Source organism: Enterococcus sp. DIV0421 (assembly GCF_051713745.1).
Taxonomy (GTDB): domain Bacteria; phylum Bacillota; class Bacilli; order Lactobacillales; family Enterococcaceae; genus Enterococcus_D; species Enterococcus_D casseliflavus.
Genome location: NZ_JBIOQM010000002.1, coordinates 807400 through 864937, shown reverse-complemented (window position 1 = coordinate 864937; position 57538 = coordinate 807400). Strand labels below are relative to the sequence as shown.

Genomic DNA, 57538 nt, shown 5'->3' with positions numbered 1-57538 from the left:
CCAACCATTGTAAAGATGATTTCACTTTCTGATGCAACTTCTGTTGGAGTGTCACACCAAATTGCTCCATTCGCAACGAGTTCATCTGTTTTTTCTTTCGTCCGATTGTAAACATTCACTGTATGTCCGGCAGCCAAGAGATGACCAACCATCGCTTGACCCATGACACCAGTACCGATAAATCCTAATTTCATGCAGATCCCTCCAAAATAAAAAAGTTCATGTCTTTAGTATACGCTAAAAACATGAACTTGCGAAAATTTTCTGTTTAATCGATCGTTCGGCGAAAGGCCTTTAATTTTACTTTGAATTTTTCTAGCGTCTGCTCGGTTTCTTTTTCGATGCGTTCTGTTTCATAATAAGCGACCATGTCATGGTAGAAAGATAGCATCGACTCACCGAAGCGCAATGCCGAGATCTCGTACATTTTTCTAGCAAGAACTTCGGGATCAGCAGGAATCTTTCGTTCATAATAATCAATAAATGCTTTTGCGAAATCCCGATCCCTCTCATAGGTGACGCCTAAAGACGGATCATCGATCAAGGTGTTTAAGTAGTCATTGCCTTCAACGACTAACGGTGTTCCAGCAGCCATTGCTTCCGTGTAAGTCAGTCCTTGTGTTTCTGATGTGGAGGCACTGACGAAGTAATCGGCAGCATGGTAATAGATCGCCACTTTATCATTTGCCACTTCACCGACAAATTGAACATGGTCAGATAAAGCCATATCCACCACTTTTTCTTCTAATTTTTCTTTATGCGGACCTTTCCCAACGATCACTAATTGCGCATCAGGAATCTTCGTTAAAATTTCTGGCATGCCGTCGATGATTGCTTGGATATTTTTTTCATAAGAAATACGACTGAGGGAAAGCAGCATGGGTTGATTCTCAGTGATGCCCAATTTCTCCCGCAATTCTTTTTTCATGTCAGTTGTAATATCCGGTCGGCGAAACTTCTCAACTTCGATCCCTGTGGGGATGATCCGCATTGGTGAAACCACACCATACCCTCTCAGCGTATCGATGACCCGTTCACTTGGACAAACAACACCTGTCGAGTGGTTGGCAAATAGCCGTGAAAGATATTTCACGTGAGATGGCCGCAAGACCTTTCCGTTTGCGATATAGTGCAAGTAATCTTCATACATTGTATGGTAGGTATGGATCACAGGAATCTGCAATTTACGCCCCACCATTTTCCCCAACATCCCAGAACCAAACTCTGTATGGGTATGGATCAATTCCAATTCTAATTCTTTGGCGATCAAATAGGCATACAACATGCCGCGAACCACGATTCGCCGATCTTTGAAAGACACAAACGGGACACTTGGCATGCGAATGATATCTTCTTCGTCCAGATCAGCATTTGGATCGGTCGTTGTAAAGATATACACTTTATGGCCTTTTTTCTCAAGCTCTTCTTTCAATGTCTTGATCGATGTCGCCACACCACTTACCTGGGGGAAGTAGGTGTCTGTAAAAAATCCGATTTTCAAAACGGTACCTCCAAACTTTACATTAGTTTCTTCATTCCGTATTCATCACTTTTGTATAAACCTCTTGTAATTTAAACCCAATTTCATCAATACTCTTTTGCTTTGCTGTTTCATAACCCGCTTCACTCAATTGTGGCAACGTGCCCTCCACGATTCCTTTGATTTTCTCAATAAATCCTTCATTGGTTTTTTCCATGTATGCATTGTGCCCATTACTTAGCCACCCTTTATAAACAGGAATATCTCGAACGAGCACATTTTGGCGACTGGCTAACGCCTCAAGGACTACGATCCCTTCTGTTTCTTCATAAGAAGGAAAGAAGAATAAATCGGCAGCGGAATATGCGCCTTCGATAATGTCTCCTTTGATATAACCTGGAAACAACACATTTTCTGGATGGTCTTCATTGACGAGGTCGCGGATCTGTTTAGGAATCGTCATCATTGGTGTATGACCAAACCAGATAAACGTATACTCAGGCAACTGTCTAGCTATCTCTACAAAATCAAGAATGCCTTTTCGTTCAAAAAATAAACCGACGGATATAATGACTTTTTGATCTGGTAAGAGATTGAAATACTCGCGAAAGGCTTTTTCTTTCTCTTGATCCGGCTGATATTTGTCAAGATCGATGCCGTTTGAGATTGCCTCGATCGGTACTTGGATACCATACCCTTCCAAAAGTTCTTTCGAATAAGGAGTCGGGGTGATCAACTGATCGGCTCTAGAATAAAGATTGATCAAATATTTTTTATATAATGGCGAAAGCTGGTTTGAGCCGATAAATGAATTCCGAAAATCCTCTTCAGTAGAATGGGCATGGTAAATCACTTTTTTCCCTTGTCTTTTGGCTTTGTTGACCATGTGCATACTATTGATACCATACGTGTTGATATGAAGGATATCATAGTTCTCATCATTTTTATCAAGAGTAAAAGGAATCCCGACAGATGTCAGTGCTCGTTGCTGATGGGCCAACGCTCGACCGATACCTGATTTAGCTAATAATTTTTCTCCTTCAAAATAAAGAAGTACTTTCAAAGATGATTCCTCCTTGGAAATGCTTATATCTGATATTAGTATACCATAGGCAATCGGAGACATACTCCTACCATGGTCCTAGATTTTGTTCCCCATTTAATCATGATACGTGAAAAACCTACGGAATCATAGCTTTATACAAAGATATGACAAAATTGTTCGTTTTCTGAAAAAACGAGCAGGCTGTTGCAAGTCAAGTCGAACAAGAAGGCTTCTTATAACAAAAAAAAGGCAACAAGCAAAATTGCTTGTTGCCTAGAAATGATTAGTTTACATACTGTTCGATTAGCTCAACAACTTCTTCCATTGTATCGCAATCTTCTAAAGCACGTTTTGCTAATTCTTGCATGTCAGTCGTTGACAAGCGTTTCATTAAGCTACGTGTTTTCAGAACAGATGTTGCACTCATTGAGAACTCATCTAAGCCCATACCTACAAGAAGTGGCACAGCAGTTTGATCGCCCGCCATTTCTCCACACATACCAGCCCATTTGCCTTCAGCATGCGCTGAATCGATCACGTTTTTGATCAAACGTAAAATTGATGGGTTGTATGGTTGGTACAAGTAAGACACGCGCTCGTTCATGCGGTCTGCAGCCATGGTGTATTGGATCAAGTCATTGGTACCAATACTGAAGAAGTCAACTTCCTTCGCAAACTTGTCTGCTAAGACAGCAGCTGCTGGAATTTCGATCATGATTCCGACTTGGATCTCGTTAGAAACCTCAACGCCTTCGTCAATCAATTTTTGACGCTCTTCTTCATACATTTTCTTCGCAGTACGGAACTCTTTCAATGTTGCCACCATTGGGAACATGATACGTAAGTTGCCGTGAGCAGAAGCACGTAACAACGCACGAAGTTGGGTACGGAACATGTCATCCCCAAGTTCAGATAAGCTGATACGCAATGCACGATAGCCTAAGAAAGGATTCATTTCATGAGGCAATTTTAGGTAAGGAAGTTCTTTATCGCCACCGATATCCATTGTACGGACAACCACTGGTTTGCCAGCCATTCCTTCTAAAACTGCTTTGTATGCTTTGTATTGGTCTTCTTCTGTTGGGAAATCAGGAGAATCCATGTACAAGAATTCAGTACGGTATAAACCGACTGCTTCTGCACCATTGTTGTGGACACCTTCTAAATCTTTTGGCGTTCCAATGTTCGCAGCTAATTCAAAGTGCTTGCCATCAGCGGTAACTGTTTCAGCATCTTTCAATTTTTCCCATTCTGCTTTTTGTTCTGCGTAGGCTTTCCCAGCTTCAACAAATTCAGCTGCTTGGTCATCTGTCGGGTTGACGATAACGTCACCGATAATACCGTTAACAGCTAAGATGTCGCCCGCTTTCACTTTTGCAGTGATCTCCATTGTTCCAACAATTGCTGGGATTTCAAGAGAACGTGCCATGATAGCGGAATGAGAAGTACGTCCACCGATATCTGTTACAAAAGCTTTTACAAAGTTGCGGTCTAATTGTGCAGTATCACTTGGTGTCAAGTCATGCGCAACAACGACTACTTCTTCGTTGATCATTGAAGGATTAGGCAAAGTCACATTCAGCAAATGCGCCAAGATACGTTTTGCGACATCTTTAATGTCAGCTGCACGTTCTTGCATGTAAGCATTGTCATCCATTGCTTCAAACATACCAATATACATGTCAGTAACTTCTTTCAACGCAGCTTCTGCATTGACTTTGTTATCTGTCACGTTTTGTTTGATTTGACCAATCATCTCAGGATCTGAAAGAACCATTAAATGAGCATCAAATACTTGTGCTTCTGCTTCACCTAAAGTTTGCGCTGCTTTGTCACGGATTTGTTGTAATTCCGCTGTTGACTTCGCTAACGCATCATCTAAGCGTGCTTCCTCTGCTGCAGTATCTTCAACTGATACTTTTGAAAAAGATAAATCAGGTTGTACTAACAGGTAGGCTTTCGCAACGGCTACACCATCACTAGCAGCAATTCCTTTTAGCATCTCAACCATTATTCAGACAAACCTTCTTTTTTCATTGTTTCTACGATTGCAGCGATTGCATCTGCTTCGTCAGCACCTTCAGCAGTGATAGTTACATCAGAACCTTGGCCAACGCCTAATGACATTACGCCCATGATTGATTTAAGGTTTACTGATTTACCTTTGTACTCTAAGTTGATATCAGAGTTGAATTTGCTTGCTGTTTGAACCAATAATGTAGCTGGACGTGCGTGAATCCCTGTCTCAGCAACTACGTGAAAATCTTTCTTTTCCATATTGATCAATCTCCTTTATGATACGTTTTTTTGTGTGAAGGCAAAATTTCCATGCATGCAATGACACCCGAAAAAAATCGCCCTTTCAACTGTTAAGATTACCATTTTTTTCCTCGATAGACAACCGTTTTCTCTTAAATAAACGATTGAAATAAATGTCCTATTTATTTTCTTGCACATAACGGTAGATGATCTTCCCATTTAAGCCCGCTTCTCCGACAAAAGAAGACCGATCTTCCAACTGGAGCCAGACATCTCTAAACGCCAGGAATTCTGGCTGTTGGACAATCAATTCTTGGATCTCTCCATTGCGCAAACGCGTTATTTCTGAAGCAAAATCTCTGTTCTCCATCGTCAATTCTCACCTCTTTCTTTCTATTATAATGGAATTACTTTTTATTTAAAAGACGCTTCTGCTAATGAAAGAGCGGCAAAAATTTTTACGAGTAAAATTCTTGCAGTCTGACAAAAAGTTAGTATAATAGAATTATGGTCAGTAAAGGTCAATAACACATTACCTCGAAGATGACCGTTTCTATGCACACAGCCCCTTTTCTTTTACAAGTGTAAAAAAGCGCCGTAAAATAAGGGTGTTGGAACAAATATGAAAGGTCGTGAATCTATGCTTTGTCAAAATTGCGGCAAAAATGAAGCGTCTATTCATTTATATGCCAGTGTCAATGGTCAAAGAAAACAACTCGATTATTGTCAAAGTTGTTACCAAAAATTAAAAGCTCAATCTGGGAATGCTGCAGCTGCAATGGCGCAAGATCCTTTTGGATTCGGCAATATTGATGATCTATTTCGTCAAATGTCTCGCCAGATGCAGCAAGGAAATACCCCTTATGAACAAACCCCTCCGACGCAAACCGGCGGTAACGGTTTTGTCGGCGGTCAGCCTCCACGCAATAACCAAGCACCTGCAGGTCTGTTAGGAGAATACGGTATCAATATTACCCAAATGGCTCGTGATGGCGAAGTCGATCCAGTCGTTGGTCGTGATTCAGAGATCAAACGAGTGATTGAGATCCTTAATCGTCGAACAAAAAACAACCCTGTGCTTATTGGTGAACCCGGGGTTGGGAAAACTGCCGTCGTTGAAGGGTTAGCCCAAAAAATCGTCGATGGCGATGTGCCACAAAAACTAATGGACAAAGAAGTCATTCGTTTGGACGTTGCGTCTCTTGTCCAAGGCACAGGTATTCGTGGACAATTTGAAGAACGCATCCAAAAATTGATTGAAGAAATCAAGCAAGCAGAAAACGTGATTTTGTTTATTGATGAAGTCCATGAAATCGTTGGCGCTGGTGCAGCTGGCGACGGAAATATGGATGCTGGAAACATCTTAAAACCAGCTCTTGCTCGTGGAGAACTACAAATGGTCGGAGCAACGACGTTAAATGAATACCGCATCATCGAAAAAGATGCAGCTTTAGAACGCCGTTTGCAACCAGTACGTGTGGATGAACCTTCTGTGGAAGAAACGATCCGTATCTTAAAAGGTTTGCAACCACGTTATGAAGATTATCATCATGTGAAATATACTGATGAAGCGATCGCAGCTGCCGCTACCCTTTCTAACCGATACATCCAAGACCGATTCTTGCCTGATAAAGCAATCGATCTACTAGATGAAACAGGTTCTAAGAAAAACTTAACGATCCAAATCGTTGATCCAAAAACGATCGAAAAGAAATTACAAGAAGCGGAAGAGCAAAAACAAGCTGCCTCTCGAGAAGAAGATTTCGAAAAAGCTGCTTACTATCGCGATCAAATCAATAAATTGCAAAAAATGAAGGAACGCCAAATCAGCGAAGAAGAAACGCCAGTCATTACCGAAAAAGACATGGAACAAATTGTTGAAGAACGGACAAATATTCCAGTTGGTGAATTGAAAGAAAAAGAACAAACGCAATTGAAAAATCTTGCGGATGACTTGAAAGCTAAAGTTATCGGACAAGATGAAGCGATCGATAAAGTAGCCAAAGCGATCCGCAGAAATCGGGTCGGTTTAGGCAAACAAAATCGTCCGATCGGCTCTTTCCTATTCGTCGGGCCAACCGGTGTCGGGAAAACCGAATTAGCAAAACAATTAGCCTATGAGATGTTTGGTTCTGAAGAATCGATGATTCGTTTCGATATGTCAGAATACATGGAAAAACACAGTGTATCCAAACTGATTGGCTCTCCTCCTGGTTACGTTGGCTATGAAGAAGCGGGTCAATTGACGGAAAAAGTTCGTCGGAATCCATATAGCCTAATTTTATTAGACGAAGTGGAAAAAGCCCATCCTGATGTATTGCATATGTTCTTGCAAATTCTCGATGATGGTCGTTTGACGGATGCCCAAGGACGTACAGTCAGCTTTAAAGATACCTTGATCATCATGACAAGTAATGCTGGAACTGGCAAAGTTGAAGCCAACGTCGGCTTTGGCGCAGCGCGTGAAGGCATCACTCGTTCCGTGTTAAATCAATTAAACAATTACTTTACGCCAGAATTTCTCAATCGCTTTGACGGGATCATCGAATTCAAGGCACTAAGCAAGGAAAACTTGTTATCGATCGTGTCCCTTATGCTGCATGATGTCAATCAAACACTTAGTCATCAAAAATTGCATATCGATGTTCCACAAGACGTGCAAGAAAAACTGGTCGATCTAGGTTACAGTGCAACGATGGGTGCTCGCCCATTGCGCAGGACCATCCAAGATCAAATCGAAGACGGTATTGCTGAATATTATCTTGAGCATCCTCAAGTTCGTCAATTAAAAGCACAATTGGAGGATTCCGATAAAATCGTTGTAACTTCAGCTGAATCCTCTGCACTTCCTGAAGAAACACCTTCTGCTGAAGAGGAAAAATCATCGGAAACAGATGAGCAATAACGTGTCAAAACGGTGACCAAACCGTTCGTTTTGCCAGACAACCATGTTTTGCCAAAAAATTGGGTAATTCCGAGTTGTCTGGCTTTTCTTTTGAAAAAAAACGACCTATAATGTTATTAATAAATACATAGAATGTGAGGTGAGTCTGGTGAAATTAATCAACGTTACAAACAGCCATTCTCGACTAGTATTGAATCAACTTGAAAATACCGACGCAGAACTTGTAAAGGTTTACACTGCCGGAGACACGACCGTGATCTTTACCTCAGCGCCGAACCACAATGAAATTTTGCTGATCAATAAAAAACGAAATATTCGCCCGACGGAAGTAGAAGAAATCAAAAATTACTTCTTGAAAAAATTACCTGATGGCTCCTATGATCCTGCTACGATCTCTGTGATCCAAATGCCCGAAGTGGTAGAAATCTCCATCAAAAAAACGTTGTCTTCCTCACGTTAGCTTTGCCTAATCACGTGTTTAAAAAATATCTATAAAAGGTGACTGTCGCAGCCCTCTTTTATAGATATCTTTTTTTGTCTTCTCTCCTCCTTCTTTCGCCTAGTACTTCGACCAACGCTACCTGATAGTCAAGCAAAAAAAGAGAGCCTTACGCTCTCTTTTTCAAGTATATTTATTAGAAATCATCGACTGGATCATCACATGGAGATTATGCCAATCCTTGGTACTATGAACATTGCCAAAAAATGTAAATTTCTGCGACTCATTATGGATCAGCACGCCATCAGAAACCAGTATGTCTGAGTCTCCTAAGTTCGAACTAAAGTGAATCACATTTTCATTGTAAATTTTCAATAGTTTGTTCTTAATGACCGGAATATATTCTGGATGGTTCAAAAGAGAAATACCAATGCGAATCGGTTCCTCTTTTTGGATAGGTAAATAAGATGCTGTAATTTGAGCGATTTTCCTTAAGAAAAGGGCTTCTTTTTCTATTACAAACGAATGGCGCTGCAAGACGGTCGCAATCAGCTCCTCCACCTCTAATACGCGTTCGTTCGTAGAGGACAAATCTTCAGTAGACACAAAACTATCCAAAAAGAGATGAAGACAGCCCCATGTATTCATCACTAATTCATAGGTAAGAAACGCTTCGATCGCTTTGGAAAGATCATACTTTTGCGACAAGACAGCCACAACATCGGCAGAAAATTCGACCAATGGATTCCCCGAGAGGTTTCGCAGCTGTTTCCCCAAAAGAAGTTTCTCTTGATCCGAGATCGTTTCAGGTATGAAGAGAAAAACCCAGAAATGATAAAAAATCTGTTCTTTCTCGATATCTTTCTGACTTCTGATCGGCAGCAGCTTGATCACTTGCTTTTCCCCATTGAGTTGCTTGATTTGCTCATAAATAGCGATGGAAGCTTCGTCTAATTCATTGACGATATAGCCCCTCAACACCGCATTTTCAATGATTGAAAACATAATGTCGTGCTTCACTTTAGTAGTTTTCAACGGCTCATATTCTTTCGCAGCTAATTCAACGCTTGCACGGGTGCGCTGATTGATGTAAACATTGCAAGCCATGATCTCAACTAAATAATGGTACATCCGCACACAAGGCTCTGCCCCTGTCAGATCAATGGAATCTGTATTGTTATTGATAGTAATCGGGACATTTTGGATAACCAGCATTTTTTTCAGATAGCTGATCAATTTATAACAATAAGAAATACTAAAAATCAATTCTTCTGAGATGTCCACCATACGGGTCTTTCTTTTTCTTAACAAATAGGATAATAGACGATAATAAGGAGATTCTAAGAAATACTTCTTCTTTAGATTCACAAAAATATGCAGGCTTTGTTCTTCGTTTAATTCTCGTGACAAATAAACGGTTCTCTTTTTCAGCAAAAAAATAGACTCGTCAAAGGTCGTAAACTCTCTCATATCTTCGGCGATTTCATTGATCAAAATTTTCACCTGATACAAAGATTTGTTTATCGTTTCACATATTTTATCGAGAGACAGCTGCTTCTCCAAAATGATATTTCTAATAATAGTTAATTTATCTACCTGTTTTTTGGTTAAATAAAACCTATACAACTTTTCTATATACTCCAAAATTTTTTACCCGCCTTATTTAAAAAGTATCCTAGTTTCCAATTATAGTAAAATAAACTTAAATTTGAGCCTCTTTTTTCATTAAACGGACAATTTTAATAAAAACTTCAGAAAAATCCCCGCTTCTTTAAAACAGAACGGGTGAGAAAAACTTGTGAAACGATTCTTACCTTTTGTAACAAAAAAGTGTTGGAAACCATAAAAAAGATCCTGTGAATTAGCGGTTTCCATAAACTTAGAAAAAATTCGTATTCTTTCATTGATTGGTAAGTGACTTGGAGAATAAAATCATTTTCTAGCTGGACAAACTTCTTTGAGGAATCAAGTTCATTTCAAAGAGCTTGTAATAAAATATCTTCTCTTTTTAGCCAGCAATCTTTGTATTCATAAATGTTGATAATCGACAATTCATCGCTCATCTCATTAATTGACCGCATAATTTCTTCATCATCCGACTCAACATTGCCAATGACATGCAAATCATAATGAATACCCGATTTATCCACGCACTCAACGATATAACTGATGACATCTCCCCAAAAATGTTCCAATCGATGCGTGCCTCCTGCTTTTTCTAGCCTTGAACGTTCAGCGATACACAAAACGTTTTTCGAAGAGTATTGCAAGATGTTGATTTCCCCTAGTGATTCTGCTAAGTAGTCAAGAACCGATTGCCGATCATCCTCTTGATCCACAATTAAATTTCTCTCTAAAATCGTGTTCGTCTTGTTGCTGAAAAAGCGCACAGTCAACATGGTAGCATTCTTTTGTCCACTGAAATTTATTCTGGTTTGCAGCATTTTGATTCACTCCTTAAAAGAACTTTGATCCTCTGCTATTAAGGATATAGTAAGAACCAGCTGATTTTTATCGTCTTTTTTTCAAAAAAACTACAAATAAAATAATCATTGTCACTCTTTTTCTTTCTACTAACTAAAAGACCTGACGATTAGAAACGAGGGCAACTTCATAAAATTAAGAAGGACAAAAAAACTCTTTCAAAGCTTTCTTCAAAGAGTCTGATTGTATATTCCTAAAAAATTATGCTTCCTATTAAAATCTAGGGTTCATGAGATAGCCATCCCAAACAGTTAGTTTTTGAGATATCATCATAATAAAACAAACATGAACGTTTATCAAAACAGGAGTAACCCTTGATGTGTCTGTTGCGTGAAGCTAGAAGATTTAAAGGCGCAGATTATAAATTGAATGAAAACGTTAATTGATATTTTTTAAATAAGTAACTTTGATATACCTATCCAATAGGAACGCACATATAGAATCATACTTTTCAATCCCCACCCTACGCAACTGTTCATACGCGTAAAGCTACTGCCAAAATAGTTTATTAAAAATGATAGAAAGTTGGTTTCTATTGAATTGCAGGGGTTCACTGAAGAAATATCAGACATGAATTTTCAGAACTACTTTTACTGATACTACTGACCCAAAAAAAATTCTCAGAGACTACGAATAATATTATATTTCTTTTTAGGTCCAATCCTAGTTGGAACGACAATTCTTTCAACTCTGAGAAGGCTTTGACTTAAAATAAAAGCCAAAATATAACCCTGCAACAAATTTACTTTCATAGTGATTATTACCGAATTGATAATTCGTAGACAGAAAGATAGGTCGACTTGATAATCAACATCATTTGACCACTAGAATATTTAATTAAATTATTGTATAAAAAAATCAGATTAATAAAATACTTTCTACTTTTTCATTAAAAATAGCGAAAAAACGGATAATAACATAATACACCATCATTGTATACTTTATTTAAGCAGTAATTCATCTGCAAAAATTAAAGTGAGGTTTTATTATGAAGAAAGTTATTTTGGGTACTACATTGGCAACATCTTTACTACTAGTAGGAGGAATCACTGCGTCAGCGACTATTGGAGACCCGGTTACCGCTCCCCCAATCGCTGTTACTATCACCGAACCAGAAAATGGTGTTAGCTTTACATTTAACACCTTGACTTTAAATGAATTCGAAATTAGTGAAGACTTATTGGATGGAACTCAGGAAGGAACTATTGAAAACGTTGGTGGAACATTAACAAACTTGACCCGTGACCCTATGAGCGTTACCATTAGAGTTTCTTCTGGATCTGATGGTATCTACTTCTCAAATTCACTGAAAGAAATCTCTTTGACAGCAATAACTGCAGACCCTATCGCTCGTTCAACAGAAGGCGAGCCCGTTGACTTCACATTCAATCGTCAAACTGCTTTGCTAGATGGCACACCCACTATCACAGTAACTGCATCAGATACTACTGACTCAGGCAATGGTCAACAACTTTAATTCTTAAAAAGGATAGCATATGGATAAAATATCAAAACACAGAGACTCTTTTCTAAGAGTTTCTGTGTTCTTCCTCATATTGACAATAATCGCAAATATAAATATAAGTATTGCAACAGCGAATGAGACGACGAATACTTTAAAACTATCACTTAGTGATACTGAACATGAAACATCAAGAAATACTCTTACTCTTCCTTCTGATGTTGATAAAAAGTATACATTTGAAATTAAACTGGAAAACACTGGAGCTGGTGATTCATCAATAGCGGTCACTCCCTTTGCTTCAACTGCTATTTCAAGAGAATCCTCTATTTTGTACACTTCGAATACAGAGAACCTTCTCGATGATAAATACGACTTTTCAAATTATGTTACTATCGCTTCAGATGCTATAGACGAGGAGAATCAAATAGAAATTGCCCCTAATGAATCTGTTGGTGTCAGCATTACCATAAATGTTCCAGACGACATAGAGCTTGAAGGTACTGTAATGGGTGGAATTAATTTTAAGCAAATATTAGGTGTTCAAACAGCTGAAGACTCTATTAGTATTGCGTCTGCCTACGAGTCTATCATTTTTATCAACTTACTTTTTAGTGAAGTGGAAGAGATCAAAGACGTCGTTTATGAAGACTTCTCCTTTGTTGCTCTTCAGGACACGGTAAATCTACAATTTTATGCCCTCAACTATAATCCTATTTTAGGCAACTTAAACAATGCGCTCTATGAATTAATAAACCCCAATGGAGAAATAATTGCCTCTGGGGAATTAGCAGATTCCGTTCTTTTAACGCCGTTAACCAAATCAAGAATGCAGATCCCTTTACTAGACAATAGTGAACTTATTGAAGGCGAATACCGTTTGACAATAGAAACAACTAGAAAAGCGATCACGACTACTTTTTCTTATGAGAAAGAAGACATGGATAACTTCAAAAAAGAGAACCCTCCAACGAACACTGCCGATGTTCAGACAAATAATCAAATCCTTATCTGGATCATCTTTGTTCTCGTTGCAGCGTTGGCAGCTGCAGTCATCTATATTTTTAAATCAAAAAGAAAAAGAGAGGGCTAGTGTTGTGACCCCAAAAGTTAGCTTTTAGGACTAACTTTTGGAGGTCGCTTCAAAGCTCCTTTTTTTAGTACCACCAATTAGTCGCAAACTTATTCAGCAAAAGCACTTTTCACCTAGTATTAGAAAAAGATGTGCAAAAAAACCGCTCCTATTCAGCTAAGCGGTTTTTCCTACACTAGTTTTAAACATATCTTTTATCAAAAATCACTTCTTTTATAAAAATTGTCGCTATCTCGTACTGGCACTCTTCCTCTAAACGATCCTCATGGACAGTATCATCATTGATATCCTCAAGTGATTCTTCTTGGCTGAATGAATCATTCTCTAATGAGTCTTCTTCCTCTGGGCGTTCAGATTCATCTTCAATGCCATCGTCTTCTTGCTTTTCATCCTCTTGGTCTTCATCTGTCAAGTTTTCATCCGATGTCTCTTCTTTTTCCTCATCCAACTGATTCATTTTTATATCTTTCGTAAAGGTCTCTGAATCATCAATTGCTGTAAAAGTGACTGATAGGTAGTACTCAGAGTTGGAATCAAGGTATTCCTTTATGTTCAATGTTGCAGCTACGTTAAGAATCATTGATGCTTCATCAGTATCCTCAATCTGAATGATCAACTCTTCCGAACCGTTCACACTGTTTAGCTCTGCTGAAAATGCTTCTCCGATAGCCGTGATCGTTACGTCAAAAGTACCTTCACTGCCGTTGCTATCGACAGACAGCTGAAGATCTTGTGTGGTTTTCAACAGATAATAGTCTTCGTCCTTAAAGTCAATCGTGTTCAAATCAAAAATCAACGTTTCGGAAACCTCATCAGCTACAGCCTCTATTGTTGGAAAGAAAAATATCGCCGAAAATATGAATAACAAACTTTTTAGCACTACATGGTCCCCTTTCTGCTTTCAGAAATCACTTTTATTTGATAAATAATCATTTGCTTTAGCAAAATCGATAGATAGATAGATAGATAACTAGTAGACTAGCAATAAGACTAATTCATTTTGGCTTCCCGAAGCCATGGTTCACCAACTGAAAACTTAAACCATCTGTTAGAAGTGCTTCAAATGAAGTTTCAAGGGCTATCACCGATTCATGCTCAGATAAAGAAAGTTTAGGCTTCACTAGTAGCATCTGACAAAAAGAACATGTCCTCGATCAAATGATTAAACGACCTCTATCACTGGCAATCTATTCTCTGCTTTCCCCCTACTTTCAAACAAGGAGAAAATTTCCTGAATCATCAAATGTGCCTATGATATTTTTCTATTCATTTCAAGTGCATTTCCTTGTGGTCACCTTTAATACTACGCTCTTTTTCCGACTCAATTTATCTTCTTTTAAAAGAATGGTTATGAATTAGGATAATTGTCTGATCATTGGACGATTCCCCCCAATCACGCAACCTTCCTTCTGTATCAAAAGCATGTTTTCAGCAAAAAAAAGCCCCTTCTTATCCATTTTGATAAGAAAGAACTTTCTACGATCGTTCAATTAAAAATGATTAGCCTAACGTACAAACTTGCACCTACCTAGACAGTCTCGCGGGAAACGACTCTTACATCAAACTCTTCAATTCGACGTCTGGGTACTTATCTGCGAACCAACGCATTGCAAATTGATTTTCAAATAAGAACAATGGCTGGTCGAAACGGTCTTTCGCTAAAATGTTACGGCTTGAGCTCATACGCTCATCCAAGTCTTTCGGATCGATCCAACGGGCGATCTTGTGGCCCATTGGGGTCATAATGACTTCGGCATTGTACTCATTCATCATGCGATATTGGAAAACTTCAAATTGCAGTTGCCCGACAGCACCGATGATATACTCATCACTAAGATACGTCTTGTACAACTGGATAGCCCCTTCTTGGACCAACTGATAGATTCCTTTGTGGAAAGATTTTTGCTTCATCACATTTTTTGCAGTGACTTTCATAAAGAGTTCCGGAGTAAATGATGGCAGCTCTTCGTAAGCAACTTTTAGTTTTCCTTCATAGATCGTATCGCCGATTTGATAATTTCCCGTATCATAAACCCCGATAATATCCCCAGCGACTGCTTCTTCAATATTTTCTCGGGTGTCTGCCATAAATTGTGTCACATTGCTGAGTTTCATTTTTTTGCCAGTACGCTCAAGCGTCACGTCCATGCCTCGTTCAAAGGTTCCTGAACAAATACGGACAAAGGCGATCCGGTCACGATGGGCAGGGTTCATATTTGCTTGGATCTTGAACACAAACCCAGACATTTCTGGTTCATATGGACTGACTTCATCACCAGCCAAAGTTTTGTGACCGTAAGGCGCTGGTGCAAAGGACAAGAAGGTTTCCAAAAAGGTCTGCACGCCGAAATTCGTAAGGGCGGAACCAAAGAACACGGGTGTTTGATCGCCTCGTGCGATTTTTTCTGTATCAAAGGCATCACCAGCTTCTTGCAGTAATTCTACTTCTTCTAAAACTTGTTGGAACAGCCCATCTTCGGCAAATGGATGATCTGCAGGAAATTGTCCATTTTCATCTAGGGCAACTAAACGCTCCCCACCGTGATTGTCTGGACGGTAAAATTCGACCCGTTGGTTATGGATATCATACAGTCCTTCCAAGCCTTTCCCCATGCCGATCGGCCAATTCATTGGAAATGATTCGATCTCTAAAAGATCTTCTAGTTCTTCTAATAATTCTAATGGTTCGCGGCCATCACGGTCGAGTTTATTGATAAAGGTAAAGATCGGAATACCGCGTTTTTTTACGACCTGGAAGAGTTTTTTCGTTTGCGCTTCGATCCCTTTTGCGCTATCGATCACCATGACGGCACTATCCACCGCCATCAAGGTACGGTAGGTATCTTCAGAAAAGTCCTCATGCCCAGGGGTATCTAAAATATTGACCCGTTTGCCTTGGTAATCAAACTGCATAACGGAACTGGTAACGGAGATCCCCCGTTGTTTTTCAATTTCCATCCAGTCGGACTTTGCGAAATTCCCAGTCTTTTTTCCTTTGACCGTACCGGCTTGGCGAATCGCGCCACCGAATAATAATAATTGTTCTGTAATGGTTGTTTTCCCCGCATCCGGGTGGGAAATAATCGCAAAGGTACGGCGACTATCTACTTGTTGTTTTAATTTTGGATTATCCATTGATTCTATTGCTCCATTTCTTGTATTTACAATGCGAACAGTGTCTATTTTAACCTGTCGCTAGTTTTCTGACCAAATCAGTATATCATGGATAAGGGTGATAAAAAAGCAAAAAAAGACAAGAACCCCCTTCGACTACTCTCTTTTACAGAGTTAGGCAAAGGGCGTTCTTTCCATTTGATAGAAATAAATTAAAATGCTGGCAATAAGGTATCGCTATGGTCGTTTTCTAAAAATTCGCGAACTTTATCGCTAGTCATGGCACGGCGCAAAACGGCGATTTTTTCAGAATCTTGATTGTCTTCTCGAGCAACCAATGAGATAGCAAAGCGATCATCGATCGTTTTTTCTAAGAAAAGGGCATCGGCTGGTTTCAAACCGATTTTCGCAATATAGGTTGGGTAGTTGTATACCAAGGATACATTCGGCTCATCATAGGCTTCCGCAAGATTCAGTAAATCAACAGATAACCATTCAAAGTTTTTGGGATTTTCGGTAACGTCTTTAAGTGTTCCATTAACACCAACGCCTTCTTTAAGGGTGATCAATCCTTCTTCTGCTAAAATCGCTAACGCTCGACCTTCGTTAGACACATCATTCGGCAATGCAACTTTTGTTCCTTCTGGAATATCATTGATATCCGTATACTCTTTGGAATAAAAACCGACTTTTGCGTTGTAGATTTTATCTAATGCCACTAGGTTTGCATCTTTTTCTTCATTATACATTTGCATATATGGTTCATGTTGCGCAAAGTTGGCATCGACCTCGTCATTATTCAGCAGCTCATTGTACTGGATATTGTCATTGACTTGGACCAACTGGATTTCCCAGCCATCTTCCACTGCTTCCGCTGCAACTTTTACGACATCGGTCATTGGCGTCGTTTGCGAAGCGACCTTGATGATTTTCTCTTCGCTCGCCTCATCCGAACCCGTACCGCAAGCCCCCAATACACCTAATGCCAACACACTCAATCCTAAAACAAATCCTTTTTTCACTTTCATTCCTCCTATTTTCGTTTATCAAGTTTTCTTGCTGCTTGATTGCCAATCCCTTGCAGGATAAAGACCAAAAGAATCATGATGATAATTGCAAAATACATCACGCCATACTCATAACGCTGGTACCCATAGCGGATCGCAAAATCGCCGATACCACCACCGCCGACGATCCCCATCACTGTTGAATAAGAAACCATGCTGACTGCTGTCGTCGTTAAAGACAAAATCAAGCCGCTTCTAGCTTCCACCAGCAAAAACGACCAAACGTATTGCCATTGACTGACACCAAGGGATTTCGCCAAAAAAGAAACTTCTTCTGGGACATCCAGCAGTACTTGCTCCGTCAAACGAGCAAAAATACTCATAGCAACGATGCTCAAAGGGAAACTGGCGGGAATCGGTCCAAATGAGCTGCCTAAAAGCATCCGTGTCAGTGGGATCAACGCTACGACAAATAATAGAAACGGAAACGAGCGGATGATCGTCACAACGAGATTCAAACCCTCATAAAGAAATGAGATTTTTTTTCCACGACTGCGGCTAAGAAAGAGCCAGACACCTAGCGGTAGTCCTAAGACAATGGCTGCGAGCATCGAAATCCCCATCATGATCGCTGTTTCTTTCAAAGACTGAAGTAATTCAGGCAGATAATACAAAATACTCTCACTGATCGTCATGCAACAAACTCCTCTCCACTTTGTCCACATAAGAGCTTTCTTCGCGGACAATTGGCTGCGGATGATTGACAAATTCCGCCGCAAAGACGGCATCTTCCAATACAAACACACGTTGACAAATTTGTCTGACTGCGGTTAGCTCATGACTAACGAAAATGACTGCTGGCTGAAACGTCTGTTGAACTTTTTGCAGTAAAGCAAGTACATCGGCTTTCGTATCTTCATCCAGCGCACTAGTGGGTTCGTCACACAGCAAGATTTTCGGCTCACGGATCAACGCCCGTGCGATAGCTACTCGTTGTTTCTCCCCACCGCTCAACTTGGCTGGATAACTGTCGGCTTTGTCTTCCATCCCAACAAATGAAAGCATCTCCAACACCTTCTCCGATGATTTCCCCATTAACTTCAAGGGCAAATAGACATTTTCAAAAACGGTTCGATTGTGTAGCAGATTGTAATTTTGAAAAATCATGCCGATTTCCTGCTGCGCATGTAGCAGTTGCTTTTTGTTTAAGGGATCGATTCGTTTCCCGTCAAAGAGCAGCTCCCCACTGTCAGGTGTCTCAATTAAGTTCAAAAGCCGAAGCAACGTTGATTTCCCCGAGCCGCTTTTGCCGACGACCCCAACAATTTCCCCCGGCTGAACAGCAAAAGAGAGACCATCTAGGACGTTTCGATCGTAACGCTTTGTGATGTTGATGGCTTCTAGCATCTTTTTTCCTCCTAATCAAACAGCAACGCAAGAAATTCAGCGTTAGTCATCTGATGGATAAATTGCTCGATGGCAATATCCTTTAGCAAGCGGCTGATGGTGTTTTGTTCAAAATCAATACCTTGCAGCATCGCTTCAAGTTCACTGATCTCTTTTTGTCCAAAAAAATCACCGGTAATTTGAATCGCTGCAATCTTGCCTTTGTTGACAGTAAAATCGACTTCAGCGATCCCAACCTGCGCAAACCGCTTTCTTTTTTGCCATTCAAAAGCAGGCGCTTCATTAAAAATCCACTCATTGTTCGCGTAACGTTCTTCAAACAACGTTTGGATCGCTTGGCGATCCGCATCCGTCAAGACGATCTCTTGCTCACTGATTTCATCAATCGATTCTACTTCATAGATTCGGCAAAGGAGTGTGTCTCGAAATGCCTTGGTATCCATTGATTGGTATTGTTCTGCCAAATACGGTTTAATATTCGTCACACTTTTCCGTACGGATTTCGTTGCTTTAGAGGCAATTTTTTCTTGGGCAACGTGTAGAACTTTTGTTAATTCTTCTAGATCCACATCATACATCAATGTGCCATGAGAATACGTTCGACCTTTTTTGTATACATCGCATTGCCAGAAAATTTTTTCCCATCAATGAACAGATCATTGCGGCCATGTACTTCTACCTCCTTGGCTCCCATTGCCGCTAAGCCTTTCATGATCGGTTGGGTTGCACTTTGGTAGTCACCAAAACTCGTGGCATCTTTTTTGGTGACAAAACTAAAGCTCATGTTGCCTAGATCGTCATAAACTGCTCCACCGCCAGATGTCCTGCGAGTCAACACGATATTGCGACTCCTTAAATAGTCAAAATCAATCTCTTGATACGCATTTTGATTTCTGCCGATTATAACACATGATTTTTGTATGTATAACAGAAGACAAGGTTCTGAAACATCTACGTTATTCATTAAATACTCTTCAGTTGCCAAATTGTAACGGATATCCTCACTAAGCATACGGTAAAATTTCATTTCAAGCCCCTCGTTCTTATTAGATTTCTATGGATATTCTCGCTTTTCTTACGGAAAATTGCAATCAAACTGCTTAACGATAAGATACACGTGTTTTTTTATCTGTTTTTAAACTGTATTATTGATTAGATTTATCGTAACCGTTTCTTACAAACAAATCAAGGGGAATAAGTAAAAAAAAGGAACAAAAAAGACCAAAGCAGTTGCCTTGGTCTTTCTCATTTCATTCATGCGGAACTTTAACGGCGAGGCTCATCTTCCTCAAAATCTTTGCGGAAATAGCGGCGTTCTTCTTCTGGTTCCACTTCGCCTTCTTCTGGATCATGGAAGATTACACGGATCTTCAAGACACGTGATCCTTCCATTTCTTCAGAAATCAATTTCACGTTATCCACTTCAAAGGAAAGTTTCTCTCCTTCATCTGGAATCATTCCTAAAGCAGTGATCAAGTAGCCTGCCATCGTATCGACGTCGCTCATATGCAAGCTCATATTGAAAGCTTCATTGAAATCATCGATCAGCATCCGACCTTGGATCACGTATTCTTTATCAGAGATTTTTTCATAAAGCTCTTCGACCTCATCGGATTCATCATCGATCTCACCAACGATTTCTTCAAGCAAGTCTTCTAACGTAACTAACCCAACGACTCCGCCGTATTCATCAAGCAAGATCGCCATTTGGTTTTGGGTTTTCTTTAATTCATAAAGCAAATCATCGATAAAGACTGTTTCTGGAACAAACAATGGTTCTTGCAAGATCTGCTTGATGTCCATTGTTTCAAAGCCGTATTTGTAGGCACATTTCAAAAGATTTTTGGTATGCAAAATCCCAACGACTTTGTCTTTATCTTCATTATATACAGGAATACGAGAATAATTTTCTGCTAAAATTTCAGTCAAAATTTCTTCTACTGAGTCATTGATATCCACCATAAAGGCAGAGGTTCGAGGAACCATGACTTCACGGGCGACTTTCGTATCTAATGAAAAGATCCCTTGCAGCATCTCTAATTCATCTTCTTCGAAGACTCCTTCTGTTTCCAACATATACCGCATTTCATCACGGGTCATCTTTGTGTCTTCATCGTCAAATTCCATTGGAGTGATCCGCGCCAATAAGCTTGTTGAAGCAGATAAGAACCAGACGAAGGGTTTTGCAATAATCCCGATCGTTCGAATCACACCAGAAGTGAACTGGGCAACTTCTTCTGATTTGTTCATGGCGATACGTTTTGGATACAACTCACCGAAAACGATCGACACATAGGTCAAGATCGCTAAAACGATAATGTTCGCTAAGCTTTTAGCCGCCGTTCCTCCACCTAATAAAGGTGCCAGACGGGTCGACAAGGTATCTGCCAGAGATGCCCCAGATAAGATATTCACCAAGGTAATCCCAACTTGGATCGTTGACAAGAAATTTGTTGGATTATCAATGATTTTCAATAATTTTTGTGATTTGACATTTCCTTCTTCCGCTTTTTGCTCCACACGGTTTTTGTTGACTGAGACGACTGCGATCTCAGAGGCCGCTAGAAAAGCGTTGATCAATGTCAAAACGATCAATAATAAAATTTGCGCTAGAAGCGACTGACTCTCGGGGTCAGCATTCATAATAGCATTCTCTCCTTATTTTTTCATATTCTAAAAAAAATCGCGGGCTTAGCCCACGATAAAATCCTATCACAAAGTTTTTTTCTTTGCAATAAAAAACACCAGTCATTGATTACTCGATCAACCGTTCTTGATTTTTCTTGATTTTGTCATCTTTGATCAGACGAACAATAAAGACCACGATCGTCCGACAAATTGCGTAAAACGGTACTCCTAAGAAAATTCCCAGCAAACCTGCCAGATTTCCAGCGACCAATAAAACCAAGATGATCGTTAATGGATGGATCGCTAATGATTTTCCGATCACATTCGGGTAGATAACATTTCCATCTAATTGTTGGACGACTAGTACCACGACACAGCACAGCAATGCGCGGAACGGTTCATCAAAGACCGTTACTAAGACTGCTGGAATCAAGCCAAGATACGGACCTAAATAAGGAATCAAGTTTGTGACCCCTGCGATCACCCCAAAAAGAAAGGCATAGTTGACGCCGATCATCCAGTACCCAATAAACGTGAAGGTAGCGACAAAAATACATTCGATCGCTTGCCCACTGATGTAATTGGATAGTGTCTTGTTTAAATCACCTAGCAACCCAACAATCTGATCTCGTCTTCTTTCTGGAAAGACTGTTTTCAGATTAGGAACTAGCTTTTCTCCATCCTTCAACATATAGAAAAGGATGAATGGGACTGTAACGATGATCATCGTCGCGGAAGCAATCGTACTGACGATCGATCCTAAGCTAGTGGATAACCCACTAAGAAACTGCTGCAGCAAAGAACCATAAGAAAGATTTAGGTTTTCTAACTGCTGCGCGATATCGATTTGTTTGAAAAATGGATCATCTGCGATTCTTGAGATCCAGCTTTCCATATTTTTGGCAAATGTTGGAATATTTTCCGCCAATGAAGTAATCTGACTCACCAGATTAGGAATAACGCTGACGAAAATCAAGATGATTGCTGCTACTAATAACAATAGAACCAATATGACAGCAAACAGTCGTTTTATTTTTGTGGTTTTCATCAAAAATAGGACGATTGGATTTAGCAAATAATACAGAAAGCCAGCAATCAATACTGGTGCAAATAAAGTAGAAAAAAACGTGCCGATCGGTGCAAATAGAAAATTGACTTTACTTAACACAAACACGAGTGTCACTAAAACCAATGCTTCCAATGACCAAAAGAACAGTTTTGATTGTTTGAATTTGTCGAACAAAAGATTCCCTCCCTTTTTTATAACATTATAGTTGATTTTGTAAAAAAAAGCTTGCGACTTTAGCCGCAAAAAAAAAGAAATTTGTAAAAAAAGTGGTATACTAATAAAAATAACGGAGAAATCATAGCTGAGGTGAGTTTTTTTATGCATATCGCACAAACAAAAGATACGCTAAGTGAGATCTATTTGGCGTCATTGAAAATACGAAATCAAGTGTTCGTGAAAGAGCAAGGGGTTCCATTAGCATTAGAAGTAGATGAAAATGAGGCATTGGCTGTTCATTTCGTCTTATATGACGATGACAATGAAGCAGTCGCAACCTTACGTTTTTTACCGATCTCTGATCATGAGATGAAATTACAGCGAATGGCGGTGCCAGCTGCTCATCGAGGTTCAGGCTACGGCAGGCAGTTGATCGAGGGAGCGGAAGCTTTCATTCAAAAACAAGGAATCAAAAAAGTCACGTTAGGGGCACAGTTAACTGCCAAAGAATTTTACTTGAAGTTAGGCTATCAGCCTGAAGGCGATGTCTTTTTAGACGCGGATATGCCCCATATCAAAATGAGCAAAACCTTTTAACGAGCAGTGATTACTTAAAGCAGCGACCCCAAAACAGATTCTTCCTCTGTTTTGGGGTCGCTGCTTTTTATTCCTCTGCTTCAACGATCTCTTCAATCGCTGTCAGCAACGCTTGCGCCACCCTTTGATCATAGCCTTCACTTGTAATCACCGCTAAATCAGTGTCACTGTTCAAATAGCCTAACTCCAACAAAACTGCTGGAATATATTGCTCTCGTAAAACATAATAGTTACCAAAACGAGTGCCGTTGGAACTCAATGCCACTGAACTACTCAAACTGGAAGTGATCGTTTCTGCCATCTCTTTTGCCCCAGTATAGTAATAGTAAGTTGTCAGTCCTTGATTGCCGTTTGGTAGCTCTGAATTGTCGAAATGAATGCTGATAAATAGATCTGGTTCCTCCGAGAGTGAAGCTGCAGTAATTTCAGACAGCGCTAAATAGCGATCTTCGGTGCGTGTATATCTGACTTGAATTCCCGCTTGGGTCAGTACTTCGCCGATGGTTTGGACGGTGGCTAACGTCAAATCTTTTTCCATGATCGTTTGATCCGTTGACAGTGCCCCAGAATCTTCGCCGCCGTGCCCCGCATCAAGAACGACTATAAAGTCTGACAATTTTTTTGGAGTCTCCGAAAGTGGAACTTCTTGGATGGATGCAGAATGCTTTTCAATGTAACCCGTTATTCCATCGTCAGTTTGGATTTCAACCATCTCTTCTGTTTGACTAAGTACGGTTGCCCAACTTCCACGGTGGATCTTCCCGATGACGGTTTCTTGACTTGTTGTCTGATAGATCGATACATAATCGTTCTCACTTTCAATCGCTGCATCGTATTCTGAGGGATCCACGTAAATTTGGAACATGCTTGCCGTTTGTGCGACCTCTTCTGCTTGCGCGTCCGACTCGGTTTGAGCCGTGCTTTCTTGGGTCTCTTCTTGAACAAAATGATCATTTCTCAACACAGCAAAACCTGCCGCAAAAAGTAGAATCATGGTAGTACCGATAACAAGCTTCCCTTTTTTCTTCATTTGCTTCCCCCACTTTTTTCTTGGTCTTTCTATCATGGGACTAGCAGCTTAAACAGAACTTAAAGGCAACTGCTAGAAGCAACCCTCTCACAGCACAAAAAAACTTCAACCGAAATGGTTGAAGTTTCTCGGGAAAAATGAGCGATCCGACCCATTTCACTTATTTTTGAGACAACTGCTTGTAGCGATCATACCAAATGTCCACATACCCTTGCGAAAAGGGTCCTTTGCCATTATTGATCCAATCTACTAAAATTTTGACATTTTCTTTCAAGATAAAATCAATGTCTTGCGGATATTGCATAATCTTACTGTGCAATTCATACTCATCCACATCTAGTAAACGTTTCTCGCCATCAGGAAATACTTTGATATCAAGGTCATAATCGATATATTTCAATGCCTCTTCATCAAGTAAATACGGTGAAGCAAGATTACAATAATAGGAAACCCCCTTTTCTCGAATCATTGCAATAACATTAAACCAGTATTTTTTATGAAAATATACAATTGCTGGTTCACGGGTAACCCAGCGTCTTCCATCTGATTCGGTCACTAATGTATGATCGTTGACCCCTATCACTGAGAATTCACTGGTCTTTAAGACCATCGTATCCCGCCACGTTCGATGCAAATTGCCGTCATGTTTGTAGCTTTGAATGCTGACAAACTCTCCTTCTTTTGGAACTCGCATAGCAACCCTTCCCTCAGCAAGAAAACTTGCGTTTTGTTTGGGTGTTCATTACACCGACATCGTTAATATTATAGCAATAAAAGAAAGCTTTGCCTAGAAATCTTTATCGAGTTTCTGATATTTCTTTAATTGATCCACCAATTTCTGCTGGGGTTTTGGGAAAACATAGTTTTGAAAGGATTCTTTTGCTGCCCATTCGCTGTCTTGTAACGTGAGCTCTCCACGTTTTCTGCCGTAAAATAAAAGGACGTGCCATTTCAAATGACTAAAGATATGAGTGATTTCGCCAAAATGTCGTTTTTGCCAAACGACAGGCAGATCAGGAAAAATCTCGAGCGCATCATCTTCGGCAATCAAGTCCAACTGCAGTTGCTCCTCTTTTGCCCATGTTCGCTGCAGAGCCTCGTACTGTTCTTTCGTCACTTCTACCAAAGGAAAATGCCACATAGAAGCCAATAAGCCTGTTTCAGGTCGCTGCACGAGTAAAAACGAGCCTTGATCTTCGATGGCGCCTGCGATGTAATAGACATCTTTTGGCTTTGCTTTTTTCGATTTCACTGGAAAGTCTGTTTGTCGATTCTCCGCATAAGCAAGACAATACTGACTGATGGGACACTCTTCACATTTCGGTGTAGTGGGTGTACAGATTCGTGAGCCAAGATCCATCAACGCTTGATTAAACTCACCAGGTTCATCGGGGGAAATGATTGTTCTCATCGCCTCGTCAAATGGTCTGCGGCTGCTAGCTTTCGCAATATCTGCTTCGATACAAAATAACCGACTGACGACCCGCATCACATTTCCATCGATTGCCGGTTCTGGCAAGCCAAAAGCAATACTGCCAATCGCTCCAGCTGTGTAGGGACCAATTCCTTTTAATGAGCGAATCTCTTCAATTGATTGGGGCATTTCTCCGTCGAATTCGGCAACGATTTGCTGGGCGGCAGCCTTAAGGTTACGGGCACGAGAGTAATAACCTAAACCTTCCCAAACTTTTAAAAGCTTTTGTTCTTCGGCTGCCGCCAAGTCTTGGATCGTCGGGAATTGTTCCATAAAACGATAGAAATAGCCAATCACTGTTTCCACTCGTGTTTGTTGAAGCATGATCTCTGAGATCCAGATTGCATACGGATTGTTGGTCGCCCGCCAAGGCAGATTGCGTTTTTCTTTATGATACCAAGTTAAAAATGTTTCTTGGAACGTCTTGATTTTTTCTTCATCCCAAGTTTCCCATTGCTTACTCATCCATTACTTCCTCATCTAAAAATCGTTGTATATCATCGATGGCAAACCCTTTTTGATAAAGGCCTTGCTTGATTTTCATTTTTCGTTTCATCAACGGTAACCGCTGATGCCGCCGCATAAGTCGGGCCCCTTCTCTTTGGAGCGCTTCATTTTCTTGGTCCTCATCTTTTTCCATCGGTAATTCATCCAAAATCATCTGAATGACTCCTTGATGAAAACCTTTTTGCATCAAATGCATTTTTATCTTTTGGATCATTTCTTTATGGCTTTTGTTGTGAAAACGACGCATCGATTTTTCAGCCGTATGATAACCGACTTCAAACTGCATTTCCTCGGTATACAAAGGCAATACTTCCTGAATCACGGAATCTTTTAATCCTTTTTTTCTCAATTGCTGACTGATGACCACGGGTCCTTTATCACTCATGCGGACTTGGGTGCGAATGTAGCTTTCTCCGTAGTTTTTGTCATCGATCAAATTCAGCTCTTTCAGACGTTCAACGACTAAGTCTCGGTCTTGTTTTTCGATTTCTTTGTCTTTCAAATAGGTACGGACTTCCATTTCAGAACGCAGCTGATAGCTGATATAGTTCATGGCTTGCTGCAATCCTAAATCAACCCCCGCACTTTTTTTGATTTCTTTTAATTCTTCTTCACTCAGTTCCTTGCCTTTTAATAGCCGAAAACGGACCAAAAGATCTTCTGAGACCCGCAGCGTTTCACCTTCTGATGTCGCCACTTCATAAAATGGTCCTTTTCCTTTATTGATACGAATAATTGTATTCATCTTCTTCACCTCGCGAACGTACATTCTATTTTACCACAACTACGATGAAATTCCTTCTAATCAAGCTGAAAAAATGTGGTAAAATGAACTGACTATTTTTTTTAAGGAGTTCACATGGCAAATACACAAGTCCAGCTTGGACAAAAACTACAACTAACGATCAAACGCTTGGGGATCAACGGAGAAGGCATCGGGTATTACAAAAAGCTGATCATCTTTGTTCCCCGTGTTCTACCGGGGGAACAGGTCATTGCCGAAGTCACCAAAGCATCTCCCCGCTTTGCTGAAGCTAAGATGACCAAAATCATCAAGCCAAGCAGCGATCGCATCCAACCACCCTGCAAGTTTTACGACCGGTGCGGCGGCTGCCAATTGCAGCACTTAGTCTACGACAAACAATTAGACTTCAAAAAAGACCTATTGAAACAAGCACTTGAAAAATTTAAGCCAAAAGGCTACCAACAGTTTGAACTAAGGGATACTTTAGGCATGGATGTTCCTTGGCATTACCGCAACAAAGCACAATTTCAATTGCGTTACAACAGTCAAACCAAACGAATCGAAGCGGGTTTATACGAAATGGAGTCTCATCGCTTAGTCGCCATTGATGATTGCCTCGTACAAGAACAAGATACGCAAAAAGTGATCAACGGCATCGTCCAATTGTTGAATAAATACCAGATCCCGATTTACGATGAACGCAAGAACAGCGGGATTCTACGGACATTGATGGTTCGTATCGGGATCGCGACTGGCGAAGTTCAAGTCGTGTTTATTACCAACTCTGTCAAACTGCCGCAAAAAAATGCGCTGATTCGCGAGATCAATCAGCGCTTGCCGCAAGTCGTTTCCATCATGCAAAATGTGCAAAACAAAAAAACGTCCGTCGTCATGGGAGAGGAAACGATTCATCTTTGGGGCAAAGAAGCGATCGAAGAACGGTTGAATGAACTGACCTTCGACTTGTCCGCCCGCGCATTCTTCCAGCTGAATCCACAGCAAACCAGCATCTTGTATCAAGAAGGGTTAAAAGCCCTTGACTTGAGCAAAAATGAAACAGTCGTTGATGCCTATTGCGGTGTGGGAACGATTGGGTTGAGCGTGGCTCCATATGCCAAAGAAGTCCGCGGCATGGACATTATTCCTCAAGCAATTGAAAATGCCCAAGAAAATGCACGCCGCATTGGTGCCCAAAATACCCATTATGAAACGGGAACTGCTGAGGAGCTCTTACCAAAATGGTTTAATGAAGGCTTCAAACCTGATAGCATCATTGTTGATCCGCCAAGGACAGGCTTGGATGAACGATTATTGCAAGCTTTGCTGAAACAACCACCGAAGAAGATGGTCTATATATCTTGTAATGTTTCTACTTTAGCAAGAGACTTGGTCCAATTAGCCAAAGTGTTTCACGTAAAATATCTGCAATCAGTAGATATGTTTCCACAAACCGCCCGCTGCGAAGTAGTGGTAAAATTGACCCGCAAATAATCATTCGCCTGACAAATCATCTTGTGATCTGTCAGGCGAATATTGTTTTCGTTGTCTTTTAAGCATAACGATTAATTGATTTGTAAGACGAGGACTTTCGTGGCAATAAAGGTGTCCCCTACTCGCTGCCCATAAAGACTTACCGATCGTTCAAGATGCAGATCCGCACGAGACCCCTCCACGATTCGAGAATTATGCGATTGTGCATCATATAGAATTACTTTTATCTCAGTCTCGCTAGTAATCGTAAAGGATAATCTTTCCTCAGATGCGATCGCCATATCAAAGACTTCGCCGTCTTCCCCTGTTCCTTGAGAAATGTTGGTCAACTCCATCTCAAAACGATCACCATCAATAAGAATGAGTGTGCCCGTTTCATCTGCTTGTGCCAATTCCTCATTCGCTCGCTCTGCATCTGTCTGAGTCACTTGTTGTGCTTTTGTCTGATCGGTTTGATCGTCATTATTTTGGGTCTCGTCTCCACTTTGACTCGATTGTGTTTGCGTTTGCGGCGTATTGATTTGGTTGTTGATGGGTACGTTGTCGTTGTTTGTCTGTGGGTCATTCGCAGCAACACCGCAACCACTAAGTAATGCCACAAACAAGATAATTGCTGTTTGACTTTTTTTCATAAAAAACACCTTCCTTTTATTCATAGCGTAATGCTTCGATCGGTTTTAACTTCGACGCTTTATAAGCGGGCAAGTAACCAAAAATAGTACCGATCAGCATTGAAAATGACACACTGATCAAAATGGATAACAATGAGATCGTCATCGGATACTCTAACAGACGCAAGGCGATCAGACTGATCAACAGACCGACGAAGATGCCAATCAGCCCGCCGATCACCGATAAAACGATTGCTTCTGTCAAAAATTGCTGCAAAATTACTTTACGTTTGGCACCCAATGCTTTCTTCAAACCGATCTCTCTGGTACGCTCTGTCACACTGACCAGCATCGTATTCATTACACCGATCCCACCGACGAGTAAGGAAATGCTAGCAATCCCCCCCAGTAAAATCATATTCGATCGATTGATATCATCGGTCATTTTCTGCACTTCATCATAGTTGCGGATGGAAAAAACAAAATCTGAAGGCGGAATACTCTTGGTCAATTCATGGCTGGCTTGGACGACTGCTGATTCTAAGACGTCCGCATTCGTCGCCTGAAACAGCACTGTTGGCCTTTGGTTGAGCTTTCCTTCGACGAAACTTTGGCTGCCTCGAGGGATGAAAACATATTTCCCTGACAGTTGCTCCGTGTCAGAAACAGCTACGCCAACGATGCGAAAGGGTGTCCCATTGATTTCAATCAGTTGATTGATAGGATCACGATACGAGAAAAAAATTTCCGCCAAATCTTTCGTAATCACCGCAACTTGTTTTTGTGTCTGCAATTCGGTTTCAGTCATTGCTCTGCCAGCAAGGATCGTATGGGGCAAAATTTCAAAGAACCCGCGATCCATGCCTAGCACTATCGTATCGGTTTGCTGGTCTCTTTGGAAAACTGTCAGATTGGCTTCATAGAACAAGCTAACGTTCTTGGCGTGATCAATGGTCAGCAACTTTTGCAGCTCTCCTTCTGATAGTTGCGGGGCGTAATCAGGCAAACGATCATTTCTGCCGCTTTCGCCCGCTAAAAAAGCACTTCTGGCGTCATATTCGATCCGCATCGAGTTAGTATCACCACCAATCAGCTGCTTTTTCATGTTCTCAGTATTTCCGTTGATGATACTCACAATGGAAATGATGGAGGCAATCCCGACAATGATTCCTAGCATCGTCAACAAGGAACGCAAACGATGCTGGTAGATTGCGTGAATGGCTAAGCGAATATTTTCGGTCATCTTGTGCCCTCCTCAACAACTTCACCATCTTTAATGACGATTTGCCGCTTTGCATAGTCCGCGACTTCTTGTTCGTGGGTAATCAAAACCACTGTTTTTCCTAGATGGTTCAGCTTAGTAAATAGCGCCATGATCTCATGACTATTAGCGGTATCTAAAGAACCCGTCGGCTCATCCGCTAAGATCACATTTGCTTCTCCTGCTAATGCCCGAGCGATCGCTACTCGTTGTTTTTGCCCCCCTGACAACTGATTGATCCTAAAATCGATCCGATCCCTCAATCCGACACTTTCTAAGGCGTGAATTGCTCGAGTCGTTCGTTCTTCCTGATTGACACCAGCATACAAGAGCGGTAAGGCAGCATTTTGTAAAACGGATAGTTTGGGCAACAGTTCAAAATTTTGAAACACGAAGCCGATTTTTTGATTGCGGATTTCGGACAGTTCATCTTCACTCATTTGACTGGTATTTTTACCATCAAGTAGATAGCTGCCCATTGTTGGCGTGTCTAAACAGCCAATGATATTCATCAAGGTCGACTTGCCTGATCCTGATCGGCCCATGATGGAAACAAACTCGCCAGTATTGATTGTTAAGTTGATTTTTTTCAAAACTTGAATTTCGCTAGTGCCCTGTGGGAACGTTTTGTAGACATCAATCAGTTGGATCATTTGGTCTCACATCCATTCCTTCTTGAATCCGAACTGTTGGGAAGACGAGCGCCACTTGCATATCCAGTTCACTTTCTAACAGATACATGGCTTCATCCGTTTCATCTTCCATGATTTCCACGGACAGTTTACTGATTTTATGGTCCTCAACGACGTAGATGAAGGGCCTATCTTCTTCATAAAATACGAAAGATTTGGGCAGCTTGATCGCGGTTTGCTCTTCCTCAATGCGTTCTACAAAACAATGGATGCCAATACTAGGTGGCTCTTCACTTTCATCTAAAACGACCTCAAAACTAAATTGCGACAAATTAGGGTTTGCGCCTTGTTCTTCAACCACTACAGAAGGCTCTTTCATATCCCCAACTCGGGTGATCTTTCCAGTCCATCGCTGACTGCCGCCATTACGGTCTCTAAGTTCAACTTTTTGACCAGGCTCAAGTTGATTGCGGCGAAATTCATCCACAGTCCCTTTTAAAAAGAGCCGACTGGTATCAACGATCGTCATAAAAGGATTCTCTGGAGCCGCTTCACTTGCGCTTCGATTCATTTGTCGCTCGTCCACGTCTTTAACGATTCCATCAATTTCGGCTTCCACGACGTCTGAGCCATGTTGCTCTTTGACTGAACGTAGTTCTAATTCTGCCCGTTCCAGCTCTAATTCGGCATCGCCAATGCTGCTTTCCAAGTTTTGCGCTTCTAGCAGTAATTGACTTTGCTGCATTTCCAAATCGGTTTTACGATCTTCCAGCCCTTCTTTGTCCTCTTCTTCCGCACTGGCAATTTTTTGTTTCGTCTCCTCCAGCTGATTCGTGACCTTATTGTATTGTTCCCATTTTTGATTCGTTTGCCGTCTTGCTTGTTCCACAGCTCTCGAGCGATTTGCCGTCGCCTGTTCTGCTTCTTTAATGGCCAAAGCCCCCTCAGGGTTAGAGTAAACAAAAAGAGCTTGCCCTGCTTTGACTTGATCCCCTGCCTCTACTTTTTTCTCAACAACTGATCCTCTTGAGCTATCCACCTTGACTTCAACCGTTCTTGCTGGTTCAACGACTCCTACTAAGTAAAAATCTGCTCTCGGTTGCAGATCTTGCAAAGTTATTTGAGTGATGGAAGGTTCTTCACGACGAGCAATCCCCCAGGCACTCGTCCAGCCTAAACTGCCGATGATCAGTAAACTACTGATGATCATGAAACTCTTTTTTGATTTGTTCATATGCTTTCTCAAACATCTCACCTTCCTGATTGGTTAATCGAATGACCACCTTTATTTAACCATTGAATCAATTTGCGTTTTGAACGTTTCTCTTAATATCTGCTGAAGATTTCTTAAGAAAATAGAATTTTTCCATTCTTTTTTTATTAATATGAAGAATTCTTAAGAAGAATTAGCTATTCGCTCCTACTCCTCTTTGCTATAATCAAGAAAGAATCAAGAACGAGTTAGAAAGGACTGTTTCATGCGTAGTAAATATTCTTCATTTGTCTTTTTTCTGGTTGGCTTCTTCTTATTGGTAGGAGCCTTATGGCTATTAAAGGAAACGAGACTCATTCAAATGGTGCTGGATAATTTTTTGTCAAACCTTGTTACAGATGGCGTTGTAGAAACAAGTGATGGCGAAGGCGGGATGATCGTTGGTACCTTTGTCGACTGGCGCCCTATTAAACAATTGTTCTTGGCATTCTCCTTCTTTCTCGTTTTTGCCGTTACCTTGATTTGCTATTTTAGTTATCGTTATGTTTCAAGGAAAAAAATTGCAAGGATCGCCGAAGGAATTCAGCTCTTTTTCTCTCAATCGGAAGCAAGTTCGACGGGCAGCCTAGCGATCGATCATGAATTATTAAAAATAGAAGATACGATGAACCGCAATGAGGCTCTTTTAAAGGAAGAAACACAGCGCACCAAGGACTTGATCACCTATTTGGCACATGACTTAAAGACTCCCTTAGCTTCAGTGATCGGCTATCTCAATCTATTGTTGGATACGAAAAACTTGACCAATGAACAAATGACGCAATCCTTGACGATTGCTTTAGAAAAGTCTGAGCGTTTGGAAACGCTGATGAATGAATTTTTCGACATCACCCGTTTTAATCTGCAAGACATCCAATTGTATCAACGGGAACTTGATTTCGTCTTCTTACTGAAGCAAATCCATGAAGAATTCTATCCGCTGCTGAAAGAAAAAGAACAAACCATCTGCTACTCTGGACCAGAGAGCTTGAAATTAAAAGCCGATAGTGAACAGTTGGCGCGAGTGTTAAACAATCTGTTAAAAAATGCCATTGCCTATGCGCCTGATCAAACCACGATCACAATGCAGCTAACCGTGGACGAACAAGCAGCAACTTTTATCCTAGCGAATCAAAGTGAGCCGATCGAACAAGAACAATTGGAGGCATTATTTGAAAAATTTTATCGTCTGGATCAAGCTCGTTCAACCAAGACAGGTGGAGCAGGTCTCGGATTGGCGATCGCCAAAGAAATTATTTTGGCGCATCAGGGAACGATCCGAGCTGCTAGCAAGAACAATGAGATTCAAATGATCGTCACATTGCCTTTAGCGACAAATCAACATGAAAAAACTAGAAAGTCAGTTAACTGAAAAGGAAGGTCAATACGAGTGGAAAAGATACTTTTAGTTGAAGATGAAAAAGAAATTTCAGATTTGATTGCCTTTTATTTACGAAACGAAAATTTTTCTGTCATCACTTGTGCAGATGGTCATGAAGCTCAGGTACAGATCGAGCAAAACAGCTTTTCTTTGGCGATTCTTGATGTCATGCTGCCAGATATCACAGGCTTTGACCTGTGTAAAATCATCCGCAAGAAGCATCATTACCCAATTATTATGTTGACAGCTAAATCTGAGGAAATCGATAAGATCACTGGTTTGACAATTGGTGCCGATGATTACATCACCAAGCCCTTTCGTCCGTTGGAAGTGATCGCTCGGGTGAAAGCTCAGATACGCCGCTCGACTCAATACAACGGCTCAGATCAAAACAAATTGATCGTGAGGGAGTTGGAATTAGATGTCAATAAGCGAAAATGTTTCTTGCAAGAAGAAGAACTTTCCCTGACGCCCATCGAATTTTCCATTTTAAAATTATTGATGGAGCGAAAAGGCCAAGTGGTAAGCTCTGAGGAAATGTTTCAAGAGGTTTGGGGCGAAAAATATTACACGTCTTCCAATAATACCATCATGGTCCACGTTCGAAACCTTCGGGAAAAAATGCACGATACCCACAAGAAGTCCTCTTATATCAAAACCGTTTGGGGGATCGGCTATAAAATTTAACATCAAAAACCGTCCTTTCATTGTACGAAAAGGACGGTTTTCTTGGGACTGAACACAAGTAAATCGAGAAACATAGAAAAAAGCCAGAACTGATTCTTCAGTTCCAGCTTTTTTTATTTAGAAACCTGCAACTGCAAGCTTCTTTTATTTCGTAATCAAAGCATCTAAACTAGCCACTGCCAGACTCATCTTCGCGATTTTATCCAACAAGGCAAAACGGTTGCGGCGAATTTGTTCATCTTCCACCATGACCATTGTTTGATCAAAATAAGCTTCGATCAATGGGCGCAATGCCACTAAGCTTTGGTAGTTTTCTTCCATCGTTTGATGTGGGAACTTGTCCTCTACTGTTAAGACCGCTTCATACAAGGCAGTTTCAGAGTCGTTTTCAAACAAGGCAGGATCAATTGCTGCTTGATCCAATTCAGCTTTCTTCGCTAAATTGATCACCCGTGTCAAAGCTTCCATCGAAGGTTTGAAGTCGGTGTCTTGCAGATGCTCCCTTAACATTTGAGCCGTTTCAAACAACGTACTGATGTCTGCTTGACGTGCGCCTAAGACAGCTTCGATGACATCATGACGCGTATTTTTGCTGAGTAAGAATTGACGCAGACGACCTTTCACAAAATCGGTCACTTGTTCTTGACCAGCGGCAAGTTGAATCCCAAAAACTTCTGGTTGGGCATTAACGGCTTCACGAATCTCTTCTTGCAACTGAGCAAATGGGAAGTACCAGCGCTTTTCAGCTAGGATGCGGATAATCCCGTAGGTTTGCCGACGAAGTGCATAAGGATCGTTTGAACCGCTTGGAACCATATCAACAGCGAAGAAAGCAAGTAAGCTGTCTAATTTATCCGCAATCGCTAAAACAGCCCCGATTTTTGATTGTGGCAGCTCGCCTTCTGCTGAGATCGGCATGTAGTGTTCACGAATCGCTTGGGCAACTGTTGGTTTTTCTCCTTGGATCAGGGCATATTTTTCCCCCATGATCCCTTGCAATTCAGGGAATTCCCCTACCATATTGGTCACTAAATCAAATTTATAGATTTGAGCTGCCCGTTGAAGGTCGGTCAGTTCTTCTTGTGTTAAACCAACGGTCTTCCCGATGATTTGCGCTGCTAGTCCGACACGTTGCATTTTTTCATACAAGCTGCCGTTTTTTTCGTGGAAGGTGACTTGCTTAAGTTTTTCTACGCAATGGTCAATGGTCAGCTTTTTGTCTTCATTGTAGAAAAACTCAGCATCTTCTAGACGAGCGGTCAGGACTTTTTGGTTTCCCTTGATGACATTATCGATCTTCACAGCATCCCCGTTGCGGGCAGAGATGAAGTGCGGCAGCAATTCTCCGTCAAGGGTGCGGACATCGAAGTAACGTTGATGTTCTTTCATAGAAGTAACTAATACTTCTTCAGGGACAGAAAGATATTTTTCTTCAAAGTCCCCTACAAAGGCTGTTGGGTATTCAACTAGATTTGTCACTTCTTCTAGTAAGTCTTCATCTAAATCGATCCGCCAGTTGTTTTCTTGAGCGATCGCGTTGATTTGTGCGGTGATCATTTGTTGACGTTCGCTTGGATCAGCGATGACAAACTGATGCTTCATTTTTTCCAAATACTCGTCCGCGTGATCAAACGTGACTGCCTCACCTAAGAAACGATGACCTTTTGACTCGCGACCGGTAACAATATCAAGGATTTGGAAAGGAATGACTTGCTCACCAAAGAGTGCTACGATCCAATGAATTGGTCGGATATATTCAAAATCGTAGTCTGCCCAGTGCATCGTTACTGGGAACGTCAAACTCGTGATTACTTCCTGCAATCCTTTCAATACCTCAACGGTTGGTTGACCTTGGGTATGTTTCGTTACATAGACATACTCAATCCCTTTTAATTCACGGAAGGTGATGTCATCAGTCGTCAATCCTTGTCCACGAACAAACCCTTGAGCTGCTTTCGACCAATTGCCTGCATCATCTAATGCGATTTTTTTCGCTGGTCCTTTGACATCTTCTTGCGTATCCGCTTGTTTTTCAGGAATACCGGTGACATAGACAGCCAAACGGCGAGGTGTGGAATAGGCTTCGATCGTTGTATAAGGCAACGCATGAGCATCTAAGAAAGCTGCCGTTTTTTCTTGTAATTGTTTCATACTTGGGGTTACGACATGCGCTGGTAATTCCTCTAAGCCGATTTCTAATAATAGGTTTTGTGCCATCTTATTTTCCCTCCTCAATCAGTTTTTGCGCCACTTCTGGATCAAGCAATGGATAACCGAGGTTTTCCCGTTCTGCTACAAAGAGTTTTGCTACTTGACGCGCCATGTTACGGATACGTGCGAGGTACCCAGCACGTTCAGTGACGGAGACTGCGCCACGAGCATCCAACAGGTTGAAGGTATGGCTGCATTTTAAGATATAGTCGTAAGCTGGATGAACTAAGCGTTCATCGATACAGCGTTTTGCTTCTTTTTCAAAACGATCGAAGTTTCCTAAAAGCAAGTCTTGGTCACTGACTTCAAAGGAATATTTTGAATGTTCATACTCAGGTTGGCGGAAAATCTCACCATATTTGACACCTGCAGACCATTCAAGATCGTAGACACTTTCAACTTCTTGAATATAAGATGCTAGACGTTCTAAGCCGTAAGTGATCTCTGATGTCACTGGCTTACATGCTAAGCCGCCGACTTGTTGGAAGTACGTAAACTGAGTGATCTCCATCCCGTCTAACCAAACTTCCCAACCAAGACCTGCACAACCCATCGAAGGATTTTCCCAGTTATCTTCGACAAAACGAATATCATGTTCTAATGGATCGATCCCTAAAAGACGCAGGCTTTCTAAATAAAGCTCTTGGATATTTTCAGGAGAAGGCTTCATCACGACTTGGAACTGGTGGTGCTGATACAAACGATTTGGGTTTTCCCCGTAGCGGCCATCAGCTGGACGGCGAGAAGGTTCTACGTAAGCGGCGTTCCATGGTTCTGGACCGATTGCACGTAAAAATGTATATGGGCTCATGGTTCCAGCCCCTTTTTCTGTATCATAGGCCTGCATCAGCATACAGCCGTTTTCAGACCAGAATTTTTGCAGGGTCAAAATCATCTCTTGCACAGTTAGTTTACTCATCTTTTTCTTCCTTTCTTATAACGCATTGACGACAGGATAAAATTCGACAACTGATCCAGGGATCAATTTCACTTCGACCACGACATCTGCTTCTAAAACATCCGATAAGTCGTAAAGCATTTGGTCTGGACTCGTTGTAAATTCATGGATAAGCTGTTCATCCTTTAAAAGGCGAACCTGCAGTGGAATACTTGCTAATACTTTGAGCTTTTTTTCGGTAAACGCACTTGCTGGAATCGTCATATCAAATAACATAAAAAACCTCCTTTGTTTTTGGCTATTCTTGGTGTGAAACATAAAAAAGTCCCTATATCTATACAAAGTGTATAGATATAGGGACGATAAATTCGCGGTTCCACCCTACTTCCGACAAGTCGGCAGCTTCATTGATCATGCTCACGGACGCCTGCGAAATAAGGTTCCAACTTGGCTTTCACTCTCCCAAGTTCGCTTCATGGAATGGTCTTCTTTCTTTCTTCCGATCATAGCACGGATTCGATTACTCTTATGATAGTAGTTGAAGCTAGGGTTTGTCAATGATTAATTTGAACTTGTATGTGTCTGTATTTTACCCGGACACTTTTTCTGAAGAAGAAAAATTAAATTAACATTAAAACAAACTTCCGACAGTTTGTTTTTTGATCGTTATTTTATTTTTGTTTTTGTTATTTACAATGCGTCGTCTACCTCTTCGAAAATAATCATTCTTTCGATAGATGAAAAAATGGAATCGAAAAATAATAAAAAATAGTATTGACAAATCAGCTTTTCAAGTATAAACTCTTCAATATAAATTATCATTAAAACAAAACTTTTGACAAATCGATGTGATGGACGAATGGTTCCATCACCTTTTTTTGTTTTGCTTTTGTTACCTTTATTTCTACACCTTTTTTAATTTTTTGTCAATTTCTTTTAGAAAAATTTTTACGGCTAATTAAAAAATTTTTGTTGTATCAAAAGAACTTTTCTTTTATACTGGTGTCGTAAAGAGCGCACACTCTTTACGACACTTTTTTCAAGATCGAGAGATCTTTTTTCACGATTCCCTCCTAGAGTTTGTCTAGGGGGGTACCTTTTTTCAGCCAATTGACATACTCTTTGACTGCTCCTCGATCTGTTTGAAGGCGTACTTCCCCCTTGGTTATACCCGTTTCTGTTTCTTCATCTACCTGTTCAAGCCCACACAACGGTTGCCGTTTTAGCCGTTCATCTAACGCAAAGGCTTCTTGCCATTCTTTCAAGAAAATGGATTTGATCGTTTGATTTTTCTCTGAGGCAATCAATTGAATCATTCCTTCTAATCCTCGTCCCCAGTATTTCCCTTGATTCTTCATCCGATACGTAAAACTTCGATGGCGGCTTTCCATGATCCCGATCCCTTGTTTTTTCTTTGGCAGATTCCTTAAGTGATACGGTTTCAGATACGGCCAATTCCGATACAAATAGCCTTTGAGCTTCGTATAATGGTACAACTGTTCCTGCGTTTCACAACAACTCTCCAATGTTGTTAACAACACATCTCGTTTTCGTGGATCATAGGCATTGATCGCCTCTTGAAACGAATTGATCAATTCTGTTTTAAAGACACGCTGAATCAATTTTTGGGTCACATGGTATCGATCAATAAAATAGTCAAATCCGCCAATTTTTATCGGTAATAATTCTTGGATCTTCCTTTTCGTGAATCCTTTTCCGCCATCTGTATTTGCCACCACGATCGTTTCTTTTAGATCATACGTTTGATACAAATAATCTCTTACCTGATGAGCTGCCTCGGCATAACTGGACGAAATAATCGTTCGTGCATGTTTTAAACGAGGAATCGTTTGAATCCCTGTTTCTTCTATCCCCTCATGAATCACGAAATGGCTTAATTCTTTCTTTTTTCCATTCCCTTGTTTCTTTTTCCGACCTCTGCTAACCAGTCCTTTTTCATTCACAAGTACGCCATCGCCTTCAATAAATACATACGGAACCTTACGATTTCCCGCTTCCCCATATTCTCGTTGATAAGAAAAATAGTGCTCTGCTTTTTCTCCAAACAATTGGACGGCTTTTCCTACAGTATCTTTTGAACACGAAATGACCGTAAAATCTTCAATGATCGTTGACACTTTCCGGTACGGGCAATCTTTGCTTGCTTTCACCATCGAAAAAGATACGCCCGGAGAATATCGATCATAGGCAGAAACACCGAACCATTCATCTACAGGATAAATAATCTCCCCTTCTTTTTTCCAGGGTGTTCGTTCATAGGTCATCGAGCCAAATAAAAAATGAACCGTTCGTTCTGCTTTCTTTTCTGGTTGATACCCCTGAGCTTGATAATACGAACGTTGGCTATTCTCCTTATATTTTATGTATTGCTGGAAATGATACTCTATTAATGTATTCATCAAAAGCTGAAGTTGTCGCTCTTTTTCAATTCGATCCATCTTCTCATGCGCCAAAATTTGATCCATTTGTTGAAAATACGCATCCATCTTTTCCTTGTTCCTCCGTTTCACCTGTTATTTGTCTGTAAATTTCTTACTCGTCTCTGTAACACATCGATCACAGCTTCTAAAAACATCCGTTCATCCATGAAGCCAATCGGTTGCCCCGCTTTGCGTCTCCTTTCAGCTGTTTCCCATTTCGTTGAAGGTCGATCATTAAATAAGGTAGGACGACTGGTACCGATGACCAGCTGCGTCGTCTGACTTGTGACAATGGTTTGCGTATGCCCACCAAGGGCAACCACCAACGCTTGAGCTTGTTCACGAGTCAGACTTGATAACGTTCCGGTAAACACTATCCACTCTTGATTCATAAACTGACCCCTCCGTCGTTTAATGTACCTTTTCGATTCGGTTTTTCCCACGTCCAGCCTTGTTTTTGTAATTGCTTTTCAGACACAACCACACGTTCTAAAGAAGAATCCATGCTTAAAATCACTGTATGCTCATTCAATCGTTCGACTTTTCCAGTGACTAGTTTTCCGTGAACCGTCTTGGCAGTAATGACCTGCCCAATACACAATGCCTTCATATCTTATCCTCGCTTTCTCGTAAAGGAATGTTTGTCTAATATTTTTTCTTCTAGCATAAAAGAAAATGATCGTCCGCTTCAATCATTTTTTCTACTTGTTTTCCCCTCCTAATTCTCGAATAACCGCACTGAGAAATGCAGAGGCATTTCCTTCTCCATATTGGTTTTTAAAACCTGCCTGTAAAGCAAGCTCACCCAATAACTCACGTTCGCTTGGATAGAGAGAAACTATATAATCTTGTTTCTTCTCCTTCTTTTTTAGTTTTTCCAAAGGAACCGATAAATGCCCCATCCGTAGATTATCCACGCTCTGTGCAGCTGGTTCATGTATCGATCGTTTTTTCTTCTTTTCTTGCATCTCTTGTTGGATCTTTTGAAATTGATTCACTTTAACCCCTCCTTATGGTTCTAACAATTTGTAGTCTTTTTTCACTGCTATCCCCCATGTTTCATTAACTTTCCTGTATATGCTCTAAAATTTGTTCACAAATAGAAATGACATGTTTATCACAAAGAGAATAAACCATTTCTTTCCCTTCTCGTGTGAATTTGACTAAATGATACTCTTTTAAAATCCTTAGTTGGTGCGAAACACCTGATTGTGAAATACTTACATGAGAGACAATTTGAGAGACATTCGCTTGTCCTTGTTCAAATAAGAAAAATAAAATAGCCAATCGTGTTGGACTGCTCAAGATAGAAAAAATATCGCTAATTTTTTGCTGCTGTTCCACTGAAATCATCAATTTTCCTCCTCACATATTCACACTTGTTCATTTATTTGATAAACTAATCATACAAAAATTTATCTCAAAGAAAAAGGAGACGATTACATGGAACATCATACACATGAAAATCACACGCATCAACATTCTTTAGGCTGTGGGCACACGAAAATTTTACACAAAGATCACGTCGATTACGTGCATAATGGTCATTTGCATCATGCGCATGAAGATCATTGGGACGAATGTACGTTAGAAATCAATGAAAAGAATCCAGATAGCTGTAATCATGTACAAGCAGTTTGTCAGCACACACCGGATTGCGGTCATGAACAAGTACCTCATGGCGATCATACAGATTATTTAGTCAATGGCCGTTTACAACATGTACATGATGACCATATTGACGACCATGGTACAGTTGAAGTTCTTTGATTCCTCCTTTGTAATTCCCTAACTCTCAAATCTTCAGAGTTTTAGGGAGTTTTTGTTTACCCAAAATACCTCCGCTATGGTTCTAGCATATGGTTCTAGCATATGGTTCTAGCATATGGTTCTAGCATATGGTTCTAGCATATGGTTCTAGCATATGGTTCTAGCATATGGTTCTAGCATATGGTTCTAGCATATGGTTCTAGCATATGGTTCTAGCATATGGTTCTAGCATATGGTTCTAGCATATGGTTCTAGCATATGGTTCTAGCATATGGTTCTAGCATATGGTTCTAGCATATGGTTCTAGCATATGGTTCTAGCATATGGTTCTAGCATATGGTTCTAGCATATGGTTCTAGCATATGGTTCTAGCATATGGTTCTAGCATATGGTTCTAGCATATGGTTCTAGCATATGGTTCTAGCATATGGTTCTAGCATATGGTTCTAGCATATGGTTCTAGCATATGGTTCTAGCATATGGTTCTAGCATATGGTTCTAGCATATGGTTCTAGCATATGGTTCTAGCATATGGTTCTAGCATATGGTTCTAGCATATGGTTCTAGCATATGGTTCTAGCATATGGTTCTAGCATATGGTTCTAGCATATGGTTCTAGCATATGGTTCTAGCATATGGTTCTAGCATATGGTTCTAGCATATGGTTCTAGCATATGGTTCTAGCATATGGTTCTAGCATATGGCAAGCCTCGCTATCGCTGGCTTGCCAGTCTGTCAACCTTTGCTTTGATGGCTTCTAATACGCGCAGGGTCTCTTCTCGAAACATACGGTACTTCTCTTGCTGATACTTTGCTTCCTCAAACAAATCCAGCACGGTCTTTCGTTGTAATCCTGCTTCATCAAATGCCGTTCGATCTTGGAAATAGCCTAAAAAGCTCGGAATTTCTTCCATCACCTGCTTGAACTGACGAGAAACATCCGTATTATGTGCCACCTTATTCCCTACAAACATTACTTCTGCCCGTACATAACTCTCTCCTGTAAACAGATCCCGCAGCTCATTTGCTAACCAGGAAACATGTTCTTCTAGGTTCATCAATGCTTCAAAACCATCTGAACTTGGATCTGACACACCGATAATCAGATCTGACGCAACCAATAGGTTATTCGTAATCAAATTACTATCATTTCGTGTATCAATGACCACATACTCATAATTTCCAAAAGTCTCATACTGCCGCACATAGCCCGCAAAGACCAGGGTATTATTGAACCTTGAAACCAATTCAGTATTCACTTCTTCTAGTTCAGGCGTACCACAAACTAAATCTAATCCTTCTCGTACGGCCATAGGAAAGAGTTCTTGTTTTCGAAACAATCGGGCAAAGGTTGCTTTTTCCTCAATGGTTGAGGTAAAACGCTTTGTCGCATTCCCGCTTTCATCGGCATCAATCAAACATGTATTTCCAAACATTGAAAGATATACTGCTAACATACAAGAGACGCTTGTTTTTCCTGTGCCGCCTTTTTTATTATTCACTGTAATATACTTTGTCATCGGTTTTCCCTCTCTTTATTATTGATATTCTAGACTTTCTTTTTGCCTAAATTGTTTTCCTTCTCGCACACCTTCCTGAAATACTACTAAGTCTTTTATTTTGTGAGACGTGTCCTTTCCTGGTACTAGCGATAATTCATCAAACTCTTTTTGTACGTATTTTGGTACTTGTAACGCTAGTTCATATCCGTTTGTTTTTACTTGTTCCCAGAATTGTTCCTGCAATCCGACAAGATATCCCTGAATATAATCTTGCTTTAATTGCCATTTTCGTTTTCTTTTTCGCTTGATTTCTGGCTGTTGCATGAATCTCCTTGCACAATACGCAATGCTTCCCTTTGCATAATGAAACGTAATATCCGCAATTTCTACATCTGATTTTGTTCCTAAAAAATGCAACTCAACGGGGATCCCTGCTACATAATAATATTTCACTCGGAAATTCGAAGAAATAACTCTTGCTAAACGATATACCCATTTTTGTGGTTTTCCTTGATAGACAACACGATCCACCACTTGCCCTTCAAAAGAAGCTTGCTTATAGTCAAAGACTTCCTCTTCAGAGATTCCATAACTCAACATTAATTCCTGAGCCTTCGCTAATGCATTCATAGATTCTTCGTCATTCGCATCGTTAGCTAAAGCGAATAGTTTTTGAATCTTCATAAAGCGTTTATCCTTCACTTTTTTCCTCCAATCTCTTTTCCTCCAATCTCTTTTCCTCCAATCTCTTTTCCTCCAATCTCTTTTCCTCCAATCTCTTTTCCTCCAATCTCTTCTGCAGCTCTCTATAGAAAGTTAACATTTCCTGATATTCTTCTTCAGTGAGCCGCTGATTCCACAAACCATCAAACCAAGCACTAGATATCCTTCCAAATTCTTCCTTCAATGCAACAAAACAATCCTCATAGGTATATGGTTTTGGCAACTTGTCATACGTTTCTTTTTTCTTACGATCAACTACAACTAAATCATGACCAAATCCACCGTAAACAAGTTCATGTGTAAAATGATAGGCTGGATACATGCGATTACATGTTTTGATTGCTTCCTGCACTTCCTCAATCAAGTAATCATCTAAACAAAAACGAGCGGAATACGTCGACACTTGAGCCATTTTATCAAAAATGGATAACTCATTTACCAACTGTACAGCGGTGATTTTTCTCATTTTGTGTTCCCCTTCTTTCCCTTTAATCTTCCGATAGAAAGTATCATCACTTTTGAACCGAGTGTCGACACTTTTTCGTTAATCCTACATCAAAATTTGCCGCCTCTTGTGCAATCAAAAGATCTAATGCATGAGCAAGGATCTTGCTTTCTGAAAGTACATATTTCTTTGATAATCGTTGAAGCGCCACTTGTTGTGTAGGATTAAAGGTGGTCACCCCTCGCTTATTTTCTTTTTTTATTGCCAATGGCTCCACTTCCTCTCTTTTACCAAAAATAGTGAAACAAAAACCAAATCCCTACGAACAAACCGATGGTCATCATCCAGCGAATGCCTTTGCGGATCCGATACCGCAATCGACCTAAAAACAAACAGCGAATCATTGTTACGCCAGCTCCAGAAAAACAAAGCGTCATCAATCGCTCAATTACTTCTTGTTTCATGTGCTTTCCTCCTCAATACTCGTTTTTTTCTTGCTTGTAGATAGCCAAATGACCGATAGGCTCTCATTTTGCTTTTATAGCCATAGCCTTGGGCATCATCGATAATTTCCCCTGTGTTCACATCAATAATGACAAAGCGTGCTTCGCCCCTACGAGAAAGGGCTGGAAAACAGACCGCTTTATACGGTGGAATCATACCTCTCCCCCCATTCTTTCTTTGATTGTTTATACAAATACTCGTCCCAGGCAAAAAACAAACATGCACTCAATCCACTACCAATGCCTAATTGAAAAAGAACGGGCAAAAATTGCATACTCATTCCCAATAAAAACAAAACCATTCCTAAACGTTGATTCATCTTGCGTTCTCCCCCCTTCATGTATTAGAATAATCATACAAACTAGATCTCTTTTATAAATTCCTTTTACAAGCCCTTGTTTTTTACAAGGGCTCTTCTCTTGTATTGCCTTTAGGCCTTTTCTTTCTTCTGTTGGTTTACTAACGCCAACATTTCTGTCAATACTCCAGCCCCTTCAAACTCATTCACAACAGTCAATGCTGCTTCTACATAGTATAAAAATGCCTCTTCAAGAATCGTTAAAGACAAAGAAACGATGGGAAATCCAGTTAACGCCTCCGCTGTAGAGCCGTACGTAATCTCCAAACAAACATCTAACGTTCCTGTTTCTTCTTCCTGGAAAACCAATGCACTTTTGACCTGATTTCCTTTGATTTGAAGCTGTTCGAGCCATTCTCCAAATGCCTCCGCTGTTTGAATCCCTAGTTGTACTTCTTCGATCATATTGTTTTCCTCCCTATACGGTTTGTTTTTGTAGACATCAGCTGCTATTACTCTCCCAGTTCGTCTATGCGTTCAAAATCAAATGTGCCTTTTATTTGTCGATAGCGTGCCCCACAATGTTCACATGCCCAAATAAACGTCTTTTGAAAATGTGGCGCTCCGCAAGACAACCGTCGATAATGCACGATATGTTTGGCCAATTCCCCGCAATCACATCTTACATACGTCGGTGGCCAACTCGCATGAGCCATCGTATGGAATGGCACGTAATAGCTGTTGTAACAAGCCCGATTGGTTGATTGATACATGTTCTTCACTCTCTTTCATTTACTCTTGATAAACCCGTCAAATAATCGATGGTATAGCCTTCTTGTGTGTTATGGATATACACATTCAATGAAATCGCCGTATCTTCAATACTTTGTGCTTCTATTTGTATCCCTCGTGCGACCAATTCTTCCCCTCGAAAATCAGGTGTGACACGATAACGAACATGATTCCATGTGTTTCGTAAATACTCAGCGACTTTATTTTCAACGTCAACCATGGCAGGCGTGTTAAAAGAATGCGTGCCTGTCATCAAATTTTTCGGGTTATTGTTCTCACCTGTTAACTGAAATCCGATCAAATGACAGCGATTATAGAGATAGTCCCCATTCGGCATTTTCTTTTGTTTCCAGCCGGTAGGCTTAATAAATAACCGCTCTCTTTCTTCTGTTGGCATCATGTCTCTATGCAATAGGGCATTTGCCTCCCCTACACGGTTGAATGGATCTAAATCCGAGAAGGTTTGCCAGGCTCCCTTTTCTAAAGACAAATCGTCCGAAGAAAAACTTGGCTGATTATGATTGATCGTTTCTATTTGTGACAAGCCATTGCCTACAGGAACCTCTTGCGCGGACTTATCAATAAACATCTGTGTGACTTCATGAACTACTTCGCTTAATTCTGAGGGTGGTTGATTCCATCTCGAACCAACCACAACCACCACAACAAGGACTAGAAGTCCCCAGAATCCCGTTCTTCGTTTTCTCAAACTTTTTCCCCCATTTCTTCCTAACCATGAATCATTGGTACACTTTTTATCGGACGTTCTCCTGTTTGTTTAGCAATAAGTAGCGGTAAGATTTGTTGTAGCCATTGTTGATTAGGGACTTGATCCAAAAAGTTCCCGATAGTGCTTAGAATAAGTGTATCTGTCAGCTGTTCCACTAAATAAACCGATTGGAAAGGACTTAACCTCGCAACATAATTCACAATATTTTCATCCGTTTGTTCAAAGGATCCTAAATACTCCTGGGTCGTTCGATCGTAACAATCAACGATAGGTTTTGTTTTTGACATTGGCTTTCTCTCCTATTCACAAATCATTTTCCCTTTCGGGCAAGGGGCTTACGCCCCTTAAATGTACTGTATTCAACAGAATGGTTTCCTCTTTTTTATTCATTTTTAAGCATAGCCAATTTGGCAAGCTTTTCCTAAATATTTATGTGCTCCGTCATAAACTCTCCATTCATCAAAAAATGTAATGGATAAACAACGAATTTCTTTTCCATAAAGTAGATGGAGATGCTTAAAAATGGCTTTTTCTCGCCGATCTAAGATTCGACTGATTTTTTTCATTGTTTTTGTCATATCGCTTGTATCGTATGCATCGTCATATGGTTCTGCTTCAATATCGACAGTATCTCCATCTATACCTATGATAAAAAGCGATTTTAATACATTATTTTTGGTGTCGTGTCTATCTCCGCCTAAGAGTTCATAAATATTTATCATCTGTTTCATTTTTTTCTCCTAAATCTTTACTTTTTAATCAACATCTTTGCCTTTAATGATACGAAAGTTGTTCAAAGAAGAATTCAGTGTCAAAAGTAGCTTTCGACTTTGCGGCGGCAGAAACAAATCCCCAAAATTCTTTTTCTGAGCAAGAATAGCTAAAGGAAAAGTAAGGATATGTTTCTTCTAGTTCTTCTTGTGTATCGGCCAAACAGACACTTAGAATGAGATCATTTTGTCTATCAATTTTAGTATAAATGAGTGTAGTAGAAACAACCTTTTCTTCAGTTACTGCGTTTAGCCATTGTTCAAAGATTTCTGGACGATCGATTGCTCGAATATCCCCGTTTAATAATTGTTCTTTTGTTAGTGTCTGTAACATTGTATTTTCCTCCTTTGCGTTCACCTCAGCGGGAAAAACAATGTTTCCCACTGAGGAATCAAACTTATTGTTGTGCTGCTCGTTCTTTGGTTTTTGCTTTTGGTTCCAACAAACTAAAAGTTTCAACGACTACTTCTATCACATAAATTCGTGCCCCTGTAGTATCCTCATAATTGCGCGTTTGTAATCGACCACTGACTCCGATCAAGCTTCCTTTTGTGACATGTTCCGCAAGTGTTTCTGCTTTTTTATTCCAGATCACGCAAGGAATAAAATCCGCTTCTCGTTCGCCTTGATCATTCGTAAAATTTCGATTCACTGCAAGCGTAAAATTCGCGACTGCTTTCCCGGTTGACGTGTAGCGAAAGTTTGGTTCTTTCGTTAGTCTTCCGATTAAATTTGTATTGTTCATCATGTGAAATCTCTCCTTAAAATATTTTTTTTATTTTGAACTAAGAGGGAAAAATCCCTCTTAGTAGTAACTACTTTCATAAACAGGTTTTCCATCATATCGGTAAAACGTGTCCCAACTGCGATTGCCATAGAGTTCATTTGGATGATTCGGATTGATTCGTTTTCTAACAATGCTATCTTTTGTTCTTGCAAGCGGATAATCAATAAACTCATTTGGTATGGGCGCAGTCATTCCACTCATTGAGGTATGAATGTCTACCGTTTGTTTCTTAACAGGTCTGAACCAAGCCGTTTTTTCCGTTAATTTCACGATCTTCCAGAAAGTAACATTGGTTTGTTCATAGCCCCAAGAGCTATAAAAGATGTCTCCGACTTGGTACGAGGTGTTTTTTGTTTGTGTGATCATAGGTGACTCCTCCTAAAAATAATTTTTTTTGTTTTCTTTGAAAGTTGCGCCTTTCCCCTCTACCTTTTCGGCATTGCGTCGGGGGCGCAGGGGTTTTGGGGGTGCAACCCCCAAGGTCTTGATTCGGCTCGTTTTTAGACGAAGCCCTGCTTGTTTGATTTTGGTTTTCAGTTTTCAAAGATCAAAGTGGAATGCTTTTTAGCGTCCCTTTTCGTATATCGGTCGTTCGGCATAACCGTCTCGAAACCATGTTCTGACGGTTGCCAAGGGCGCGCAGCGTGCATTTTACCCTTGGCAATTGGCAGGTTATGGTTTAGGTTATACTAGCCGGATGACTGATAGACGATTAGAGACGCTTGAACATCCACTTCTTTGGAAACTGAGAATCAAACAAGCTAGTGCTTCCGAAAAACGAGCCGGTTCAGGCACTTGGGCCTGAACCACATGCGCTTGCGCAGATTCGGACGCTTAGGCGGCCGATATCGACGGTTACGTCGAAAGACATTTAGGCCATCGAGCAGCGATGGCTTCCTTTCTGTTTAATGCATTCTCCTGTACCAAAAAAGAAAACAAGATCAGGGTTCCGTAAGAGCGGCGGTGGTGGTTGGAGCGATGAAGGAACTCGGCAAAAAAACAAAAAAAAGACGCTAGAAACATTGAAAACTCAACGTTTCTAGCGTCTTTTTTTATGGTATAATGATTATGTAGAAAAGTGAAAAGATGGTGGCTAATCTCTTAATACAGGGGTGATGCCTATGGTTCATAGCTTTATCCCTAGAGGGGAGTAAGCATGTCTGTATTTGAAGCATTGACGCTGATGATTGCTTTTGCGACATTGGTGTTGCTGATTACAGATCATAAAAACCAAAAAAAATAACCATCTAACACTTTAGCAGGTCGTTTAGATGGTCAAAAAACTATTTTTTCGATGGCTACCGTCTTTTTAACGGTTCTACATGGGGCGTGTTTGCAGCACGTCCTTTTCTATATCTATTATAGCATATTTTCATGTTTGATGGAACTGCAAAGCTGGCAAAGCCAGCTTTTTGTTGTCCGCCTAAACGGCGGTGGCGGTTGGAGTGTGGCGGACAACAAAAAATTTTACTATCTTATAAAAAAACTTCCTTCCTCTTCAGATACAAACGAAGTCTTTCTTTAATACTTATAGAAACCAAACACCTACTACAATCCCTATTTTCAATAAAAGAATAGTAATCAAAAAAATATTCAAGATTCTTTTTTGATGATCCGTCATCGTCTTATTGGAATGTCTATAGACCAGCCCTAACAATATAAATAACAATGTAACCCAAATAAATATTGACATTTTTCACATCTACTTTCTCACGGCTTACTTGCTAATTTCCATAATAAAAACGGATACAAAAAGCTTATAGCCAATAAGAAATTAACTAAAACAAAAACTACCCTCATATGTTTATTTTCTAGATAACAACTAGCTATAATCCCCACAATTCCTATAGGAAAACTAAATAATAGTATCGTGGCATCAATAGTTGTCATCGTGAAAAATAAAAGGTTGAGAATAATATTGATGAAAACAGTGCTTACAGCTATATACTTCAATATTTTCATGCGTATCACAACCTATTCATTAAGAAAAGTATAAAATAGCAGCATTAGCTACTGTTTTTGCCCAAGTTCCTTTTATTGTACCATTACGTAATCCTGTTTTAAGATTTGAAACAAACTCTTTGTCACACTGTTTATTTCCCCATCCTCTTGCGCCATAACACAAATCATGATACATACAATACTTATCTAGTTGATCTTTTGGATTTCCTGCATTGTTAAAATCTGTACCTGGTCCACAGTAATTCCCATATATTGGAATACTGATGGCACGTACAACTCTTCGTTTTCCTTCTGTAGTGCTATCATCAAGCTTTGCTAATAAATTGTACGTATTTCCTATTTCTAAAATAAATTCTGATTCTCCATATTGTTCAGCTTTACCAACATCAAAATAAATTTTTTCATTTTCATTATATAAATATTTCTTCAAGCTCTCAATATTAACCTCTGTTTCAACAAAGTTTTCATCAGCATATCCTTTTATAGAAACTCCGAATAATATGCTTACTGTCGCTACTAATCCAATTACCAAATAAAGAAACTTTGAACATTGTGATACTCGTAAATTCATACTATCATCCACTTTCTATAGTTTATTTTTTGTTATCTTTTACTATCAACAAGAATAATTATCCTCACTAATTCGCCTCCTTCCTATCCTTGTGATAGTTTTTACAATTGAAGTATTCCATAAAAATACTTTTAAAAACAGTCTTTTATTTTTATTTTTTTACTGTATAATTAAATTGATTGTAATATTTAATTTATTTTTATTTTAAAACCATTTAATTATGTTTGTTATTTTAACTTTTGTCTTCCATTCAAAAAAAACAGGTAGTACCATTTAGGCGCTACCTGTTTTCTCAATTATTTTTTCTCTGTCATATCTGCGGATACTTGCACATTTTTTAATTTCTGAATATGCTCCACCATTGGTTTAGTCCCCTTTAATACCAAATGAATTTTTCCTTTTTCTTTCCCTAAAATCACTTCTTCTTCAAGTTTCAATGCATTATTATCCGGGCCTACAAATTCACGATTATCTTCATCTAAAACTTTTATTGTTATTAAGTAATTTTTAGTTGGGTTTGCGTGCTCAAATGCCAGCTCTCCTTCATAGATTTCATTGATTGCCTCTTCTTTTACTACCTCTTGTTCCGTATCTAAAATCTCCACCTCCAAACTTAGTTCAGGAGCTGGTTCTTTTTCTGTGCTCGTTGTTTCATGTTGTGCTTCTTTCTCCGAAAATAAATTCTTCAATGCTACACCACTTCCTACAATAGTCAAACATACAATAAGCATTACAAATACCTTTTTCACAATAGATCCTTCTTTCCTATTTTTCTATTTTTTATTCTACATCTGCGGTTGTTCTCTTTCTAAATCATCTTGCTAGTTTCATACTATTCTATGAACAAATTTTTTATTTCGAATTGATAAACTCATTTTCAGTAAAAAGAAGGTTTAACTCTTTTTCGAAGTTTTGACTAGAAAGAATATGCAACCGCTCAAACGCTTCTTTCTCCAAGCTCTGTACCTCAAAATAATCTTTAAATGTATCTAACGAATCGTAAATAATCCGACTAGGTGTTACATACACAACATGATAGTCTAGTTTGTTTTGAAGCAAAGTAATATATTTCGGAAAAATCGATCGAATGTATCGATTTTGCGACTTCAACGTCAATTCAATTTCAAAATACCAATCACTTCTCTCTCCATACTGGTTTTCAAAACGCAACATATAATCTGATACATGAAAAATTGTTCCTTTTTTTAATTTTGAAAAATCTTTTTTCTCATACATCTGCCGACGTTCGCTTTGTGCAAGGTAAAAGGTAGGCTTTTGCTTCGCAAAAGCCAGCGACTCTATTAAATAATTGGTTACTTCGATATGATGTTTCAGATTATATTCCGGAACTTTTGGGAAAGAATACAACCCACCGATTGAGTTATGCCCTTTCTTTGTTAGAAAAAAGTATCGAATATTTGAATCTTTTTTCATTTGAATGTAGTCAACCAATTCAAGTTTGAGCAATGAGGTTAACCGCCTATAAACTGAACTTTCATCAAAAAATATTTCTTGATTAATCAATTTACAAATTTGTTTTACAGTCATAATCCGCAACTCATGCAATAGATTCAAAATCAGCCAATCCGTATTTACTTTTTGATAACTAAAACAAGTACCATACAATAATTCTTTCATTAACTTTCCTCCATACTTATTGAGTGAATCTCTTTTATTGTTTTGTGTTCTGGACAGCCCCAAGAACATTGGGGCGCAGTCCCAGGGGTTGATTCCCCCTCTTTCAAAAGAGCTTGAAAGAGGGGGGAGGGGTTGAGCTTTTGTTCTCCTTTTTTGATTTATATCTGAATGTGTCGAAAGATTGTTTTCCTCCATTTTTTATTTCCAGTTCAAGTTTTCGATCGTTTAGCGGGCGCGCCAGGGCTTGTTTATTGGCTTCACTCGTTCTGTATTCTTGACCATTTACGTCTAACAAGTGGGTTTTTCCCACGTTGGACGTAAATGGTCAAGAATTTTGCTTCCGCAAAAAGAACGAGTGAAGCCCGTCCTATCAACGTTTTGCCCCGGCGCGCCCGCGTCGCCCTGTTCTTACCCTGTTCTTACCCTATTCTTACCCTATTCTTACCCTATTTGCAAAAGTGCGATCAAAAAAACGGCCGTTTTTTTATTTCCAGCTGACTTTTAGATGATTTGAATTTTCGTTTCCATTGCTTTTTAATCAAATCCACAATTGTTTTTAATCGATTTTCTTGCCTTGTTTTGATGAAACATTGACAGAATTTTGTCGAAACTTTCGAATTACTTTATCAAAACTTTTGGCTTACTTTGACGAAACTTCGACAAATTTTTATCAAAACTTTGTCAAAACTCCTCTCAAGTTTTAGCGAAACATTGACAGAATTCCCCCGAAAATTTTTGAATCGTTCAAGTGAAATTTTGCTATTTCTTCGCACAAAAAAAGGTAAATCTCCAGAAAGATTTACCTAATATTTTATTATTCCTTACCGATTATTTCCACTAACTGATGGTTCTTGGCTCTCGCTTTGTTGGACTTTTTTAAGATTTCTTCGATAGTTTCAAACGTATCGATGTCCAATTGACATAACCAAAGCAACGCACTTTTCTCTCTTGTCGTCCACTCAATTTTTGGGAAATGCGATAGAAGTTGGCGATATCTTGTCCGTTGTTGAATGGGCGCAAGCTGCCAACGTTTTTCAAAAATCATTTGTTCTTCCATCATCGTTCCCCCTAAAAATAGCGTTGCCTGAAACTTCACTAACGGGCAACGCAAGTCTAAATGACAAACAAATCTATTTCTACTATATCAAGATTTCCCCAAAAAATCTATTCTGATTTTCCTCTCGGAAGAAGCTTCCAATGATAAGGAAGTTCATATACTTTTATCCAGATGAATGTTTTTTCCAGCGTTTCTTCAATCAATTCCGCCAATTGAATAATTAACAATTCCGGTTGTTTTTCACAAAGCATCCGTAACATCTTTAATTTTTCTTGTTCTTTTTTCTTTATTTTTTTATTCGAAGGCATCAACATTCCTCTCCTTTGTCTCTATTCATTTCCATCCAAGCCTGTGACATTCTCCTTTGTTCTTGCTGCCGATTTACATACAGTAGATGCCGTTTTTTTACCGCATAAATCGTTTTTCTCGTCAATTTTAGCTCCCTCGCAATTTCCGCAATTGAGATTCCCTTAGCCAGTTGTTGAACAATTCGATCCTATACAAGCTTGTCAGCGCCTTGCACTTCAACATGATATTTCACCGGACGTCCTTTATATCTTCCTTCCTGTTTAGCAATCTTGATTCCTGCTTTTTTGTCGTTCTTTCAACTTTTTCTTTGTAAAATCTCGCAAAAAGAAACTGTCCCCTACGGGCATACCCTTAAGAGACAGTTTCACAAAAACTATTGAATATAAGAATAGGAATCTTTCCATCTTCCTATCAAAAAAAAAGACTTCGCTCCCTCTTCAGATACAAACGAAGTCTTTCTTTGATACTTATAGAAACCAAATCCAAATTTGTTGGCACTAATTCTTTAATAAACCGTTAAAATGATTTTCTAACAACAAGCGGAAGTTAACACTAGAGATATCTGCTTTACCAAATGAAAAAACATCATCTCCATCAATATAAAAATACCTCTTTTTCCGACCATATTTTAATTTCAAACAATACTCTCCCCAAAAAGGAACTTTTTCTATTGAAAAAGTTATCACTTCTTGATAACTAATCCTGGATAACAAAAACTCAAAATGATCTTCCTTTTTGTTTGTTTTTTCCTTAACAATTAGTAATTCTTGCTTTAAAAATACCAACCAACAAATATCCGTAAAAAATAGTTGATAAATACCATTCCCGCCACCAAGCATATTTAGAACAGGGGAACAGGCCTTTTCCACTCGAATATAATTATGATTTAAATCAATACTTTCCGCCAACATGGCTTGTTTAAACTCATCATATTCATCTTCTAATGTCTTCATATCTGATACTATTCCATTGCACAACTAACTGCAGCTGTTGCGATTCCTGCTACAATGTTTATCTTGGCCAATTCTTTGGCCGCTGCCTTTCCTAATTGTTTTTCTGCAATATCTATTAAGATATCCGCTGCTTTTTCAAAATTGAAAGCCTTCAATGCTTCAATAAAATTTCCTTGTGTGCCTATAGCCCAAGCCACTCCACCACCAGGTAACGAATTGACTGCAACACAACCAGCATATCGTTTCCAATCCATTCTCTGTAACCTTGGCACAACAATATGTTCATAAAATACTTTTGCAGCTTCGCCTTGTTCATTTTCTTGATTTGCACGTTCACGAATCGCATTGAAATCTTTCAAATGATAAACGCCCTTTTCATCAAAAGATCCAACCGTTTCAAAATAAAAAGTCAATTCGTCTATCAATTCATTTTTAATTGTCTGATTCACTTCATCATTTTCTTCTGCCGCATATACACTTGTTCCAACACCAGTTAATACACTAAATCCAAGCAATAACACCCCAACAAACGAAAACAACTTCAACAATCGAAACATTCTATCTCCTCCTTTTTATTTGGCTAGTAGTTATTTTTACTTTTTTTGTCGTTTCCAAAGCGAACTTTTCCCGCTTTCTGTTTTACTCCTTTCTGCCTTGTAACAACCTTCACAACTGGAGTGTGCCACATCTTTCATCGAAAAAACAGTCTATTCTTTTTGCTTTTTTCACAGTATAATTACTCTTATGACCGTTATTTGCATTGTCGATAGTTCTTGTTCCTTTAAACTTCATTTGATAATTATAGTTATTTAATAAGCACTTTGTTTACAAACCTCAGAAAAATTCACCCATCTCCTATCAAAATATTTTATAGTTTTTTACCTCACTCGTTTCTTTTTGCTTCTTTTTGACTTCTTCCAGCAGGATTGGCAACATAAACTTTTCTTGCCTGCTCGCGTATGCTCCCTGATTTCCGATAGACGACAAACTCCCCTTGACGGATATCTCTTATGTCATCTGGATGGACAACGAAGTTTCTAACATTACGCATCGTCCCTCTTGATGCAACCCAATCAGTTTTTTCCAAGTCACTATAACCTGCTTCTTGTTCAATAACAGACGTCTTTTCAGTATCGTTATATGTTCCAATAAGTGACGACCATACATCGATTTCTTTAGATGCGTTTGTTTGTCCGATAAAATACGTATTACAGTTTCCTAGCAATTGTTCAGCTAAAATCTCATCGACTGCTGAAATATCCGCAATCATTTGCGGACTGAAGATTGTATGAAGTCCTGCTCCACGGCCTTTGTTAACTGTATCTAGAAAGTCTTTATTAATGTATACCGACGGTTCATCACAGATTAACAAAAATGGCGAAAACTCATCTTTTCCATAACATTCTGACGCCAAGTAATTGATTTCACTCACAAAAAATTGAGCTAACGTCTTAATGTAATCCTTGTATACCAAACCATTTAAAGTGATAAACATGATTTCTTGATTCTTACTATCTTCCAATAGATCTAGTTCTTCAATCCCTTCTTCTTCCGTATTAAACAGATCTCCAAGTTCACTATCTAATAACATATTGATATTGGTTTGTAGTGACTCTGCTGTCGCATATAAGTAAAAGGGGGAATCTTTATGGTCATAACGCATAAATAATTTTTGAAATAACTCCCTCTGTTTTTCTTCTAACAAATCACAATGGCTACGAATAAACCAATATAAATCTTCAAGGGCCATTTCTTCCGGTTTTAATTCCACGATCACATCGAGTTCTTGCTTTGAATCAGACTGAAGGTCTTCTGAAAGCTTTTGTAATTTAGTCTTTTTTCGTTGTTGTTCTCCCTCTTCTTCCTGGACTTCTTTTCTTTTCTGAATTTTCTTTTTCTGTTTTACAAATAAGAGTTTTTCTTTTTTCTTTACTTCTTCATTAAGAAAAAGCATGAGTACCTTTCTAGGTGAAAAATACTCAGATAAATTAGCTAACGTACGCGAAAGTTGAAATGTATCCAACAATAAAACAGTTGATTGTAACAAAGATTTCGCTGCTGCTGAATAGAAAACACTCTCGGTTTCCGCTAGCGTTACTAATCGATCGCGGATCATTACACTATTTCCATGTTTAATCGGATTATAGCGGACGTTTTCTGTATCGCTGAACACCTTTACTTTCTTTTTATGCTTACTAGCAATCGTACGAATAGAGTTCAACGTATCCTTGGCACCTTTGCCATCGATGTAGAAAATCGGTATCTTGTTTCGTATAGCATGATCAACAAAAATCATTAGCAGTGTTGTCTTCCCACTCCCCGTTGTCCCATCAATTAAAGCATGCTGATTAAGTTCAGAAAACTTCATTGTATATCGTTTTCCGTACTCTTCTACTCCGATGAAAATAAGATCGGAAAACTGCGCTTCCTCTGTTTCTTCTCCTGATAAAAGCGCATTTTGTCGTTCAGCACGAAAGATTCGTTCTTCTTTCGCTACTAACTCAAATTTATTTTCACGACGCTCCTTGTATTCTTTTGACTGCTTTATCTCAATAATTTCTTCAGACTTCGCTTTGACCTTACGCTTATCGATAAAGGCATTTACGCACAAAAGGATAAACGCCTGACCGACAGCACCTAGCAATAAAGCAAGCAAAGAGACAAAAGAAAAATGTAACGTTGTCGGAAAAAGATTGAACGGAAATAGAAGATAACACGATAGATACGCTTCGGGAATCACGAATAAGAATAGCATTGCATTTAAAACAAACGTGATTATGGCCGCAAGGACAAATGTCGAAAAATGTCTGGTAAAGAACGATTCGTAATCTAGTTGTCCTAAATGTTCACGATATTCCTTCCTATCCTTATGGCGAAAATAAAGAACGAGAGGTATCCCAACGATCAAAAAAGGATAGAAAAAAATACCCCAAAAAACAATTGAGGTATATAACAGATCT

General features: G+C 39.7%; 64 protein-coding genes and 2 pseudogenes (2 of these 66 running past the window's edge). 10 read left to right on the top strand and 56 right to left on the bottom strand.

Annotated elements, in window-relative coordinates; genetic code table 11:
- The 6 genes from IGI96_RS15220 to IGI96_RS15195 all read right to left on the bottom strand — a co-directional run.
- Positions 1–194 carry the beginning of an NAD(P)-dependent oxidoreductase gene (locus IGI96_RS15220; RefSeq protein WP_016610191.1) on the bottom strand. It extends 682 nt beyond the left edge of the window, so 194 of the gene's 876 nt are visible here — the first part of the coding sequence; it begins with the start codon at positions 192–194; its stop codon lies off the left edge, out of view.
- A gap of 74 nt (positions 195–268) precedes the next feature.
- Positions 269–1501, bottom strand: coding sequence for a glycosyltransferase family 4 protein (locus IGI96_RS15215; protein ID WP_086338298.1), 1233 nt, complete (start codon positions 1499–1501; stop codon positions 269–271).
- Positions 1502–1532: 31 nt separating this feature from the next.
- Positions 1533–2543 (bottom strand): glycosyltransferase, encoded by a 1011-nt coding sequence (locus IGI96_RS15210; RefSeq protein WP_086338299.1) that lies wholly within the window; start codon positions 2541–2543, stop codon positions 1533–1535.
- Positions 2544–2808: 265 nt separating this feature from the next.
- Positions 2809–4536 carry a phosphoenolpyruvate--protein phosphotransferase gene (ptsP, locus tag IGI96_RS15205; RefSeq protein WP_005225882.1) on the bottom strand — a complete coding sequence of 576 codons (1728 nt, stop codon included), beginning with the start codon at positions 4534–4536 and terminating at the stop codon, positions 2809–2811.
- The gene (locus IGI96_RS15200; protein WP_003126335.1) at positions 4536–4802 is read right to left on the bottom strand and encodes a phosphocarrier protein HPr; all 267 of its coding nucleotides are present in this window, start codon (positions 4800–4802) and stop codon (positions 4536–4538) included. The genes ptsP and IGI96_RS15200 overlap by 1 nt, the downstream gene beginning before the upstream one ends.
- A 160-nt stretch (positions 4803–4962) precedes the next feature.
- Positions 4963–5154 carry a hypothetical protein gene (locus IGI96_RS15195; protein ID WP_005225880.1) on the bottom strand — a complete coding sequence of 64 codons (192 nt, stop codon included), beginning with the start codon at positions 5152–5154 and terminating at the stop codon, positions 4963–4965.
- A gap of 270 nt (positions 5155–5424) precedes the next feature.
- Here IGI96_RS15195 and IGI96_RS15190 point away from each other — a divergent pair, with 270 nt between their 5' ends.
- On the top strand, positions 5425–7689 hold the full coding sequence (locus tag IGI96_RS15190) for an ATP-dependent Clp protease ATP-binding subunit (RefSeq protein WP_176323961.1): 2265 nt from the start codon (positions 5425–5427) through the stop codon (positions 7687–7689).
- Positions 7690–7837: 148 nt separating this feature from the next.
- Positions 7838–8149, top strand: coding sequence for a DUF1827 family protein (locus IGI96_RS15185; RefSeq protein ID WP_005225878.1), 312 nt, complete (start codon positions 7838–7840; stop codon positions 8147–8149).
- A gap of 162 nt (positions 8150–8311) precedes the next feature.
- Here IGI96_RS15185 and IGI96_RS15180 read toward each other — a convergent pair whose 3' ends face one another.
- On the bottom strand, positions 8312–9631 hold the full coding sequence (locus IGI96_RS15180; RefSeq protein ID WP_254907853.1) for a helix-turn-helix domain-containing protein: 1320 nt from the start codon (positions 9629–9631) through the stop codon (positions 8312–8314).
- A gap of 473 nt (positions 9632–10104) precedes the next feature.
- Complete coding sequence (locus tag IGI96_RS15175) at positions 10105–10572, bottom strand: hypothetical protein (protein ID WP_086338302.1); 468 nt, start codon at positions 10570–10572, stop codon at positions 10105–10107.
- Between the two features lie 1028 nt (positions 10573–11600).
- Between IGI96_RS15175 and IGI96_RS15170 the strand changes: the two genes are divergently transcribed.
- Together IGI96_RS15170 and IGI96_RS15165 are read left to right on the top strand one after the other, a co-directional pair.
- On the top strand, positions 11601–12089 hold the full coding sequence (locus IGI96_RS15170; RefSeq protein ID WP_086338303.1) for a hypothetical protein: 489 nt from the start codon (positions 11601–11603) through the stop codon (positions 12087–12089).
- A gap of 19 nt (positions 12090–12108) precedes the next feature.
- Positions 12109–13167 carry a WxL protein peptidoglycan domain-containing protein gene (locus IGI96_RS15165; RefSeq protein WP_086338304.1) on the top strand — a complete coding sequence of 353 codons (1059 nt, stop codon included), beginning with the start codon at positions 12109–12111 and terminating at the stop codon, positions 13165–13167.
- A gap of 181 nt (positions 13168–13348) precedes the next feature.
- Here IGI96_RS15165 and IGI96_RS15160 read toward each other — a convergent pair whose 3' ends face one another.
- The 8 genes and pseudogenes from IGI96_RS15160 to IGI96_RS15125 all read right to left on the bottom strand — a co-directional run bounded on the left by IGI96_RS15160 (position 13349) and on the right by IGI96_RS15125 (position 22566).
- A complete protein-coding gene (locus tag IGI96_RS15160) occupies positions 13349–14047 on the bottom strand; it encodes a hypothetical protein (protein WP_086338305.1) in 699 nt (232 codons plus the stop codon).
- 674 nt (positions 14048–14721) lie between these two features.
- Positions 14722–16302: a peptide chain release factor 3 gene (locus IGI96_RS15155; protein WP_005225872.1), complete on the bottom strand. Its 1581-nt coding sequence runs from the start codon at positions 16300–16302 to the stop codon at positions 14722–14724.
- Between the two features lie 191 nt (positions 16303–16493).
- Positions 16494–17309, bottom strand: coding sequence for a MetQ/NlpA family ABC transporter substrate-binding protein (locus IGI96_RS15150; RefSeq protein WP_016610206.1), 816 nt, complete (start codon positions 17307–17309; stop codon positions 16494–16496).
- Between the two features lie 5 nt (positions 17310–17314).
- On the bottom strand, positions 17315–17983 hold the full coding sequence (locus IGI96_RS15145; RefSeq protein ID WP_086338306.1) for a methionine ABC transporter permease: 669 nt from the start codon (positions 17981–17983) through the stop codon (positions 17315–17317).
- On the bottom strand, positions 17970–18695 hold the full coding sequence (locus IGI96_RS15140; RefSeq protein ID WP_086338307.1) for a methionine ABC transporter ATP-binding protein: 726 nt from the start codon (positions 18693–18695) through the stop codon (positions 17970–17972). The genes IGI96_RS15145 and IGI96_RS15140 overlap by 14 nt, the downstream gene beginning before the upstream one ends.
- A gap of 11 nt (positions 18696–18706) precedes the next feature.
- Positions 18707–19722 (bottom strand): annotated as a pseudogene (locus IGI96_RS15135) (lipoate--protein ligase).
- 239 nt (positions 19723–19961) lie between these two features.
- On the bottom strand, positions 19962–21338 hold the full coding sequence (locus IGI96_RS15130) for a hemolysin family protein (protein ID WP_005225867.1): 1377 nt from the start codon (positions 21336–21338) through the stop codon (positions 19962–19964).
- A 112-nt stretch (positions 21339–21450) separates the two neighbouring features.
- The gene (locus tag IGI96_RS15125) at positions 21451–22566 is read right to left on the bottom strand and encodes an AI-2E family transporter (protein WP_010748066.1); all 1116 of its coding nucleotides are present in this window, start codon (positions 22564–22566) and stop codon (positions 21451–21453) included.
- A gap of 144 nt (positions 22567–22710) precedes the next feature.
- On the opposite strand from IGI96_RS15125, the gene IGI96_RS15120 reads away from it, so the two are divergent.
- Entirely contained in the window at positions 22711–23145 is a 435-nt protein-coding gene (locus IGI96_RS15120; protein ID WP_086338309.1) for a GNAT family N-acetyltransferase, read from the top strand.
- 67 nt (positions 23146–23212) lie between these two features.
- Here the strand turns inward: IGI96_RS15120 and IGI96_RS15115 are convergent, their stop codons facing one another.
- The 4 genes from IGI96_RS15115 to recX all read right to left on the bottom strand — a co-directional run bounded on the left by IGI96_RS15115 (position 23213) and on the right by recX (position 26901).
- Complete coding sequence (locus IGI96_RS15115) at positions 23213–24175, bottom strand: N-acetylmuramoyl-L-alanine amidase (RefSeq protein WP_086338310.1); 963 nt, start codon at positions 24173–24175, stop codon at positions 23213–23215.
- 160 nt (positions 24176–24335) lie between these two features.
- Positions 24336–24869 (bottom strand): nucleoside tri-diphosphate phosphatase, encoded by a 534-nt coding sequence (gene ntdP / locus IGI96_RS15110; RefSeq protein ID WP_005225863.1) that lies wholly within the window; start codon positions 24867–24869, stop codon positions 24336–24338.
- Between the two features lie 93 nt (positions 24870–24962).
- Complete coding sequence (mutY, locus tag IGI96_RS15105; RefSeq protein ID WP_086338311.1) at positions 24963–26114, bottom strand: A/G-specific adenine glycosylase; 1152 nt, start codon at positions 26112–26114, stop codon at positions 24963–24965.
- Entirely contained in the window at positions 26107–26901 is a 795-nt protein-coding gene (recX, locus tag IGI96_RS15100) for a recombination regulator RecX (protein WP_176323962.1), read from the bottom strand. Before recX ends, mutY begins: the two co-directional genes overlap by 8 nt.
- 114 nt (positions 26902–27015) lie before the next feature.
- Here recX and rlmD point away from each other — a divergent pair, with 114 nt between their 5' ends.
- A complete protein-coding gene (gene rlmD, locus IGI96_RS15095; RefSeq protein WP_060792780.1) occupies positions 27016–28392 on the top strand; it encodes a 23S rRNA (uracil(1939)-C(5))-methyltransferase RlmD in 1377 nt (458 codons plus the stop codon).
- A gap of 71 nt (positions 28393–28463) precedes the next feature.
- Here the strand turns inward: rlmD and IGI96_RS15090 are convergent, their stop codons facing one another.
- The 4 genes from IGI96_RS15090 to IGI96_RS15075 are packed head-to-tail and all read right to left on the bottom strand — an operon-like array spanning position 28464 to position 32130.
- Positions 28464–29024 carry a hypothetical protein gene (locus IGI96_RS15090; protein ID WP_176323963.1) on the bottom strand — a complete coding sequence of 187 codons (561 nt, stop codon included), beginning with the start codon at positions 29022–29024 and terminating at the stop codon, positions 28464–28466.
- 16 nt (positions 29025–29040) lie between these two features.
- Complete coding sequence (locus IGI96_RS15085; protein ID WP_086338314.1) at positions 29041–30246, bottom strand: ABC transporter permease; 1206 nt, start codon at positions 30244–30246, stop codon at positions 29041–29043.
- A complete protein-coding gene (locus IGI96_RS15080) occupies positions 30243–30917 on the bottom strand; it encodes an ABC transporter ATP-binding protein (protein ID WP_086338315.1) in 675 nt (224 codons plus the stop codon). The genes IGI96_RS15085 and IGI96_RS15080 overlap by 4 nt, the downstream gene beginning before the upstream one ends.
- The gene (locus tag IGI96_RS15075) at positions 30901–32130 is read right to left on the bottom strand and encodes an efflux RND transporter periplasmic adaptor subunit (RefSeq protein ID WP_086338316.1); all 1230 of its coding nucleotides are present in this window, start codon (positions 32128–32130) and stop codon (positions 30901–30903) included. The genes IGI96_RS15080 and IGI96_RS15075 overlap by 17 nt, the downstream gene beginning before the upstream one ends.
- Before the next feature lie 244 nt (positions 32131–32374).
- Here IGI96_RS15075 and IGI96_RS15070 point away from each other — a divergent pair, with 244 nt between their 5' ends.
- On the top strand, positions 32375–33520 hold the full coding sequence (locus IGI96_RS15070) for a sensor histidine kinase (protein WP_086338317.1): 1146 nt from the start codon (positions 32375–32377) through the stop codon (positions 33518–33520).
- Between the two features lie 18 nt (positions 33521–33538).
- Positions 33539–34216 (top strand): response regulator transcription factor, encoded by a 678-nt coding sequence (locus IGI96_RS15065; RefSeq protein WP_005225854.1) that lies wholly within the window; start codon positions 33539–33541, stop codon positions 34214–34216.
- A 144-nt stretch (positions 34217–34360) separates the two neighbouring features.
- Here IGI96_RS15065 and glyS read toward each other — a convergent pair whose 3' ends face one another.
- From glyS to IGI96_RS15025, 8 genes are all read right to left on the bottom strand, one after another.
- On the bottom strand, positions 34361–36433 hold the full coding sequence (gene glyS, locus IGI96_RS15060; RefSeq protein WP_438785327.1) for a glycine--tRNA ligase subunit beta: 2073 nt from the start codon (positions 36431–36433) through the stop codon (positions 34361–34363).
- 1 nt (position 36434) lies between these two features.
- A complete protein-coding gene (gene glyQ / locus IGI96_RS15055; RefSeq protein WP_005225852.1) occupies positions 36435–37346 on the bottom strand; it encodes a glycine--tRNA ligase subunit alpha in 912 nt (303 codons plus the stop codon).
- 15 nt (positions 37347–37361) lie between these two features.
- Positions 37362–37601 (bottom strand): hypothetical protein, encoded by a 240-nt coding sequence (locus IGI96_RS15050; protein ID WP_081118113.1) that lies wholly within the window; start codon positions 37599–37601, stop codon positions 37362–37364.
- A gap of 797 nt (positions 37602–38398) precedes the next feature.
- Positions 38399–39832 (bottom strand): ISLre2 family transposase, encoded by a 1434-nt coding sequence (locus IGI96_RS15045; RefSeq protein ID WP_438785326.1) that lies wholly within the window; start codon positions 39830–39832, stop codon positions 38399–38401.
- Between the two features lie 20 nt (positions 39833–39852).
- Positions 39853–40158, bottom strand: a complete 306-nt coding sequence (locus tag IGI96_RS15040) for a BRCT domain-containing protein (protein WP_438785325.1) — start codon at positions 40156–40158, stop codon at positions 39853–39855.
- The gene (locus IGI96_RS15035; RefSeq protein ID WP_438785324.1) at positions 40155–40376 is read right to left on the bottom strand and encodes a hypothetical protein; all 222 of its coding nucleotides are present in this window, start codon (positions 40374–40376) and stop codon (positions 40155–40157) included. The genes IGI96_RS15040 and IGI96_RS15035 overlap by 4 nt, the downstream gene beginning before the upstream one ends.
- 91 nt (positions 40377–40467) lie before the next feature.
- Entirely contained in the window at positions 40468–40764 is a 297-nt protein-coding gene (locus IGI96_RS15030) for a hypothetical protein (RefSeq protein WP_438785323.1), read from the bottom strand.
- A gap of 64 nt (positions 40765–40828) precedes the next feature.
- The gene (locus tag IGI96_RS15025) at positions 40829–41119 is read right to left on the bottom strand and encodes an ArsR/SmtB family transcription factor (RefSeq protein ID WP_438785322.1); all 291 of its coding nucleotides are present in this window, start codon (positions 41117–41119) and stop codon (positions 40829–40831) included.
- Positions 41120–41209: 90 nt separating this feature from the next.
- Here IGI96_RS15025 and IGI96_RS15020 point away from each other — a divergent pair, with 90 nt between their 5' ends.
- Positions 41210–41536 (top strand): hypothetical protein, encoded by a 327-nt coding sequence (locus tag IGI96_RS15020; protein WP_438785321.1) that lies wholly within the window; start codon positions 41210–41212, stop codon positions 41534–41536.
- A 713-nt stretch (positions 41537–42249) separates the two neighbouring features.
- On the opposite strand, the gene IGI96_RS15015 is transcribed toward IGI96_RS15020, so the two are convergent.
- From IGI96_RS15015 to IGI96_RS14945, 15 genes and pseudogenes are all read right to left on the bottom strand, one after another.
- On the bottom strand, positions 42250–43056 hold the full coding sequence (locus IGI96_RS15015) for a ParA family protein (protein WP_438785320.1): 807 nt from the start codon (positions 43054–43056) through the stop codon (positions 42250–42252).
- 18 nt (positions 43057–43074) lie between these two features.
- Positions 43075–43740: a DUF2786 domain-containing protein gene (locus IGI96_RS15010; protein ID WP_438785319.1), complete on the bottom strand. Its 666-nt coding sequence runs from the start codon at positions 43738–43740 to the stop codon at positions 43075–43077.
- Positions 43730–44227 carry a hypothetical protein gene (locus IGI96_RS15005; RefSeq protein ID WP_438785318.1) on the bottom strand — a complete coding sequence of 166 codons (498 nt, stop codon included), beginning with the start codon at positions 44225–44227 and terminating at the stop codon, positions 43730–43732. The genes IGI96_RS15010 and IGI96_RS15005 overlap by 11 nt, the downstream gene beginning before the upstream one ends.
- 46 nt (positions 44228–44273) lie before the next feature.
- Complete coding sequence (locus IGI96_RS15000; RefSeq protein ID WP_438785317.1) at positions 44274–44474, bottom strand: hypothetical protein; 201 nt, start codon at positions 44472–44474, stop codon at positions 44274–44276.
- 19 nt (positions 44475–44493) lie between these two features.
- Positions 44494–44670, bottom strand: a complete 177-nt coding sequence (locus IGI96_RS14995) for a hypothetical protein (protein ID WP_438785316.1) — start codon at positions 44668–44670, stop codon at positions 44494–44496.
- Positions 44651–44866 carry a hypothetical protein gene (locus IGI96_RS14990; protein ID WP_438785315.1) on the bottom strand — a complete coding sequence of 72 codons (216 nt, stop codon included), beginning with the start codon at positions 44864–44866 and terminating at the stop codon, positions 44651–44653. Before IGI96_RS14990 ends, IGI96_RS14995 begins: the two co-directional genes overlap by 20 nt.
- Entirely contained in the window at positions 44850–45029 is a 180-nt protein-coding gene (locus IGI96_RS14985) for a hypothetical protein (protein ID WP_252712623.1), read from the bottom strand. The genes IGI96_RS14990 and IGI96_RS14985 overlap by 17 nt, the downstream gene beginning before the upstream one ends.
- Positions 45030–45140: 111 nt before the next feature.
- The gene (locus IGI96_RS14980; protein ID WP_077454762.1) at positions 45141–45473 is read right to left on the bottom strand and encodes a hypothetical protein; all 333 of its coding nucleotides are present in this window, start codon (positions 45471–45473) and stop codon (positions 45141–45143) included.
- 47 nt (positions 45474–45520) lie between these two features.
- Positions 45521–45781 (bottom strand): hypothetical protein, encoded by a 261-nt coding sequence (locus tag IGI96_RS14975; RefSeq protein WP_438785314.1) that lies wholly within the window; start codon positions 45779–45781, stop codon positions 45521–45523.
- A 5-nt stretch (positions 45782–45786) separates the two neighbouring features.
- Complete coding sequence (locus IGI96_RS14970; protein ID WP_438785313.1) at positions 45787–46509, bottom strand: DNA/RNA non-specific endonuclease; 723 nt, start codon at positions 46507–46509, stop codon at positions 45787–45789.
- 20 nt (positions 46510–46529) lie between these two features.
- The gene (locus IGI96_RS14965; RefSeq protein WP_077454778.1) at positions 46530–46817 is read right to left on the bottom strand and encodes a hypothetical protein; all 288 of its coding nucleotides are present in this window, start codon (positions 46815–46817) and stop codon (positions 46530–46532) included.
- A 105-nt stretch (positions 46818–46922) separates the two neighbouring features.
- Positions 46923–47261: a hypothetical protein gene (locus tag IGI96_RS14960; protein ID WP_438785312.1), complete on the bottom strand. Its 339-nt coding sequence runs from the start codon at positions 47259–47261 to the stop codon at positions 46923–46925.
- 43 nt (positions 47262–47304) lie between these two features.
- Positions 47305–47634 (bottom strand): hypothetical protein, encoded by a 330-nt coding sequence (locus IGI96_RS14955; RefSeq protein WP_438785311.1) that lies wholly within the window; start codon positions 47632–47634, stop codon positions 47305–47307.
- A 79-nt stretch (positions 47635–47713) separates the two neighbouring features.
- Positions 47714–48049: pseudogene (gene ssb / locus IGI96_RS14950) on the bottom strand (single-stranded DNA-binding protein); the annotation flags it as partial.
- 57 nt (positions 48050–48106) lie between these two features.
- Entirely contained in the window at positions 48107–48454 is a 348-nt protein-coding gene (locus IGI96_RS14945; RefSeq protein ID WP_438785310.1) for a hypothetical protein, read from the bottom strand.
- A gap of 790 nt (positions 48455–49244) precedes the next feature.
- Here IGI96_RS14945 and IGI96_RS14940 point away from each other — a divergent pair.
- Positions 49245–49331: a putative holin-like toxin gene (locus IGI96_RS14940; RefSeq protein ID WP_438785461.1), complete on the top strand. Its 87-nt coding sequence runs from the start codon at positions 49245–49247 to the stop codon at positions 49329–49331.
- A 738-nt stretch (positions 49332–50069) separates the two neighbouring features.
- Here the strand turns inward: IGI96_RS14940 and IGI96_RS14935 are convergent.
- From IGI96_RS14935 to IGI96_RS14895, 9 genes are all read right to left on the bottom strand, one after another.
- Entirely contained in the window at positions 50070–50621 is a 552-nt protein-coding gene (locus tag IGI96_RS14935) for a phospholipase A2 family protein (RefSeq protein WP_438785309.1), read from the bottom strand.
- Positions 50622–50917: 296 nt separating this feature from the next.
- A complete protein-coding gene (locus IGI96_RS14930) occupies positions 50918–51370 on the bottom strand; it encodes a hypothetical protein (protein WP_438785308.1) in 453 nt (150 codons plus the stop codon).
- A 103-nt stretch (positions 51371–51473) separates the two neighbouring features.
- Positions 51474–52454 carry a replication-relaxation family protein gene (locus tag IGI96_RS14925; RefSeq protein WP_438785307.1) on the bottom strand — a complete coding sequence of 327 codons (981 nt, stop codon included), beginning with the start codon at positions 52452–52454 and terminating at the stop codon, positions 51474–51476.
- A 619-nt stretch (positions 52455–53073) separates the two neighbouring features.
- Positions 53074–53316, bottom strand: coding sequence for a hypothetical protein (locus IGI96_RS14920; protein WP_438785306.1), 243 nt, complete (start codon positions 53314–53316; stop codon positions 53074–53076).
- A 107-nt stretch (positions 53317–53423) separates the two neighbouring features.
- Complete coding sequence (locus IGI96_RS14915) at positions 53424–53624, bottom strand: hypothetical protein (RefSeq protein ID WP_438785305.1); 201 nt, start codon at positions 53622–53624, stop codon at positions 53424–53426.
- A complete protein-coding gene (locus IGI96_RS14910; RefSeq protein WP_438785460.1) occupies positions 53624–53776 on the bottom strand; it encodes a hypothetical protein in 153 nt (50 codons plus the stop codon). The genes IGI96_RS14915 and IGI96_RS14910 overlap by 1 nt, the downstream gene beginning before the upstream one ends.
- A 346-nt stretch (positions 53777–54122) precedes the next feature.
- The gene (locus IGI96_RS14905) at positions 54123–54578 is read right to left on the bottom strand and encodes a hypothetical protein (RefSeq protein WP_438785304.1); all 456 of its coding nucleotides are present in this window, start codon (positions 54576–54578) and stop codon (positions 54123–54125) included.
- 8 nt (positions 54579–54586) lie between these two features.
- On the bottom strand, positions 54587–55135 hold the full coding sequence (locus IGI96_RS14900; RefSeq protein ID WP_438785303.1) for a peptidase: 549 nt from the start codon (positions 55133–55135) through the stop codon (positions 54587–54589).
- Between the two features lie 326 nt (positions 55136–55461).
- On the bottom strand, positions 55462–57538 hold the 3' portion of the coding sequence (locus tag IGI96_RS14895; protein ID WP_438785302.1) for a TraM recognition domain-containing protein. It continues 74 nt past the right edge of the window; only the last 2077 of its 2151 coding nucleotides appear in the window; its start codon lies beyond the right edge, outside the window; it ends in the stop codon at positions 55462–55464.

Coding starts and splice junctions, on each gene's coding strand:
- ptsP (WP_005225882.1), bottom strand. CDS start 4,536: ATGGTTGAGATGCTAAAAGGAATTGCTGCTAGTGATGGTGTAGCCGTT.
- IGI96_RS15200 (WP_003126335.1), bottom strand. CDS start 4,802: ATGGAAAAGAAAGATTTTCACGTAGTTGCTGAGACAGGGATTCACGCA.
- IGI96_RS15195 (WP_005225880.1), bottom strand. CDS start 5,154: ATGGAGAACAGAGATTTTGCTTCAGAAATAACGCGTTTGCGCAATGGA.
- IGI96_RS15190 (WP_176323961.1), top strand. CDS start 5,425: ATGCTTTGTCAAAATTGCGGCAAAAATGAAGCGTCTATTCATTTATAT.
- IGI96_RS15175 (WP_086338302.1), bottom strand. CDS start 10,572: ATGCTGCAAACCAGAATAAATTTCAGTGGACAAAAGAATGCTACCATG.
- IGI96_RS15170 (WP_086338303.1), top strand. CDS start 11,601: ATGAAGAAAGTTATTTTGGGTACTACATTGGCAACATCTTTACTACTA.
- IGI96_RS15165 (WP_086338304.1), top strand. CDS start 12,109: ATGGATAAAATATCAAAACACAGAGACTCTTTTCTAAGAGTTTCTGTG.
- IGI96_RS15155 (WP_005225872.1), bottom strand. CDS start 16,302: ATGGATAATCCAAAATTAAAACAACAAGTAGATAGTCGCCGTACCTTT.
- IGI96_RS15150 (WP_016610206.1), bottom strand. CDS start 17,309: ATGAAAGTGAAAAAAGGATTTGTTTTAGGATTGAGTGTGTTGGCATTA.
- IGI96_RS15145 (WP_086338306.1), bottom strand. CDS start 17,983: ATGACGATCAGTGAGAGTATTTTGTATTATCTGCCTGAATTACTTCAG.
- IGI96_RS15140 (WP_086338307.1), bottom strand. CDS start 18,695: ATGCTAGAAGCCATCAACATCACAAAGCGTTACGATCGAAACGTCCTA.
- IGI96_RS15130 (WP_005225867.1), bottom strand. CDS start 21,338: ATGAATGCTGACCCCGAGAGTCAGTCGCTTCTAGCGCAAATTTTATTA.
- IGI96_RS15120 (WP_086338309.1), top strand. CDS start 22,711: ATGCATATCGCACAAACAAAAGATACGCTAAGTGAGATCTATTTGGCG.
- IGI96_RS15115 (WP_086338310.1), bottom strand. CDS start 24,175: ATGAAGAAAAAAGGGAAGCTTGTTATCGGTACTACCATGATTCTACTT.
- ntdP (WP_005225863.1), bottom strand. CDS start 24,869: ATGCGAGTTCCAAAAGAAGGAGAGTTTGTCAGCATTCAAAGCTACAAA.
- mutY (WP_086338311.1), bottom strand. CDS start 26,114: ATGAGTAAGCAATGGGAAACTTGGGATGAAGAAAAAATCAAGACGTTC.
- recX (WP_176323962.1), bottom strand. CDS start 26,901: ATGAATACAATTATTCGTATCAATAAAGGAAAAGGACCATTTTATGAA.
- rlmD (WP_060792780.1), top strand. CDS start 27,016: ATGGCAAATACACAAGTCCAGCTTGGACAAAAACTACAACTAACGATC.
- IGI96_RS15090 (WP_176323963.1), bottom strand. CDS start 29,024: ATGAAAAAAAGTCAAACAGCAATTATCTTGTTTGTGGCATTACTTAGT.
- IGI96_RS15085 (WP_086338314.1), bottom strand. CDS start 30,246: ATGACCGAAAATATTCGCTTAGCCATTCACGCAATCTACCAGCATCGT.
- IGI96_RS15080 (WP_086338315.1), bottom strand. CDS start 30,917: ATGATCCAACTGATTGATGTCTACAAAACGTTCCCACAGGGCACTAGC.
- IGI96_RS15075 (WP_086338316.1), bottom strand. CDS start 32,130: ATGAACAAATCAAAAAAGAGTTTCATGATCATCAGTAGTTTACTGATC.
- IGI96_RS15070 (WP_086338317.1), top strand. CDS start 32,375: ATGCGTAGTAAATATTCTTCATTTGTCTTTTTTCTGGTTGGCTTCTTC.
- glyS (WP_438785327.1), bottom strand. CDS start 36,433: ATGGCACAAAACCTATTATTAGAAATCGGCTTAGAGGAATTACCAGCG.
- glyQ (WP_005225852.1), bottom strand. CDS start 37,346: ATGAGTAAACTAACTGTGCAAGAGATGATTTTGACCCTGCAAAAATTC.
- IGI96_RS15050 (WP_081118113.1), bottom strand. CDS start 37,601: ATGTTATTTGATATGACGATTCCAGCAAGTGCGTTTACCGAAAAAAAG.
- IGI96_RS15045 (WP_438785326.1), bottom strand. CDS start 39,832: ATGGATGCGTATTTTCAACAAATGGATCAAATTTTGGCGCATGAGAAG.
- IGI96_RS15040 (WP_438785325.1), bottom strand. CDS start 40,158: ATGAATCAAGAGTGGATAGTGTTTACCGGAACGTTATCAAGTCTGACT.
- IGI96_RS15035 (WP_438785324.1), bottom strand. CDS start 40,376: ATGAAGGCATTGTGTATTGGGCAGGTCATTACTGCCAAGACGGTTCAC.
- IGI96_RS15025 (WP_438785322.1), bottom strand. CDS start 41,119: ATGATTTCAGTGGAACAGCAGCAAAAAATTAGCGATATTTTTTCTATC.
- IGI96_RS15020 (WP_438785321.1), top strand. CDS start 41,210: ATGGAACATCATACACATGAAAATCACACGCATCAACATTCTTTAGGC.
- IGI96_RS15015 (WP_438785320.1), bottom strand. CDS start 43,056: ATGACAAAGTATATTACAGTGAATAATAAAAAAGGCGGCACAGGAAAA.
- IGI96_RS15005 (WP_438785318.1), bottom strand. CDS start 44,227: ATGAGAAAAATCACCGCTGTACAGTTGGTAAATGAGTTATCCATTTTT.
- IGI96_RS14995 (WP_438785316.1), bottom strand. CDS start 44,670: ATGAAACAAGAAGTAATTGAGCGATTGATGACGCTTTGTTTTTCTGGA.
- IGI96_RS14990 (WP_438785315.1), bottom strand. CDS start 44,866: ATGATTCCACCGTATAAAGCGGTCTGTTTTCCAGCCCTTTCTCGTAGG.
- IGI96_RS14985 (WP_252712623.1), bottom strand. CDS start 45,029: ATGAATCAACGTTTAGGAATGGTTTTGTTTTTATTGGGAATGAGTATG.
- IGI96_RS14980 (WP_077454762.1), bottom strand. CDS start 45,473: ATGATCGAAGAAGTACAACTAGGGATTCAAACAGCGGAGGCATTTGGA.
- IGI96_RS14975 (WP_438785314.1), bottom strand. CDS start 45,781: ATGTATCAATCAACCAATCGGGCTTGTTACAACAGCTATTACGTGCCA.
- IGI96_RS14965 (WP_077454778.1), bottom strand. CDS start 46,817: ATGTCAAAAACAAAACCTATCGTTGATTGTTACGATCGAACGACCCAG.
- IGI96_RS14960 (WP_438785312.1), bottom strand. CDS start 47,261: ATGAAACAGATGATAAATATTTATGAACTCTTAGGCGGAGATAGACAC.
- IGI96_RS14955 (WP_438785311.1), bottom strand. CDS start 47,634: ATGTTACAGACACTAACAAAAGAACAATTATTAAACGGGGATATTCGA.
- IGI96_RS14945 (WP_438785310.1), bottom strand. CDS start 48,454: ATGATCACACAAACAAAAAACACCTCGTACCAAGTCGGAGACATCTTT.
- IGI96_RS14940 (WP_438785461.1), top strand. CDS start 49,245: ATGTCTGTATTTGAAGCATTGACGCTGATGATTGCTTTTGCGACATTG.
- IGI96_RS14935 (WP_438785309.1), bottom strand. CDS start 50,621: ATGAATTTACGAGTATCACAATGTTCAAAGTTTCTTTATTTGGTAATT.
- IGI96_RS14925 (WP_438785307.1), bottom strand. CDS start 52,454: ATGGAGGAAAACAATCTTTCGACACATTCAGATATAAATCAAAAAAGG.
- IGI96_RS14920 (WP_438785306.1), bottom strand. CDS start 53,316: ATGGAAGAACAAATGATTTTTGAAAAACGTTGGCAGCTTGCGCCCATT.
- IGI96_RS14915 (WP_438785305.1), bottom strand. CDS start 53,624: ATGCCTTCGAATAAAAAAATAAAGAAAAAAGAACAAGAAAAATTAAAG.
- IGI96_RS14905 (WP_438785304.1), bottom strand. CDS start 54,578: ATGAAGACATTAGAAGATGAATATGATGAGTTTAAACAAGCCATGTTG.
- IGI96_RS14900 (WP_438785303.1), bottom strand. CDS start 55,135: ATGTTTCGATTGTTGAAGTTGTTTTCGTTTGTTGGGGTGTTATTGCTT.